A 56,832-nucleotide genomic window follows, 5' to 3' on the forward strand; every position below is an offset into this window, starting at 1 on the left:
TAAGACATAAAAAATGCTCCCCTCTAAGCAAAACAGATGATTTATTTCACCTGTCTACTTAAAGGGGAGCATATCACATCAATATGGGGAGCCGGCCTTTTTAGTGTTCCTGATCCATAGCCTGGGAAAGCGATGAGGCAATCGGCACATCCTGAAATCTGATGCCAAGATTGACAGAGGTCTGGGCGATTTCAGGACGCATTCCTGCCAGGACAGGCTGTACGCCAATCAGCTTTAACGAACGGATCAGGCCGAAAATTTGATGAGCGACGTAGGTATCGATGCCGGCTACGCCGGAAAGGTCAATAAACAATTCAGAGACCTGATTTTTCGAGCATGCCTCGAGTGTGTGCTCGAGTATCACTGCAGCCCGTTCTTCGTCAATTTCTCCAATTAACGGAAGAAGGGCGGAGGATTTATTCAGAGAAATAACCGGAGCGCTCAGTTCATTAATAATACTTTCCTTCGCCTCCAGCTTCTGCAGGAGCAGCCGGTTGGATTTTTCCACGTAGGAAAGAATAATCTGATCCATGCCGTTTGTTACGAGCTCCCGAAGCTGTTCCTTCATATTGGCAGAGAGCTCTGGGTGCTCTTCAGCGTAAAAGCGCTTCAAATAGGCTGTATACTGCTCCCGGTACCTCATCATTTCCCGGACGACCCGCGCATCCTTCGTCCGGAAGTATTTGGGATCACTTATAATGCCGTCTATCCATACTTCAAAGGTGTTCTCCCATGTATTCCGGTCCTCGATAAAAATACTTGAGAAATATAAATGAAATTCATAAGTCTGAACCTTCAGCTCCTCGACTTCTTTTGGGTCCGTCGTTGCGTAAGCAGATTCCCTGTCTGATTCCTCCAGCGTTTCGTACCATGAATTCGCCATTTCCGCTGCGTGATTGACAAAATAGTCACGGATCAACTGGTTGGTGCTCATACGGCACCGTCTCCCTTCTGTATGCAGAGTACTCATATCCTTTTCCGTGTTCCTTAAAAAAGGTGAAGCTAAACGGGGAAAATTATGTCTCCGGCTGGAGCTGGCGGGACCTCCGTAACGTCCACTGGTCTTTTTCAAGGTGTGCTTTAAAGCGGTTCATGATCCAAAGATGAATAAACGCCTGGGTATATTGATAAAAGTACCATGGCATAGACGGTACATAATCATGTACCGCTACAATGCACTGGTTCGTGTGAGGAATTTTACGAAATTCCAGCCGGCCCCGTTCTCCTTCATTCACCTGTGCAAGGAGCCCCCCGGTAATATAGTACAGCGCCCGGTCTTCTTCGCTGCGCTCTTTAGAATAGGAAAGCTCAAGAAATGTTCTTTTCATGAAAGCAGGCCGCAGACCGTACAGGTAACGATCCGTCGTTTCCACCTTTACGAAAGGGCGCAGAAGCTTCGGGAGCCACTTGATATAATACCGGGCCGTCCAGTCCGCGTCTCTTCCACTTGGAATAGTGACGCGCTGGACCGAGCGGACCTTCCGTTCTACAGGTGACGGCTTCAGGCGTGCCAAAATGGATGACTGCTCCTTTCTGCTTTCCTTCAGGGAGTTTTCTGCGGCCTCCTGAAATGAAATTTCCCCATCACTAATGCCCTTCACACTTTTTGCCGGATCAGCCACCATTGGGTGGATCAAGCTTTCAATCAGCGGATAAACGAGGCTTTTCGGCGTCCCTGTAGTCACACTCACCCACAGTCTTGAAAGGCGCACGGTGAAAAAAGGCACGGTGACTGCATACCGTTTTTTTCCCATGACCTTTGAAGTGATATCCATCATTTTCCGGTAGGTCATTACGTCCGGCCCTCCAACATCAATGGAACGATTATAGAGCGATTCCTCCCCGATACTCTTCTGCAGACTGTTTAATATGTCGGCAAGCGCAATCGGATGGGTCTTGGTCTGCGTCCATTTCGGAAGAATCATGACCGGCAGCCGCTTCACCAGCTTTGCGAGAATAGGGAACGAGGATCCCTGCGGGCCGACAATTAATCCTGCCCGTATAGCAGTCACAGGCGTCCGGTATGATTTCAGAATTTTCTCCACCTCAAGCCGGCTGCTTAAATGGCGGGAAAGACGGTCAGCTTCAGGAATAATGCCGCTCAAATAAACGACCTGCTTCACCTGCTTCTGCTCGGCGGCACGTGCGAAATTATCCGCCAGAATAACATCCATATCCTCAAACCGCCCCTGAGTCAGCTTGGATGTCGGCATCATCGAATGAACTAAGTACAGAGCATAATCTGCTCCTTCGAGTGCCTGTTCCGCGTCTTTTAATGAAAATAAGTCACACGAGCGCCATGTTACATGCTCCTCGTTTTCCTTTGTATCTATGTTTCTCGACAGAGCAATAATATCCGCATGCTTTTTCAGTTCCTTCATCAGGTTTCGTCCGATGTATCCACTGGCGCCAGTAATAGCGATGACCGGTCTCCGGCCGTTTATATCCTTCATGCTTGCACACTCCTTTTCGCTTATTAGCTTTACACACACCATTCCCTAATTTCTCCGCCACTAATTACATATTTATTTTAGAAATAATCCACTGCGCAATTATCACTGTAACAAAGCTGACGAGAAACCCAAAAACTACAAAAGCAAGCACCCACAGCCATCCTCTGTCGAGATTCAGACCGGCGAGCAGACCAATCACTGCCCACGTCAAAGCTGTCGGCAGCGCATATTTTAACGCATTTTCCATCGAGTCATTCCCCCTCTTCTGCTCCTTTCCCGTTTCGATTTCCTCCCAACACGTAAGTTCATCATTTGTTCACAACTATCCATTTTCTGTACTTGTATCAATTTGTGAAATAGTGCACAATGTAAATAGATAAAGATTGCTCATTCATTCACATGATTCATATTCGAAAGGGGATTTTATATATGAAAAGAAATCACGTCCACCGGGTTGTTGTTGTCGGAGCCGGCGCTGTCGGCAGCGGCTATGCATTTTCGTTAATTAATCAGGGCGTCGTCGAGGAGCTCGTGATCATCGATCTCGATGAACGCAAGGCCGAAGGGGACGTGATGGATCTCAATCACGGTAAAGCCTTTGCTCCGCACCCTACTAAAACATGGTTTGGCACCTATGAAGACTGCCGGGATGCCGACATTGTCTGCATTACCGCCGGTGCCAACCAAAAACCCGGTGAAAGCCGTCTCGATCTTGTAGGCAAAAATACGGCTATATTTAAAAATATCGTCGGTCAGGTGATGAATAACGGCTTTGACGGAATATTCCTTATCGCTACCAACCCTGTGGATATTCTTACGTATGCCACCCAGCAGTTCAGTGGCCTTCCAAGAGAACGGGTCATTGGAAGCGGGACAATTCTGGATACTGCCCGCCTGCGGTTTATGCTGAGTGACTATTTCGATACTGCTGCCCAGAACTCCCACGCCTATATCATTGGTGAACACGGCGACACGTCGCTTGCCGTCTGGAGCCAGGCAAACGTCGGCGGCCGAAACGCCGTAGAGCTCGCGGATGAAAAAGAGGACAAAGATGTGAAGGAAATGAAAGGCATGATTGAAGACGTCCGCGGGGCTGCCTATGAGATCATTGAGCGCAAGGGCGCCACCAGCTACGGCATCGCGATGGGACTCACCCGTATTACAAACGCGATTCTTAAAAACGAAAACAGTGTTTTGACTGTCAGCGCCCACCTCAACGGCCAGTACGGAGAAAATAATCTGTGCATTGGTGTCCCGGCCGTCATTAACCGCGAGGGGATACGGGAAGTGATCGAACTGCCACTGAATGAAGAGGAAGCCCGCAGCTTCCGCCACAGCGCAGAGACACTCCGCACCGTTTGGGAAAATGCGAACGGACAGGCGGCTAATTAAACAAGTCTCTTATTATACAAATACAGCCCTTCCACTGCGAAGGGTTTTTTCACGTCTCCAGCCCCCGAAGCGCACGGATTCCCCATTTCGGGGCAATGTATGTTAGAATTTGAAGGAATAGTAACATACTAGTGAGAAGGAGCCTGAATGTATGAGTATTTCACGTAACGATCCGTGTCCTTGCGGCAGCGGTAAAAAATACAAAAAATGCTGCGGCGATCCCGCCAATCAGCCAGCTTATACGACTGAAGAAGTAACCAACATACAGCTGGATCTTGCAGCCGCTGCGAACAAAGACAGCCGGAAGGATTTCAGCCATTATTACCGCCGTGTCTACCGGCCGAACTATTTCCCTTATGCCTGGCATAAATTTGTCCAAAATCTGGCGCTTGCCGACTTTTTACTGCACGGCAACGAGCGCAGGGAATGGATGAACATCCATCAGCAGATAGAGCAGAACAGTCAGCACCCGCGGCTTCAGCGTCTTTATTCCAACTGGACCGGGCATAATCTGTCATTATTCCGTTTGAATAAAATGACTGACGACTGGTACGAGGTCACTGACCTGCTGAGCGGGGAGGTTCACCACATTGAACCACTGTCCTTTTTCCGGGACCTGCAGGAAAACATTGTATTTCTCGCCTTTTTAGTTCCTGTGGAGGACAAATGGTATCCAATGCTCGGCCTGCTGCCGTTCCATCCGGACTTCGGCGATGATGTCATTAAAAGTGTTACCGGCTCTGTTCCGGATAACGAAGCGGATAAAGCCGGCTGGATCACGCATCACCTGCCGGACGTGCTTCGTACACTGAAGGACGATCTTCAGGAGAAATACCAGGAAGCAGACAGCACCTCACCTTCCGCTGAAACAGAGGATGAGGATAATGCCGAAACCGAAACAAAAGAAACCGCTTCGGCCTCGACTGGTGCTTTAAACGAGGAACAGCAGAAAGTGATCGAAACGCTTGAAGGCTCTGCCCGTCTGTCCGCGGATGCAGCAGCGGCAGCTTCGGATCTGTGGATTCAGTTTTGCGAGCAGGAAAATCCTGTGATCCGCAAGCCGGAAGCCCAGGCAGCAGCCCTTGAATACGCAGTAGGAGGCGGCACCCAGAAGGAAATTGCCGAGCGCTACGGCGTGGCCTCGTCCACTATTCGTATGCAGTGGAAAAAGATGGAGCCTTACACGTCAAATGAAAATGCATAAACAGTAAAACGGCCTGCAGGGATGAACTCCTGCAGGCCGTTTGCTGCTTCAGAAAGAACCCTTCTTTTTTCGTTTTTTCAAGGCAAGCATACGGCTTCCGGCAAGAGCGAGATGGATGGAAGCGGCCATCAGTATAAGGTCGAGCTCGAAGCCTCCAATCAGCCCCTGCTGCCATTTAACCGTTACAATCGCTCCAAGCATAATGAGCGCAAACAAGCCGGCGACGACACGCGTCAGTACCCCGAGAATAAGTAAGAGTCCTCCCGCTGCTTCGATAACCGCTACAGCGTAAGCAGTGCCATCCGGCATTCCCATGCTGCCAAACGATGCAGCCTGGGCACCCATTCCATTCAGTAATTTATCGGCTCCGTGGGCTAAAAATATCACGCCCGTCACGACCCGGAGGATCAGCAGTCCGGCTTCGATATTTTTCATATGATTTCCTCCTTTTTCTTTTTCATCAGTATGCGGAACTACTGCAAATTTGAAAAGGCACTATAAGAAGATACGTGATTTTTGCCTATAAAAAAAAGAGACCGGAGCGGCCTCTTGTCACAGTTTTTTCTCAAGCCAGATGCGTTCATCTGTTAATTCCTCTTTCACCTGAAAGCCTGCCGCCTTCAGCATATCAATAAATTCCGGATACCGGTGGGCAAGCTTCGTCTGCACGACCTGATATCCCTGCTCACGGGCATGGATAAGAACGTTGCCGACAAGACGGCTTCTCCATCCGTCATCTTCAAACGCTTCCTCCATTCCGTTCAGCCAGCTGTACCATACGCTGTCATCTTTCGCATAGCTGATGTCATAGCCGAGAATCTTTCCTTCCTCCCGTGCTACCTGCACAAGGGATGCCTCTGCCTGTTCGAGGGTTTGATGCATTGGTTCCATTTTTTCAAAAAGCTGAGCGTGTAAATATAGGATGCCCTGAAGCACTTCGCTTGGAGGCATGCCTTCGTATTTTTCTATCTGCATCGTAATTGTTCCTTCCTTCCATCACTAACTTCTACGGCAAGTGTAGCATATGCGGGCACAGTTTATCTTTCCTACCGCCTTTTTCAAGTTCATGTTACCATGTAAAGTGATATGAAAAGACGTCCCGATACACGAATACATACCAGAACGTAGTTGAGGAGATCGATGAGTCATGGAACTGACATTAAATCTGTATTATCTTTTATTTATCGGCCTGGCATTAAATGCCGTTATTTACGTCATCGCCCGCATTAAACAGCACGGCCGCCGGCACCGGTTCGCCGCAGCGAATGTAACATTTATCGCTTTTTTCTCTGTATTGATTTTAAGCATTGTATTCACCCGCTTGATCGGACCCGACTTATTTGTCGTAAGCGTCGGCATGATTTTTATGTTCGTTATCGCTGCCCTTTTGGATAAAAAAATAGAAGCAGACTAAAAACAGACAGTGGCGCTATGCCCTGTCTGTTTTCATTCAGATAAATAACTGCTTAACATGTATCCAGGCATCATACGGATTTACCCTGGAGCCTTTGAATCTCCTGCATTAATAAATTGAGCTCTTCCTGGGTGCTGTTTATCGAAGCTGATAATTTGCCGAGTTCGATATTGGCGGTTTGATACAGGCACTTTGTGAGTTTATCGATAGAGTCAGAATTGAAGATTTTAGCATTACCTATGGATGGGGACATACAGTTTACAGCTATTTTGAACAGCCTCCTTGAATCACTTTTTAATTGGAGAAGCATCTATCAAATGCATTCGGACCATTATATTGTACCTATAATTCCCTGTTTATTATACCACAAACCGAAAAAATTCATAGTAATATAGTAATGAACTGGATTCATAGTACCTCTGATAATGACAAGCAAAAACAGGCAGAGCCTCTGGGCCCTGCCTGTTTTTATTATGAAATTTTCACCCGCTGCAGACGCAGGGCATTCAGTACAACAGAAACGGAACTGAACGCCATGGCTGCCCCGGCCACCCACGGAGCGAGCAGGCCGATGGCGGCAATAGGAATGCCAACGGAATTATACACAAACGCAAAGAATAAATTTTCTTTAATGTTTTTCATCGTTGCCCGGCTCATGAGTACCGCATCTGCTGCGCTGTTTAAATCCCCGCGCATCAGCGTAATGTCGGCTGCCTCCACAGCGATATCCGTTCCTGTACCAACAGCCATGCCGATATCAGCGGTCGCAAGCGCTGGTGCATCGTTAATGCCGTCTCCCACCATAGCGACACGCCGGCCTTCACGCTGCAGCCGCGTTACTTCGCTGCTTTTCTGCTCCGGAAGCACACGCGCAATCACACGGTCGATTCCTACTTCTGCTGCAATGGCACGGGCAGTCTTTTCGTTATCGCCGGTGATCATGACGACTTCAAGCCCTGCTGCCTGCATACGCTCCACTGCCCGTCTGGATGTTTCTTTCACTGTATCCGCTACGGCAATCCAGCCGATAAAGTGGTCGTTTACTGCCACTCCCATGACTGTTTTGCCCTGCTCCTCCAGCGTTTCGTTTTCCGCTGCTTCCGGCATTTCTGCCACATTGCGCTCCGCCAGCCAGGTACTGGTGCCAACCGCGACAGTACCGGCGTCGGTGACTGCAAGCACCCCTTTGCCGGGTACTGCTTCAAACGAAGAGGCCCTTGGCAGCGTAATATTTTTCTGCGCCGCATCCTGGACAATCGCCTGAGCCAGCGCATGCTCGGAGGATTGCTCCGCTCCGGCAGCGTGCATCAAAAGCTGCTGCTCCGTCCAGTCCGGTGCCGGCACAATGTCAGTCACTGCCGGCTCGCCTTTCGTAATCGTGCCGGTTTTATCAAGCAGAATGGTCTCCACGGCACCGGTGCTCTCCAGGTACTGGCCGCCTTTAAACAGCACGCCGTTTTCGGCAGCCCTGCCGGATCCTGCCATGATAGACGTCGGTGTTGCGAGACCGAGCGCACACGGACAGGCGATGACAAGGATGGCAATAGTCGGCAGCAGTGCCGCTTCAAGCGACCCGGGCTGCACAAAAAGAATCCATGCGAGAAAGGTCAACAGTGCGATGCCAATTACAATCGGCACGAACACTCCGGATACGCGGTCGGCGAGGCGTTGAATCTCCGCCTTTCCGCCCTGGGCTTCCTCGACGACACGCACAATCTGGGACAGCGCCGTATCCTTTCCGACCCGGGTGGCACGCATCCGGAGGCGTCCGTTTCCATTCACCGTCGCACCAATCACCGTGTCTCCCGTGTCTTTTTCCACCGGAATACTTTCGCCCGTAAGCATGGATTCATCCACAGACGAGCGGCCGTCTATGACCTCACCGTCCACCGGCACCCTGGCGCCCGGCTTCACGTGGACAATGTCGCCCTCCTGAACGTCCTCGCTCTTGATCTCTGTTACTTCCCCGTTTCGCTCCACCAGAGCGGTTTCGGCTTTTAACGAGAGCAGTGATTTGATGGCGCGCGAGGTGCGTCCCTTCGCTTTCGCTTCGAACCACTTACCGAGAAGAATAAGGGTAATAATCACTGCTGACGTTTCAAAATACAGCCCTTCAGATGCATTGCCTGTCAGCACAAAATACAGACTGTAAAAATAGGCAGCCGATGTCCCAAGGGCGACCAGCACATCCATATTGGCGCTGCCGCTTCGCAGGGATTTATAGGCGCTCCGGTAAAACGTGGAGCCGATGATAAACTGAACCGGTGTCGCAAGGCCGACCTGAACCCATGGGTTCATCAGCACTTCCGGTGCCCAGAGAAAGGACAGAAATCCGAAATGGGACACCATCGTCCATACAAGCGGAAGAGTTAAAAGCGTGGAAACCAGCAGCTGCCACCCTTTTTTCCGCTGTTCTTTTTCTCTCGGATCCTCCGTCTCTTCCTCGGTCCGTTCGGTTAACCCATATCCTAATTTATCCACTGCCTGTTCCATGTCTTCTACAGAAACTTCTCCGTCCAGATAGTGGACCGTTGCACGCTCCATCGCCAGGTTAACGGAGGCTTCTGAGACGCCGGGCAGTTTATTCAGCTTCTTTTCCACCCGGCTGGCACAGGCCGCACAGGTCATTCCGGAGACGTCAAACACCGCTTCGCTTCGGCGGACGCTGTAGCCGGTCTTCTCTATTTTTTCTTCCATATCGTGTGGTGCTACCTCGCTCGGATCGTACAGCACCGAAAGCTGTTCGGTCGTTAGGTTAACGGAGGCTTCCGAGACCCCCTCCATTTTCCCCACCTGCTTTTCAATCCTCCGGGAGCAGGCCGCACAGGTCATGCCCTCCACGGAAGCGTTCCAGTGGGAAAGATTGTTATTGGTTTCCTGCTTTTCCATACCAGCACCTCATTTCCATTGCAGGCTTTCTTTTAATATTATACCCCCGTATAGTATTTAGCAAACAAAAACTGTGATAAAAAAGCGGATCGTGGCTGCACGATCCGCTCCTTCTTAATTATTTATGCAGATACAACATCGTATCCCTGGTCATCTATCGCTTCATCAATATCTTTTCGTGAAGTTACTTCAGGATCATATTCTACGTCTACGGCGCCTGTATCGAGGTTTACTTTCACATTTGAAACGCCCTGAAGTTCACCAACGCCGCCTTCTACCGCAGAAACGCAGTGTCCACAGCTCATTCCTTCCACCTGGATTGTTTCTTTTTTCATTTCAACCATCCTTTCTTTCCCCCAATTATATAATACACCACAGGGGTATTGTCAAAAATCACTTCATCATCCGCCGCATAACGGCCATCAGCTCTTCAATGGATTCTTCGCCTTCGCCGTCTTTAATCGCATTCGCCACACAGTGCGAGGTATGGTCCTCCATTAATGCCAGAGATACTTTATTGGTCGCAGACTGAATAGCTGCAATCTGGTTTAAAATATCGACACAGTACCGATCATTTTCCACCATATCGTGAACGCCGCGCACCTGTCCTTCAATGCGCTTTAACCGATTCAGCATTTGTTGTTTATTAGGTTGGACGGTCCTTTTATTGCCTGAAGCATGCTCCATACTGTCCACTCCTTCTTATCGCTTATTTACCGCTAGTTTACTAGGTTGATCGGCGTTAATCAATTTTTATGATTCATAGCAAAGCCCTGTTTTTCGTGATAATTTTGAAAAAAATAAAATAAAGGGTTGCGTAAAATGAGAGCGTTTTCTATAATGAAGTCATTCTTCCAAAACGTTTCGGAGGCTGATCATGAATACCATAAAAGATATCGCTAAAGCAGCCGGCGTTTCCGTCACCACTGTTTCAAGAGCTTTGAATGGATACAGCGATGTCAATGAACAGACACGCCAGCGTATTCAGGAGATCGCCGAACAACTGGACTATACGCCAAACCACATCGCCCGCGGCCTCGTTATGAATCGTTCGAAGACAATTGGGCTCTTAACCTCCCAGTCCTTTCCGTCCAATCCGAAGGATACGTTCACACTTGATATTCTGGCCGGCGTAAATGAATACGCCAACGAATGCGGCTATGACCTTATCCTGTTTCAATCCCGTCCCGCCGGGGACCGTACGTATTACCAAATGTGCCGGGAACGACAGCTCGAAGGAGTCATCACCCAGAACCTCCCCCATGACCACTCCGCCACCGAGGAATTGGCGGCTACCGAACTTCCATGCGTGTTTATCGACAATCATGTGGAAAGCGGTAACGCAAGCTTTGTCACTACCGATAACGCTGACGGTGCCCGTCAGGCGCTGGTACATTTGATCGGACTCGGTCATGAACACATCGCATTTATTAATGGCCATCATTACGCCTACGTATCCAAAGAACGCCGGAAGGGCTACGAGGAAGCACTCCGGGAGTCCGGCCTGCCCTACCGGGAGGAATACGTCCGGGAGGCAGCCTTCGATGAAAAAAAGGCAGAGCAGGAAGCGATCGGGCTGCTTCAGGCCCATCCGCACATTACCGCCGTCTTTTGCGCAAGTGATTTAATGGCTCACGGTGTGATGCGTGCAGCTCATCATCTCGGATACATGCTGCCGCGGGATTTATCAATCATCGGCTTTGACGACCTCGTACTCGCAGAGTATTTTTCCCCGCCCCTGACCACTGTCCATCAGGACCGGTACACGCTGGGACGCAAAGCCTGTGAATTACTTATTGAGAAGATTGAAGGAAGAGATACGCCTGCCAGCCTGATAATTCCTGCTTCGTTAACCGTGCGGGAATCCACCGGCATTCCGGGGAGCAGGTAGGCTATTTCCTTCTTCTCTCCACCATCCGAAACGTTTCGGATATTTTGAAATCGATTTCACTTAAGGAGGAATAGGCATGAAGAAAGCTGCAGCCGTTACAGGAGCGTTTATAATGCTCGCCGGATGTTCAAATGCGGACATCTCTCCCACTGCTGAGGACGAAGTCACGATTACGTACGCCCGCGGCGTGGATACGACTAATGCAACAGATGCCACGATCAAGGCATTTGAAGAAGAGCATCCAAACATCAATGTGGATGTACGGGAGATGCCGCCGGACACAGGCGAACAGCATAACCAGTACGCTACGATTCTAAGCAGCGGCAGTGATGAAATCGATGTATTTGCCGCTGACGTGGTCTGGCCGGCGGAATTCGCCCAGGCTGGCTATGCGCTTCCGCTCGACCGCCTGATTGAAAGAGACAACGTCAATATTGATGCCCACTTCCCGGCCACTATTGAATCCACCTCCTATAACGGACGGCAGTTCGCCATGCCGGCTTATACAGATGCCGGGCTGTTGTTTTACCGGAACGATATTGTAGACGAGCCGCCGGAAACGTGGGAGGAGCTTGAAACGATGGCTGCAGAGCTTCAGGGCGAGGAAGGCACCTCCTTCGGCTACGCGATGCAGGCTTCCCAGTATGAAGGCCTCGTCACTAATGCTATTGAGTACATCGGCGCCTATGGCGGCCAGATTATTAACGAAAATCAGGAGGTAGTTGTCAATTCTCCCGAGGCCATTGAAGGTATTCAAAAAATGATTGATGTGACGCAGTCTGACTTTGTACCAAATAACATTCTTAATTTCCAGGAAATAGAAACGGAAAACGCCTTTATTAACGGGAATACCGTTTTTGCCCGGAACTGGCCGTATCTCCTGTCCACTTCCACAGATCCGGAAATCTCCAACATTCCTGATAATGTCAGCTTCACCACGCTCCCTTCCGGAAGCGATGGCACTGCTTCTGCTCTCGGCGGGTGGACCACGATGATCAACAAAAATTCTGAAGAGGTCGATGCTTCCTGGGAATTTGTAAAATTTATGTCCAGTGAGCAGGGCCAGAAAATCGGTGCTCTCGAAGGAAGCCGGGCTCCTACCATTGAGTCCCTGTATGAAGATGAAGATATCCAGGAGGCAAATGCTCTGTTTGGGGATGAGGCATTCGTCGAAACGCTTCAAAATGCAGTACCGCGCCCAGTAACAGCAGATTACCCGGAGGTGTCGGATATTATGCAGATCGAACTTTCGCGGGCAGCGGCGGGTGAAATCACGGCTGAAGAAGCTGCTGCCAGCATGGAACGCAAATTGAGCGCCGTTTTGAATGAAGAATAACACGGATTCAAAGGAGGAAGTCCCATGGCTGGAAAACCTGGACGCAAATTTCAATTAAACGAAAAACAATTAGGCTACGCAATGGTCGCCCCGGCGCTCGTTTTGATTCTTCTCGTCGTTATATGGCCCATTATGCTTTCCGGCTGGAACAGCCTGTTTGACTACCGGCTGAATGATCCGACAAAATCGGAGCGTATTATGTCCGAAAGCCTGAATCTCGAAGAATATGCCGACAACCGGTACCTTGTCGAACAAGGTGTCAACGAGTTAAGCGAAGCTTATCCGGAAGGAGAGGAAACGTTTAACGAAACCTGGACTGTCGTCCAGGAGCATCATGAAGAGCTCGTTGCCGACGAAGAAATGGCTTCAAGCTACCAGGAAGTCAACAGTATGCTGAACGACTACGAGCCGATCACAGATGACAGCCTGCGTATCCACTCCATCGACGGCTCGTGGGGCAGCGACTTTGAAGCTGCAATGGATGAACAGATCGAGGCCGTTAATTCCTTGCAGCAGCAGGCGGATGGGGACACGGCAGTGGAAATAGGCTACCTTTCCGCCCAGCTTGGCAATCTGCAGGGCTCGGTGCTCTCCTCGAACTTTGTCGGCCTGCAGAATTACGCGGATTATCTGCTGGATGGACGGACCTGGACGGCTTTGACAAATACGACCTTCTTTACGATCGTTTCCGTCGGCGCTGAGCTGATCATCGGCCTTGGTGTCGCCCTGTTAATCAACCGGACCTTCAAAGGACGGGGCATCGTCCGGGCTTCGGTCCTCGTACCCTGGGCTATTCCAACAGCGGTAGCTGCCATGATGTGGAGCTATCTGTTCGACGGACAGTCAGGGATTGTCGCTCACTATATGGCAGCGGTTGGCTTAATTTCTGACCCGGGCGCTCTTTTAACGACGGCTTCCGGCTCCATGTTTTCCATCATATTCGCAGACGTATGGAAAACGACCCCTTACATGGCGCTCCTTCTGCTTGCCGGGCTGCAGACGATACCAAATACGCAGTATGAAGCAGCAGAAGTCGACGGAGCCGGGAGAGTACAGAAGTTCTTCTTTGTGACCCTGCCGCTGTTAAAGTCAGCGATTCTTGTTGCCCTGCTGTTCCGGACCCTTGATGCCTTCCGCGTATTTGACCTGATCTATGTGCTGACCGGCGGCGGTCCGGCAAACGCCACGGAATCAATTTCCGTCTTTGCCTATAAAGCCCTGTTTGAACAGCAGAACTTCGGTGCCGGCTCTGCCCTTTCCGTCATAGTGTTTGTCTGTGTGGCCATCATCAGCTTTATCTTCGTTAAGCTGCTTGGCTCGGACCTGTTTCCGGAAAGAGCGAAAAAATAAGTGGAAGGAGTGATTGTACATGTTTAAAAACCAAGCCGGTATCCGGTTTTATATCTTCCTGGCTATATTCGTATTTCTCGTTATGTTTCCGTTCATCTGGATCTTTTTAACCTCCCTGAAGCCCCAGAATGAGCTGACATCGTTCGCCTGGTTTACATCCAACGCCACACTTGAGTCCTACGCGTCAGCGATTACGACGAGGCCGCTGTTCCGCTACATGCTCAACAGCTTTGTCGTTTCCGGCCTGACTACGGTTTTATCGCTCTTGATTGCTTCGTTCACGGCCTATGCGGTGACCCGGCTGCCTATCCGCGGCAAGACCTTAATTTTAGGCCTTGTACTGGCCTCATCGATGTTCCCGCCAATTGCGATTTTGTCTCCAATCTTTAACTTTGTGACAGACACGGGACTTCGCAACAGCTACATCGGTCTCGTTATTCCGTATATCACCATCAGCCTGCCGCTCGCGATCTGGATTCTGGCCACCTTTTTTCAAAAAATCCCGTGGGAGCTTGAAGAATCAGCCAAGCTGGACGGTGCTACGCCATTTCAGACGTACCGCCAGATTATTCTGCCACTCGCTACCCCGGGTATCTTTACCACGGCGATTCTTGTTTTCGTCGCAGCCTGGAACGAATATCTTTTCGCCCTGGCCATCAATACCGCCGATGCCTGGCGGACGATTCCAGTTGGCATCTCCTTCTACCAGAGTGAATACACAGTACCTTGGGGCGACATTTCGGCTGCCACCGTCATCGTTACCATACCGATTGTCATTCTCGTTCTGATTTTCCAGCGCCGGATTGTTTCCGGACTTACGAGCGGGTCAGTAAAAGAATAATCATCACTATATAAAGGGAGTGGAACTCACATGAAAGCAGTAAATATCGGTGTCATCGGGTGCGGAAGCATCGCTAGAAACCGCCACATTCCAGAATATGAAGCAAATCAGCATACCACTATCCGGGCGGTCTGTGACCTCGTAAAGGAGCGCGCCGAGGAAACAGCCGCTCACCTCGGGGCTGAGGCGTACACAGATTACCATGAATTGTTAAAGGATGAATCGATTGAGGCGGTCAGCGTCTGCACCTCCAACCATATGCATGCCCAAATCAGTATTGACGCCCTGTTTGCCGGCAAGCACGTGCTCTGTGAAAAACCGATGGCGACAAGCGAACAGGAAGCTGAAGAAATGATCGAAGCTGAAAAGCGCAGCGGCAAAAAATTAATGATCGCCCACAATCAGCGCTTCGTGCCTTCACACGTGAAGGCACGGGAGCTGATTGCAAACGGCGACCTTGGCAAAGTCTTCAGCTTCCGGACGACGTTTGGCCACGGTGGTCCCGAGGGGTGGAGCATTGACGGAAAGGACAGCTGGTTTTTCCGTAAAGAGGAAGCCTTTATCGGCGCCATGGGAGACCTTGGGGTGCACAAATCCGACCTGATTCAGTTTCTGCTCGATGAGCCGGTGACTCAGGTGGCTGCTTTCGTGGAAAACAATGCAAAGGAAAATATTACGGTTGATGACAACGCCGTCTGTCTTCTCAGAACAGCAGGAGGCTTAATAGGAACCCTCACGGCCAGCTGGGCATATGTTCCCGACGAAGACAACTCAACAATCATCTACGGCGAAAAAGGCACACTCCGCCTTGAAGACGACCCGATGCATTCGCTGACGGCCCACTACACCAACGGTCATACAGTCCGCTACGAGCTGGGCGGCATTCAGACAAATGATGCCGGCGGCCAGGAAGGCTCCGGTGTGATCGATGCTTTTACTGAAAGCATCGTCTCAGATACCGTGGTTCCGGTCTCCGCTGCAGACGGAAAGCAGGCCCTCGACGTTATTCTGGCGGCTCTTTCGTCCAGCGAACGCGGTCAGTTTGTTACTATCGGGAAGGAAGGTGTTCAATAATGAAGATCGGCGTTTTTACTGTTCTCTATGCTGATTTGGCTTTTACAGATATGCTCGACAAGGTTAAACGTGCCGGGGTGCAGGCCGTAGAGCTTGGCACCGGCGGCAATCCAGGCAACGCCCATGCAGATGTGGACAGGCTTTTAAACAGCGAGGATGCACGCAAACAGTTCCAGGAAGCACTGGATGCCCGGGGCTTAACCGTCAGCGCGCTCAGCTGCCACGCCAATCCGGTTTCCCCGGACCCGGCTGAAGCAAAGGACGCGGACGAAACGTTCAAAAAAACCGTACAGCTTGCCAGCCTGCTGAGTATTCCGGTCGTTAATACGTTCTCTGGTGTCGCCGGAAGCGACGAAAGCGCCAGGCACCCAAACTGGCCGGTCGCCCCGTGGCCGAGCGCATATTCAGACATTTACAACTGGCAGTGGGAGCAAAAGCTCATTCCGTATTGGAAGGAAGCCGGCAGCTACGCCAAAGAACACGGCATCAAGGTTGGTATCGAACCTCACGGAGGCTTTCTGGTTCATACGCCGTATACAGTATTAAAGCTTCGGGAGGCGACCAATGACGCGGTGGGCGCCAACCTTGATCCGAGTCATATGTGGTGGCAGGGAATCGATCCGGTAGCCGCGATAAAAATTCTTGGAAAAGAAGGAGCGATCCACCACTTCCACGCCAAGGATACGTACATTGACCAGGATAACGTCAATATGTACGGCCTCACCGACATGCAGCCGTACAGCAGCGTTCAGACCCGCGCCTGGAGCTTCCGGTCGGTCGGCTTCGGCCACGGCATGAAGGAATGGAGCGATATGATCAGTGCGCTTCGGACATTCGGCTATGACCATGTTGTCAGCATCGAGCATGAAGATCCGATCATGTCACTCGATGAAGGCTTTGAGCGGGCCGTGCAAAACCTGAATTCCGTCAACATTTCCGAGCGTCCGGTCGACATGTGGTGGGCGTGACCCCTCCGTATTAAAAAAGCTGCTCCCCTTTACTCAGGGCGGGCAGCTTTTTAAAACAGGCGATGCTTGTACGCATAAACGACTGCCTGGGTACGGTCCTGCACCTCGAGCTTATGGAGGACACTGCTCACATGTACCTTCGCTGTTTTCAGGGCAATAAACAGCTCTTCGGCAATTTCGATATTAGTTTTTCCCTCCGCAAGCAGCCGCAGCACCTCGAGCTCGCGTGCGGTCAGCTCCTCGTGCAGCTCCCTCTGGTCCCGCCGTTTCATGTTTGCCATCAGCTTTCCTGCTACCTCGGGCTCGAGAATCGACTGCCCTTCGTGTGTTTTCCGGATTGCCGCTGCAATCTCCCCGGCCCGGGAGGTTTTTAAAATATAGCTTACCGCGCCCGCTTCAAGCGCCGGGTACACCTTTTCATCATCGATAAAGCTTGTGACAATAATAATTTTGGCTGCCGGCCATGCCTCCATAATTTTTTCTGTCGCCTCAATGCCATTCATATCATCCATCACCAGATCCATGAGGATGATATCCGGCCTGAGTTCAAGCGCCAGCCTGACCGCTTCCCTCCCGCTTGAGGCTTCAGCGGTTACTTCCATGTCCGGCTGCGTCGATAAATACGACGTCACTCCAATACGGACCATTTCGTGGTCATCTGCAAACAGGATGGTAATCATACCTCTTCTCCCTTCGACAGCCAGGGCACTTTGACATCGATGCGGCTGCCTTCTCCCGGCAGACTCACTAAATGAAAGTGCCCGCCAATTTCCTCCGCTCGTTCCTTCATCGTGCTTAATCCGTAGCTGTCCGGTTTTTCTTCCTCTGTATAGAAGCCGACGCCGTTGTCCTGAACGCGCAAAATGATAAATTCTTCGCGCTGCAGCAGTGATACCTTCAGCTCGGTCGCCTTCGCGTGGCGAAGCGTGTTGGAAATGGACTCCTGGCTGATCCGAAACAGCTGGTCCTCCACTCCCTTTTCAATCGGAAACGGTTCAATCACCTGCTTGATCTGAAGCGGCACCTTCGTCGTCAGATCGTTCAGCAGCTGAGTGATTCCCTCCTGCAGCGATTGTTTATTCAGCGCCGCCGGACGCAGATGAAGAAGCAGCGCCCGCATCTCAAGCTGAGACTGGTTAATCATCCGCTCGATGGTCTGCCACTCCCGGGAGGCTTCCCCCACACCGGACTGTTCATTAACCGCAGATATCATCATCGAAGCCGCAAACAGCTGCTGGCTGACCGAATCATGGAGCTCACGGGCAATCCGGTTCCTTTCCTGCGCAATAACCTCCTGCAGGCTCTTTTCCCGGTCCTCGGCCCGTTCTGTGGCCAGCTTCTGTCCGCGCTCCGCCTGCCCCTGCAGCTGGCGCTCCACCGCTTCAAGCTCCGTGCGCAGCTCTTCTACTTCCCGGTACACCTCTGCCGGCCAGATCGTTTTAGAGCTTCCTCTGCTCAGCCGCTCCAGCACAGTCTGCAGCTGCTGCCAGCGGGCATTCCAGGCCCGGAGCGTCAAAAGCCCAAGAGCGGTGCCAAGCAGAACAATCAGAACAACAAACAAAAAGCCGTACGGGAGACCGCTCCCGGTTTGCCCCATCAGCACTTCCCACATGTCAAAAGGCAGCAGCAACAGAAGCGGAACGACGGTGGAGGCACTGATGAGAAAGGCTGCAGCAATACCCCACCCGGCCGCTTTCACAAAGCTGTTCATCGCCGCTCCACCTCCAGGTCCCCGCTGAGAAGCGAGGTGAAAATATAAAGCGTGGAGGCTTCCTCATCTGCTGCAGGAGCGCGATAAGTGATCGTCTGGTTCCACCGCTTTGCTTCTTCTTTTCCAAACAGGCGCACGCGTCCGTACACTGTACTGTGACGGACAATCACGTTCACTTCGTACGGCACATAGACGGTCACTGAGCCAAAGCCGTGACGGACAATAATTACTGCCTGTGCCGGCAGCACGGTATTGGTCGCATCAACAATTTTATCGCCGACGCCGCCGATCACGTTAATATCCTTCCAGTGAAACGGCTTCCTTCCGACCTTCTCCCGTCCCCACAGGCAGTTGCCAAGCAGCTGGTCCCGTTCATAATTCTCCACCCTGCCGGCCAACTCTTCCATCTCTGCCTGTTCTTCGACAGGCTCCCGGCCCGACCGGCGCATCTGCAGAAGCAGCAGAACAAAAAAGGCAATTACCCAGAACTGTACGGCCCAGAGAGTGACCGCTGTAAGGCCCAGGCCGATCCACCCGGTCCACCAGAAAATGGCCGAAAGCGTCCGCCTTTTCGTCCGCTTTCCAATAAAAATAAACAGGGCGAAAAAGAAGAGCACGGGCACTAACCCGGCCCCGTCCGAAAAAAATTCCAGTATGAACAGGAGGATTCCCGTAAAAAACACGAATTGAATCATCTTCGTTGATATGTGGGAAAACATAGGAACCCTCCTTTTTTTGTTTATGTAAGTTAAAAATAGAGACGCCGTGGTCAGCGTCTCTATTTTATCACGCTTTTTCCTGCTCCGCCTCTGTCTTCCGCTTTTCAAGACGGGCTACCCGTTCGTCGAAGGTGGAATGCTCGTACTCCTGCTGATGGTGCTGCTCCATACTTTCTAAATACTGTTCCACTTCCTTAAAACGAGCTTCCGGGTCGCGTCCGTTCTCTTCATACAGCTTCGTAATATTGTGATTCGCCCGGGCTACATTTTCCCGTCCCATCCACTCCAGCCGTTTCAGACGCATATCCTTCAGCTTGTACACCATTTCCTGATGCCGACTCTCAAGTGTCTGCAGCTGCTCTTCTGCTTCTTTTTTCATCGTGGCGAGCTTTTGCGCCCGATCGCCGTACTGTTCAATTTCTCTCAAAGCAATCTCATACAGCTCGTTCTCTTCATAATGCTTTACTACCGCGGCCTGCTGCTTGCGTTTATCCAGCATGTGTTCTGCTTCGTCCTGTTCGTGCTGAAATTCTTCAACCAGCCGGCGCTGCCGGTCTGTGAGCCTGCTTACCTTTTCCGTCTCACACTCCGCTTCTTTAATATAGCGGTTGAGCGATAGGATCGGATTGTCTTTTTCTTTTTTCATATTCCACCGCTCCCATTCCAGTTCGACATCCTCCTTGAACTGCTGCCAAATGCCTGCCATGGCTCTTTCCTCCTTTTTTATCTGCGTTTTAGTTTTTTCCATTCTTCTTCAAAGCCTGTGAACGGATCCTTCGTTCTGGTCCGGCGGTCAATATCCACTTCGTCATCACTCCATTTTTTCACGCTCCAGTATATGGCATACAAGCCGAGAAGCGCGATTACTGCATAGATGTTGGTGAGCGCAAGCAATATGGCTGCAATGCCCACAATCACCCAGAAAACCCGTGCTGCTGTTGAAGTGCTTTCCTGAAACTGTCGGTAGACGATATACGCCAGTGCCACTCCGGCCGCGAGCAAGAGCAGCGGCCCAAGGTTAGACAAAACGATAATCGCTGCGATCGTAATCACTGATGCTAATCCGATTTTTTTCCACATGGTGTTTCCCCCTTCCTGTACTTTTATCTTACGCTGGTTTCCAGACTTCCGGGAGCAGCCCGGGGTCTATCTTTTCTACGCCTCAAGGCGTATTTACCATAAAAAAAACACCCTTTCTGTATAAAAGGGTGCTTACGTCTGGATCTGCTGCCCTGTCTTTTCAAGGGCATCGATCGTCTTTTTTTTAAATGCATCGTCAACCGGATGGCCGTCTGGACTCGAATAATTCAGCTGATTTTTCGCCGGGAGGTAAACATATCCCAGTGCTTCAAGCTCCCCGCAAAGTTCTGCCGGCAGCCTGCCGGAGCCCGTCTTCCGGACAAAATGCTCTGTTACCGAGACTGTGACCTCTGTATCCGTCGATCCGGTGTCCAGCACAAATAAATCGTCCTCATTCTGCTTAATCCATTTTCCTTTGGAAAAGAGCGAAAACGTCGATGCCTCGAGGGCGGAAATGCCGCTGAGATTCACGCGGTATACGTCATTAATAACCTGCCGCACCATTTCACCGGACGGAGGAGACGGGAGCCGGGCGAGTGCATAGCCAAGCAGTTCCTCTTTACCGGCGGCCTCCCATTCTTTTTCAGTCCATGCTGCAAAAACAGATTGTGACCTCCTGGCACCAGGGGCTTTCGGGTCCGCAGCAATACTCTGCAGCGAGATGCCGAAAATCTCTGACACAAGGCGCTCCACCACAGCTGCAGTGAGTTTGTTTTCCTTTTCCATTCTTTCATCCATCTGTTCTGCTTTTGTACTCATACCAGTCCCTTCTTTCAACTTGATATGTAAACCATCCGGCGTTTGCTGTTTACTCGTTTCTTACCAGCCGGAACCCAATAGACTTCAGCGCTGTTTCCAGGCTTTTTTCGATCATAATATTTTCGCTGAGAATATCTTTTCGTATATCCTGAACAGCCATGTCCGGGCGGACACCGGTTAGAATAGGGTCAATGCCCATCAGCTTCAGCGCCTGAATGACCTGGGAAATATACATCGTAAACGTTTCGTTAAAAGCGGAAACGCCAGACACATCGATCATAAAATAGTCGTATTTCCCGCCGTACACCTCCTGCAGCACCGTTTCCATCAAACGGTTGGATCTTGCTTCATCCATCGCCCCGACGAGCGGGAGCACGGCGACCCCTTCGCCTATCGGCACAATCGGATATCCGAGTACTTCTATTTTTTCATCCATGCGGTCGACGCGGATCAGGTAGCTCAGTAAATTACCAAACGTCTGCATCAACGAAATTTCTTCCGTTTTAAATTCACGCGGCTCGCGGTTTAATATACACAATGTGCCGAACGGGCCGCCGTCCTGGTCTTTAATGTAGACGCCCAGAAAGGTATGTACATTGAAATTTTTCGGCATCAGCAGCTCTTTGGTTTCTTCATTACTCACTGCATCGGAAAAATGAAAGTATTCCTGGTCGTCATTTCTCAGCACGTACTGGCAAAAAGAGGCTTCGTGCTCCACCTTCATTCCTTCAGATACAAGATCATCCCCGCGGTTGTTGTAAGCACTTAATACGTCCATATAAGTATTTTCTTTTTTTGCAATATAAACAGAGTCCACCTGAAGGGACTCAGCGATCACGCTCATGATTTCTTCAGCCATCTCTTCAATGGAGAAAGTGTACCTGCTTGACGGCCCTGATGTTAAACGCACTGTTTCCCCTCCTGTTACATGAAGCTAATATGTGTTTGTTCCCTCTTTTGTTTTTAACTAATCTTTTTGTAAACACATTATGCCACCGATGAGTCTTTTATAACAGGACTTAACCTGTAAATTTTTCTAATTTCAGTATTTTCTTGTTTACAGGAAAAGTGTTCGTATAAAATATAAGAACAAACGTTCGTATTAATGGTTTACTTTTTATCCTGAAGATGTCTTTTATAAACAACAAGGGTAAGGAGAGGAGGCATCTATGACACATTCATCATACGCTGATTCAAAAAGAGAAGCATGGGAAGCTTTCAAAGAGAAAAATCATTCGTTCCTGCGCACCCGGCTCATCCGCGAATTTCTGGAGGATGCTGTGCATCAGCAGCTGTTAAAACAGGCTTTAAACGATGATGCTGCCTGGGCTCATAAAGCCGTCGATTTATCTTTTAAGCGGTACTACCAGGATGTGATCTGGCGGTCTTATATGTTAAAAACCCTGCACTGGGAGTCCGTCCGCTATGACCGCTACCATCGCCGGCGCCAGCAGCGGACGCCTCTGTCCGGCCAGGAGGAACTGTTTGAAGAAGCCGGTTCATTTTACAGTGAGGCCTCAGGACAGAGCCTTGAAGAAGAGCTGCATCATTACCCGGTCTGGCTCGGCTTTCGTTCACTGACTCCATACCAGCAGTGGATTTTTTCCAAAAAATACAGCTGCGGGTGGAAGGATACAGACATCGCCAGCTACCTTCAAATCAGCCGCCAGGCAGTGTCAAACGCCCACCGGAAAGGTTTGAAGACGCTTCGTTTTTATGCCGGGACACAGGAGGAGCGGTGATGCACATTATTGATTCCAGTGCCGTTGTCGAACTGCTGGCCAATGTCGGCTTTCCTATTATTGTAACGTTCTATCTGCTTTTGCGGATTGAACAGCGGATTGAGCATCTGCGCCGGGATGTAACCCGTCTGGCATGCGCTTCACCAAAAAAGGAGGAAACGATGCATGATGACTAATAACCGTACTGCCAAAAATCAGCCTATGAGTGAAGAAGCGCTTTATGAAGAGCTTCAAAAATTTGAGCCCTTCATCCAGCAGGCGCTGCGCCAGACTTCCTATCAGGAGCGTGAGGATCTTCAGCAGGAGCTCCGTCTGAAATGCATTGAAAAAATACTCACGTACGAGCCGCCGGAGGTGCCCGGCTTCTGGGAATACAAACGCCGCTATGAGCAGCAGACGGACGAATAAACCGGCTAGCTCCATAAAAAAACAACCGGGCCGGCTCTTGGCCGGACCGGTTGCTACATATGTGCTACTCCATGTTGGTATGACGCCTGGCCATTTGCTCGTAGTCAGCTTCCCCGTGTGCATGAACAGCAGTAATAATCAGACCGTCCAGTATTAAATGGAGACTCTGGTCGAACTGATTTCCGAGCGGCTGGATCGTTTCCGGCTCGTGCTCCAGCCGTTTTTTTGTCGCGGCAGGAACAGCGATAAAAGCATCGCTGAGCTTTCCGAGGGAGGACTCCCGGTTGGTCGAGCAGACCAAAAGCTCTGCTCCGTTTTTTTTCGCCTGCTCTGCCGTATGAACGAGAACCGAAGTATTTCCCGATCCGGATAATACTACAAGTAAGTCTCCTTCACCCACGGAAGGGGTAATGGTTTCCCCGACTGCAAACACACTATATCCACTATGCATGAGACGCATCGCAAACATTTTTCCGACAAGACCGGAGCGCCCTTCACCGGCTACAAAAATTCTTGGAGCCCGGTTAAGCTTTGCAGCAGCCTCTTCTGCTTCTGCCGCGTCCACGCTGCCCACAACCTCTGTTATTTCCCGGGAAATGGTGTTTAATACTTGTTCTGCATTCATAGCCTGTCTGCCTCCGATCGTATTTGTTCCGCTGCCTGCCCGGGATCTTCACTTTTTGTAATAGCGCCTCCGATAATAACTACGTCTGGACGCGCATCCTTAATTTTATGAAGATTATCTGCCTTTAAACCGCCGGCCGCTGACACTTCCCAGTGCGGGAAGGCCTGCAGCAGCTTGTAATAATCATTGTCACCTGTTTCTGCCTGCTGCATGTCTTTACCTATATGAAGCGAAGCACTGCGGATGCCAAGCTTATCGAGTTCATCGAGCCGCCGGGTTTCTTGCACATTCAACAGATCCACAAACGCTTTTTTACCATACTCTTCAGTGGTCTCCAGTACTGCCTGGATAGAAGCGTCCGATGCAAAAGCCATCACCGTCGTCACATCTGCGCCTGCCTCGAAGGCCTGAATTGTTTCCGCTTTGGCTGCATCGCACGTTTTCATATCGGCAACCAGCATTTTGTCCGGATATTCCTGCTTCATCTGCCGGACGATGTCCATGCCGTATTCTTTGATGACTCCCGTGCCTATTTCAATCCAGTCGATATATGCTTCGGTTTGATGAACGACCTTAAAACAGTCGTCCCATGGTAACCGGTCCAACGCCAGCTGTATGTTCATTGCTTCCTCCTTTAACGTTCCACGCGTTCTTCGTTTCCAAGCACTGCTTCCACTTCCTCTAAAAGCGGCAGCCCTTCATTGTCGCCTGCTACCTGTACCACCTTTGCTCCGGCTACCGCTCCGATTTTCAATGCCTTTTCCAGTGAATATGCCTGCAGCAGGCCGTACAGCAAGCCGGCGTTGAATCCATCCCCTGCGCCTACCGTGTCAGCCACCTTTTCTACTTTTTCTGCCGGCTGATGCACGGTTTCCCTGCTTCCGTGTTTTCCGGCTGCTCCGTCACTGCCGTTTTTAATAATGACACGATCAATGCCGTACGATTGAAAGGAAGCAAGGTGCTCCTCTATTGACTGGGCGCCGAACAGCATATCCGCTTCATCTCTTCCACTCAGCATGATATCTACGTATGGAAGCAGGGACCGGATGGCCTCCCCCGCTTCTTCTTTGTTCCAAAGACGCAGACGGATGTTCGGATCCATAGCTGTAAGCACTCCCTGCTCCCCTGCAAAACGCAACGCTTCCCGGAGCATGTCCACGTTTTCCGGGCGGAGCGAAGCAAACACGCCGGTAATATAAAATACCTTCGGCTGCCCGCTCAGCTGCTCTTTCACATGCTGCAATGTTATTTCTTCTGTCGGTGATGGAAAGCGGTAGTAAAACGTACGCCCATTACCGTTTTCAAGCGTTTCTTTAAAATTCACGGGAGTAGCGTAGTCATCTTCAAGAGCTATTCCCGAAACGTCAATTCCTTCTCCGCGTAGGGTATTAAAAATATGTCGGCCAAATTCATCGCGGCCCAGGCGGCTGATCATGCCAGTCTGAAGTCCGAGGCGGGCGCAGCCGACAGCCACGTTTAACTCGGCCCCGCCGATTTTTCGTTCAAACTCAGTTGTAAAACGCATCGGCCCCCGCTGTTTTGGATTCATTGTAATCATTGCGTCCCCAATTGTAAGGATGTCCTGCATCTTTACTGCCTCCATTCTTATTCAAACGCATTCGGCAGCCACATGAAAATGCCCGGCACGAATGCAATTACTAAAATCACAACCAGAATCATGCCAATGTATGGAATCGTCGCTTTAAAGGATCGGCTGATGGAAAGCCCGCCAATCGCACTTGCAAGCAGGAGGCAAAGCCCGTACGGAGGCGTTACGAGACCCACGGCCAGGCACATGAGTACGACGATCCCGATATGAATTGGATCAAGGCCGAGCTCTGATGCTGCCGGCAGTATAATGGGCACAAACAAAATGATCGAAGGAACGGTATCCATAAACATGCCGACAAATAAAAACAAAACGATAATCAGCACAATCAGAAGCCACGCGTATGGCACCGATTCCTGGAAAAACGATGAAATGTGGGCTGGAATATTATTAAAGCTGATCAGTCGTCCAAGCGACGTGGCAGTTGCCAGTGCAAACAGCGTAAGCGAGCTGAGCTTCAATGTTTCAATAACGATCTCCGGCATATCCCGCAGGCGGATGCTTCTGTAAAAAAAGAACGCCAAAATAAACGAGTAAATGCAGGCGATGATCGACGCTTCGGTCGGAGTAACAAAGCCACCCATGATGCCGACGAGGATAATAATCGGCGTAAGCAGCGGGGGAAAGCTCCGGATACCATGTTTGACAATTGCCTTTGTATCGAGCCGGTCATGCTTCGGGTAATTATTTTTCTTCGAGATGACTGATATAAACAGCATTAATCCGATGCCGATTAACAGTCCCGGGATAATTCCGCCGATAAACATCTGGCCAATCGACACCCCGGCCAGGCTTCCGTAAATAACCATCGGAATCGACGGTGGAATAATCATGCCCATCGTGGAGGAGGCAGCGGTTACAGCCACCGATGTTTCCGTGCTGTACTGCTCCTTTTTCATGCTCGGGATCAAAATCTTTCCCACTCCTGCCGTGTCAGCCGTAGATGCTCCGGATATGCCTCCGAAAAACATGGAAACGACGACGTTGGAGTGGGCGAGCCCTCCGCGGATATGACCGACGAGTGACACCGCGAACTGAATGAGTCTTTCGGAAATCTTCCCCCGGTTCATGATATTTGCCGCAAAGATAAACAGCGGCACAGCCAGCAAAATAAAGGAGTTCAACCCGACAAACATTTGCTGAATAACGGCTTCAAGCGGCACCGTCCCCATAACGAGAAAGCCGATATAGCTGACGATGCCAATCACAAATGCAATAGGAATGCCAAGTACCATTAATATTAAAAAGAGCAGTATTAAGCCGATCGCGGTTATCATTCTTTATTCACCTCCACGATATTTTGGTAGTGGTTCCAGTGGTCCATCGCATTCTGAAACGCAAACAGCATAATCCCTGCTCCGGCAATTGGCACAGGCAGCCAAATGAAAAATTGACTGACGCCCGGCAGGTAGTTCAGCGTCCAGCTGCTGAACTGGGTCGTAATCTGGACCCCGTGTATGACAAAAGCGAGACCGAACAGTATTAAAAAGAAATGAATGACTATCTGGAGCGCAAGCAGATACTTGCCGGACAGCTTCTCCAAAAGAATGCTCACGGTAAAATGCTGGCGTTCCCGAACCATTGCAGCAGCCCCGAGCAGCACCATCCATATAAAGGCATATGTGGCCACCTCGGCTGACCAGAGAAAGGCGACACCGGGAATATAGCGGGTCATCACCTGCAGCGCTACACATATAAAGAAAATCGAAAAGGCGGCTGCGCCTCCCCACAAAAACATTCGCTGTATTTTATCGATAAATGCTCTCATCTTCTCACCCACCTATTCATCCTTTAGTTCCTGGACCCTTTCGTATTCTTCTTCCATTCCAAGGTTTTCTACAGCATCTCTGCGTACGTCTTCCGTCCGTTCGGTAAAGGCTTCTTTATCCACCTCGTTGATTTCCATGCCTTCCTCCTGCAGCTTTTGTTTATACTCACTGGCCAATTCCTCATCAGTTGCCCGCGCAGTTTCAGTCGCTTCCTGTACAGCTGTATCAACCGCTTCCTGCTGCTCGGCATTCATACTGTCGTACGCCTTTTGGGTAGTGAAGAATACCCGCGTCGTAACGTCATGCTCCGTGAGTGACAGATGATCCGCTACTTCGTAATGGCTGGCTAAATAAATATTGGTAAAATCATTTTCTGCTGCATCCGTCAATCCGTTCTGAAGCGCCTGGTACATTTCGTTCCAGGCTACACTCGTCGGCTGGGCGCCGAGCGCCTGCCACGTATCCGTCACCACCGGTGAATCCTGGGTCCGGACCGTCTTATTTTCCAAATCCTCCGGCGTTTCCACTGGCTGCGTTCCGTAATAATTACGCGTTCCTGCCGACCAGTAATCGAGCACTTTAAAATTTGATTTTTCTTCTGTCACACGTGCTACTTCATCGCCTACCTTGCCGTCCACTACCCGCTCCCAGTGCTCGCGGTCTTCAAAAAGATACAGAATGGAGAAAAAATCCACTTCCTTTACTTTTTGAGCCAAATAGCCGGGAGAAGCGACCACCAGATCCACTGAGCCGGTCTCCGCGCTCTGGGCAAGCTCTGCTTCGCTTCCGCCGAGCGATCCGTTCGTGTGTACCTCCACTGTCACGCTTCCATCGCTTTCTTCCTCTACGACTTCTTTAAATTCCCTCAAGCCGACTGCGTAGGGGCTCTGATCATCAAGCTGGGTGGCGGCTACTAAATGAACATTTTCTTCAGCCCCGGCCGTGCTTTCAGTACTGCCGCTGCTGCAGCCTGCGAGTATTCCGGCAGCGAGCGCCATCACGGTAACGCTTACTTTTTTCATCATTCAAACCTCCTTTTATATTTTTGCTTCAGTGGAACCCCGTACATGAAAAGTTGTCTCATACACATATTCCCGGCTCAATTTTTCGGCCAGCACGCCCTCGTTCACCTGCTCCAGCAGAAGCTCTGCTGCTTTTTCCCCCATTTGATAGGCCGGCTGCTCGATGGTTGTTAGCGACGGGGAAAAGAAAGCAGCGTATTCCACTTCATCAAACGTTACGAGGGCAAGGTCTTCAGGAATATGGAGCTGCTGCTCTTTGGCAAATGTCAGTGCTTCTACGAGCATGCGGTCGTTAGAGATAAACAGCGCATCCGGAGGGGACTGCTGTTTCATCATGACCTTTAATGCCTCCTGGGCACCGCTGACCTCCCCATGGTATGCAAGCTTTTTATTTTCAGCGATCCCCTCTGCCTCGAGCGCATCCTCAAACCCGCGGAAACGCTCTTTTCTTGTATTCATCTTCAGCTCCGGACCGATAAAGCCGATATTGCGGTAGCTTCTATCAGCTAAATGCTTTACCGCCTCGTACGAAGCCTTATAATTATTCACTACTACAGAAGGAGCTTCCGACTGCTCTACCGTTCTATCCAGAAATACTAACGGAATTTGATAGCTTAGAATGTCTTCATAATTTTTTCGGTCCTGGCTGCTTGGGATAATAATCATTCCGTCAATCTGCTTTGCCATCAGCATATCGATGTACTGTTTTTCTTTCGTTTCGTCGTCATCGGCATTACAGATGATGACGTGATAATTGTACTTAATGCACATATCTTCAATTGCTCTGACCACAAGCGTGGAAAAACGGTGAACCACGTTTGCAATAATAACGCCGATCGTCGTCGTTTTCTGCTGTTTCAGCCCTCTTGCAATCGCATTCGGCCGGTAGTTCAACCGGGCAATGGCCTGCTCGATACGTCCTTTTGTTTCTTCGCCCATGTATGTAAAACGACCGTTCATAAACTGGGACACGGTGCTTATGGAAACATTTGCTTCTTTTGCCACATCACGCAGCGTCACATTTTTACGCATAGCTTACCTCCTGATAAAACGTTTTAGTAAAACGATTTATTTCATTCTAAAAGATACAACACTGAATTGCAAACGCTTTATTATTTTTTTTGCTTTTCGTAATCGTTTACAGTCTTTACCTTTATCCAAATACTTCGTATACTGGTGAAGCTGCAATTAGTTAGCATGCTAATTAAATTCAAAAGGAGCTTTCTCTTGTATGGAATCAGACCAGCTTATTCATATGATACATCAGCGGTCGCGTACACTCTCGAACACGCTAAACGAAACGCTTGCCCCGTTTGGGCTGTCCCATGCGCAGTATATGATTATGTATGTGCTTGATACCGGCGGCCCGGCTACCCAGACGCATATGCGGAAATATCTGCAGGTGGAAGCGCCGACGATTGCCCGTACAATCGCCACGATGGAGCGCAATGACTGGATCGAAAAACGTCCCGGTGCAGACCGGCGTACGCAGGTTATCCACCTTACCGCCAGCACGAAAAAGATACTTCCCGAAATTAAAGAACGAGTTGCTGAAGCAGAGAAGCGTTCTCTCGCGCGGCTGTCAGACAAAGACCGGGAAGTTCTGCTTGAGCTGCTTGAAAAAATTACGAACGAAAGGAGCGGGGAACAGTGAGCCGTCATGACCATCCCATCTGGACAAAGGATTTTATTAGTATCACGATTACCAATTTCATGGTTTTCACCGTATTTTATTCTCTTTTAACTACACTGCCCCTTTTTGTTACCGGAAGTCTCGGCGGCACCAGTGCCCAGGGCGGGCTCATCGTCACGATTATGCTCGTTGCTACGATCATTACCCGGGTATTTGCCGGCAAGATCATGGAAAAAACCGGGCGTAAACGGGCGCTGGTCTGGGGAGCCGCTGCGTTTGTCATTTGTACTTTTTTATACCTTTTTATCGATACGTACACGGGGCTGCTGCTGCTCCGGTTTGTACACGGCATTCCTTTTGGCATTTTGAGTACAGCTACCGGCGCTATCGCTGCAGATGTTATTCCAAATGAACGCCGCGGGGAAGGCCTCGGTTATTTCACGACCTCCATGAATGTCGCGGTCGTCATCGGGCCTTTCATCGGACTGACGCTGATACAGTTTGCTCCGTTCGCCCTTTTATTTGTCCTGCTCGGCATGTTTATGATTGTTGGAGTCTGGTGCGCAGCCATTGCGCGGGATCCAGGAGTCCCTGCCGCTCCGCACACTGAAAAAAAGAAACTGTCCATTCATGATTTTATCGAACTGCGGGCGCTTCCAATTGCTTCTATCGGCCTGCTTGCTTCTTTTTCCTACGCCGGGGTCATTTCGTACATGTCCCTATTTGCTGAAGCAATGGATCTGATCCAGGTATCGAGCTTCTTTTTTCTTGTATTCGCTTTGGTCGTCATTGCTTCCCGTCCGGTGGCAGGGCCGTTATTTGACACCCGTGGGCCGGGGACTGTTCTGTACCCCTGCCTTCTGATTTTCGCCATCGGTCTCGTAACGCTCAGCTTTACCACTGCCGGGTGGATGCTGCTGTTATCTGCCGCTTTGATCGGCCTTGGCTACGGAACGCTTCTTCCCGGTTTTCAAACGATGTCCATTCAGGCGGCCGAGCCGCATCGAAGCGGGCATGCCACCGCTACATTTTTTATTATGTTCGACTCCGGCATCGCTCTTGGCTCCTTTTTTCTCGGGCTTTTAGTGAACGCTGTAGGCTATCAGTATTTATATCAAATTACGGCAGGAATTATACTGCTGACGATCGGGGTATTGTTTTTGTATTTCCGGACATCGTCAGTTTATGCCTACGAAGAGAAAAAAGCCTGAGCCTTATTAGTCCCGAACACAAAAAAAGCAGGCGCGCGCCTGCTTTTTTGTATTACATCTGATGATCGCGCATTTTTTTATATAGCGTCGTCCGGTGAATTCCGAGCTTTTTGGCAGCTTCTGTCTTATTGCCGTTTGCTTCTTCAAGCGCCTGCTTGATCATGGTCTGCTCCTGGGCCGATTTCTGGTCCTTCCAGTTTGCTGCGTTCGCGCTTTCGGTCCGGGACGTCTGAACGGGCTCTGCGGCTTTACGGGCTGTTACAGAAGAGATGGGAAGGTCTTCCGTGCGTATTTTCCCGCCGTCGTGCATCGCAGAAAGCTGTTCAATGACATTCATCAATTCCCGGATGTTCCCCGGCCAGTCGTACTGCTTCATGGCTTCCATGGCTTTGTTCGTTATTTTTAGCGGCTTCACGCCCAGCTCAGTGGAAAAATGCGTGTTATAGTATTCCACCAGAAGCGGGAGGTCTTCGGTCCGCTCGCGGAGCGGCGGCAGACCTACAGGTACCACATGCAGGCGGTAATACAGGTCCCGGCGGAATTTCCCTTCCTCCACCAGCTGTTCAATATTTTCATTAGTGGCAGAAATGATCTTCATATTTACCGGAATCGGAGCTGCGTTGCCGATCTTGCGTACGTACGAATCTTCAAGCACGCGCAAAAGAGCTGCCTGCATCGCCATGGACATATTGCCTACTTCATCAAGAAACAGCGTGCCTTCGTGAGCGGCTTCAAGTAAACCGACGGCACCCTGCTGGGGCTGCATAGGGACTTCTTTTCCGAATAACTCTTCTTCAAGGTGAGTATCCGGGATGGAGGCGCAGTTCACTGCCACAAATTCTCCTGTTCTGCCGCTTTCCTGATGAATCGCCTGGGCAAACAATTCCTTGCCTGTGCCCGTTTCCCCGGAAAGCCAGACGGGGGTTTTCGTTTTAGCGGCCCGCTTCGCTGTTTGGATCGCCCGGTGAATCTCTTCATTTTCCCCTATGATACGCCGGAAGGAAGCAATGGAGGGCCGGAAGGTAGGAGAGGAAGCCGTTTCAGACGTATGTAGCTCCTTTAACGCTTTTTCCGTCCAGACACCGGTGACTCTCCCCTTTTTGTTAACGACTGCGATTGGCGGATACTGCTGTTCCCATGATTCCGGAATCTGTCCTTCTGTAATCTGGGAAACTTCCAGGATCCATCCGTCCTTAATCTTTTTATCAAGGCTTTTTTCCTTGTAGATGTGATTCCACACTTTTGTTTCATCGAGAACACCCAATGGGCGGCTGTCTTCATCAACCATCACAATTGCATCTTTTTCTCCGTTCTTCCAAACCTTCAACACGTCAGATACTTCCGTTTTTGATGCTTCGAGCATTTGTGGTTCTACTACGAACTGTTTCCAGTATTCAACTTCTGCCACGCTCCATCACCCTTCCTGTTCATGAATTATTACCCCACTATTCCCTTCTGCTCCCCGAAAGAAACAACGGCTTTGCTTCAAAGACATTTTTCTGTTCTTTACATAAAACAACGCCCTTCCCTATTCAGGAAAAGGCGTCAGCTGTTTCAGTTAAATAGTGAACAGGGAAGTATCTTTATTATCAAGAAGATCTACAGCTTTGGCGTTGCTTACCAGCTGTTCCGGCGTTTTGCAGCCGGGGATGACAGCATCCACACTCGAGTTGGCCAGGCACCAGGCAAGGGCCCACTGGGCAAGCGGCACATCATCTGGCAGACTCTCCTTGAGCCGCAGCGCTTCCTGAAGGGCTGCCTCCTGCTCATTTTGCGGATGACGGTGGCGGACATCATTCTCTTCAAAGGAAGCTCCAGGTGTATATTTTCCGCTTAAGTAGCCGCTCGCCATCGGAACTCTGGCAATAACACCGAGATTCTGGCGGTCACATTCCGGAAAAGCACCCTCGGCGTTTTTACGGTCGAGACGATTGTACACGAGCTGTATCGTTTCTGCACCGATAGCTTCGGCCTGTCTGATCTGATCCATGTAGTCTTGTTTTTTCACAGAAAGACCAAGATGACGGATCTTCCCGGCTTTTTTCTGTTTATCGAGCATCGTCCACAGCTTATCATTCTGGAACTCTTCGTCTGTGCCCGAATGAAACTGGTAAAGATCAATGTAATCTGTGCGGAGCGCCTGGAGGGAGGCTTCGAGCTGCTTTTGCACATCCTCCGGATCATAGTGCCGGGTCCGGTCATTCGGCCCGTGAAAATGATGGCCGAACTTGGAAGCTACAAACCACTGGTCGCGGTCCTTTTGAATGGCCGCGCCGGTGAGTTCTTCCGCAAGATGGTCGCCGTAGCATTCGGCGGTATCGATAAAATTAAGATTTTCTGTTCTTGCTGCTTCAAATAGACCGTCCACTTCTTTTTGAGTGAAGGTTTTACCCCATTCCCCGCCGAATTGATACGTTCCAATACCTACGACAGAGACCTTTTCGTTTGTTTTTCCAAGCGTGTTATATTTCATGAGCTTGTAACATCCCTTTCTGCTTCTTTTATGCCTGCAGTCGTCTTACGCACGTGCAGCTCCGGATTTAAAATAACCGTCCGCGTCGTTTCGTTTTTGCCGCCGATCCGGTCCACGAGCATCTGTGTCACCAGCCGCCCCATTTCAAGGATGGGCTGCGCTACTGTAGTCAGCGGCGGATCGCTCAGCGTAGCGATAAATGTATCATCAAAGCCGACAACGGATAAATCTTCAGGTACCCGCCGCCCCGCTTCTTTACCTGCCTGAATACAGCCGATTGCCAAAAAGTCATTCAAAGCAAATACTGCGGTAATACCCGAATCATTCTGCAGAGCGTGAAGCATCGACTTTTTAGCATCATCAATTGAATTATTGTCTTTTACGAGCACCGCTTCCTCCCGGCTTATCCCGTGCTCGTCGTACGCTTCGTAAAACCCCTTCAGCCTCTCTGTATCACTCGAATTATTCATTTCGCCTACAACAAAAGCAATCCGGGTATGTCCTGCTTCGAGCAGATGCTTCGTAGCCGCGTATCCGCCCCGGTAGTCGTCAACGAGCACCGTATCTACATTAATCTCGGAAGCGTCCCTCGCCACAAGCGCGATGGGAATGTTCTGTTTCATAAAATCCTGCAGTGCTTTAGTGTTTTGTATCCCTGTTCCCAGAATAATACCGTCCACTCTTTTTTGATTCAGCCACCACAAATACTGAATTTCTTTTTCCGGATTGTTGTCGGTATTGCATATAACGACATTGAACCCGCCGGCGTGTCCTGTATCTTCCACGCTTCTCGCAAGCTCGGCAAAAAAGGAGTTGGCAATATCAGGAACCAGCAGGCCGATCGTATTCGTCTGCTTTCCTGTCAGGGCAGAAGCCACCGTGCTCGGCTGATAATCAAGCTCATCCATAATGGCGAGCACCCGCTGTTTGGTTTTCTCTCCTATTTTTCCTTTGTTGTTAATCACCTTTGACACTGTAGCGATCGAAACCTCGGCCCGCTCAGCGATGTCGTAAATTGTCGGTCTCATTTTATCTTCCTCATTTTTGTCGTTTCGTTTATTATAAATCCTCCGTTCCTTCCTATCCACCGGGGGAGCCTTTTCTTTTAAGCTTTCTGGCCCAGGGGAAAACAAAAATCATTGCGAACCTCCGGGAGTGCAGGCTCCCTGAAGCAGAAAAAAGCATTTCGATATTCACTCGAAATGCCTTCGTTCCTTTATCTGCCGGCTTTTTCCCCGTATTTTTCCAGAACCCTGTTCATCGTTTCATCCAGATGATCCTTAGCCATTTTCGCATATTTATATGGCGGGGCAACGTCCGGATCCTGTTCAGCCTCCACCACTGTCCATCCCCGGTAGCCCCGTCTCATCAGCTCTTCAAGGACAGGCTCAAAATCGATGCAGCCGTCGCCGGGAACGGTAAACAGACCTTCGAGAACAGCTTCCCGGAACGTTAGGTTTTCTTTAATGGTTTTATTCCAAATGTCTTCCCGTACGTCCTTGTAGTGTACGTACTTAATGCGGTCGTAGTAGCGCGTCAGCTGGTCCATCGGGTCGTAGTTGCCGAAAAAGGCATGCCCGGTATCATACAGCAGCGACACAGCATCTTCGTCGGTTTCTGCCATCAGGCGGTCGACGTCCTCGCGCTGTTCTACAATCGTGCCGGCATGCGGATGATACACGAGTTCAAGACCGTAGTTTTTCGCGATGCGCCCGGCTTCGTTCAAGCCGTCCACCATACTTTTCCACTGCGCTTCTGACGGTGCTGTGATTTCTGCTTTGTCAGGATCATCTTTATCCCAGTGCATCGAGTTGCCCATTTCACACACAATTACGTATTCACATTCCATGTCTTTCAAAAACCGGACCCATTCTTCGAAATCGCGGACCTCCTGCTCCTTGTGCTGCAGATTGGAAAACTGCGTGCCGACGAATTTACTGGCAAGCGTAATATCGTGCTCTTCGAGAATCGCTTTTAATTCTTCAAGGTTACGCGGAAAGGTGCGACCCATTTCAGTTGCTTCGTACCCGATTTCCCGCATCTCTCCTAAAATCTGATCCAGTGAATAGTGGTCTCCGAGTCCCGGAATGTCATCATTCACCCAGCTGATAGCTGCAATTCCGAGATGGAACTCGTAGCTTCCAAGTCCCGCCATATGCTGCACCCCTTTTTTTATAGTTTCCGCCTATGCTTTAGTCGGTATAAACCTTATCCTGATGCACGTCCTTCATATAAATTCTTTCCCCATTGTTTTTAAACGATTCGGTGGCTGCAAGTGCTACCTGCATATTGATCTTGGAATCCAGTGAAGTGACCCGCGGTTCCTGATCTCCTTTGACGCACTTAATAAATTGTTCGAGCTCGAGAATATACGCTTCCCGGAACCGCGTCTGGAAATTTGGCACAATCTCGTGATTGCTCCCCGAGCTGCTGTGCACTGTCACATCGCTGTTACGGAGCGAACCGACAAAAATTGCTCCTTCGGTGCCGATAATCTCTGCCCGTATGTCATGGCCGTACGGGGATGTTCTGCTTGCTTCCACGTCACCGGCGCCTCCGTTTTCAAACTCCAAATACGTAATTGCCTGATCGACATCGCCGTATTCTTCCATAAAGGAATTAATGAGAATGCGGCCGTGGCCGGAAACGGAAGAAATTTCCGAGCCCATTAAATACCGAGCCATATCATAGTCATGAATCGAGCAGTCCAGAAATATGCCACCGCTGTTTTTAATGAAGGAAGCAGGCGGTGAGCCGCTGTCTCTCGAGAACCCTTTAAAATAAATCGGCTTGCCGATTTCTCCGGCTTCTATACGCTCCTTGGCATCATGAAAACCAGGGTCGTACCTTCTCATGAAGCCGACCTGGCAGACAACGCCGGTCTCTTCAACGACTTTGATCACCTCTTCGGCTTCAGCCACCGTGGAGGTCAGCGGCTTTTCAACAAAGATCTGCTTGCCGCTGCGGGCCGCTTTCGTAATCATGTCAGCGTGCGTACTGGTCGGCGTTACAATCACGACTGCGTCCACTTCCTGGTCGGCAAACACTTCTTCAGGATCAGACGTCCAGCGCTCCATCCCAAGCTGTTCAGCCACCATTTCGGCGTGCTCGGCGAGCGGATCACACACCAGTATCAGCTCGGCTCCTTTTACTTTGTTCATCATATTGCTTGCATGAAACAGCCCGAGCCGTCCGAGTCCAAGCACCGCCACCCTTATATCGTTCTGTGCCATTTGTGCACCTCCTGTATTTTCCTGTCCGCTCTCCTCTATCGGTTTTTTCCACTCCTGCTTTCTTTATCTTAAGAAAGTACTTTATTTAACTGATCAGCAATATTTATTTCTTCACCGGTTTTAGCGCTTTCATAAATGCTTGTCAGCAGAAAGGTTGATTTGTACGCTTCCTCAGCATTTACCGGCGGTTCTGTACCGTTGACCAAGGCGTCAATAAACAGCCGGTCTTCTTCCTCATAGCCCCATTTTTTACTGACAGGCATGAGGTGGTAATCCGACGAATCAATCTCCCCTTCAAGGCCGCAGGCAATTTTCACCGTTTCGAGTTCAGCGGTTGACGCCGTGCTGTATTTACCGTAAATTTCGATCGCTTCAAATGGGAAGCTCCATCCGGAATGGGCAAAGGTGTTGAACGTCATGACCAGGCCGGATTCAAAGGTTAAAAGAATCGCAAAGTTATCAAGCTCGCTGTCTGACACGGCCTGTGTTGCTTCGCATTTCACTTTCTTTACTTCTCCGAAATAATAGCGGCAGAGATCCATCAAATGAAAAGGCGTTTCGTATAAAAAGCCTCCGGTCTTCGCTGGATCCGAGGTCCAGGCAGGATGCAGCAGCTCTCCCCGGTTCATTTTGAAATGGGCGGAGTACGCATCCAGCTGGCCGGAATCCATGTAGCTTTTAATTTTTTTATACACATAGGCATATCGGCGATTCATGCCGAGATTGTAGCAGCCTTTAGACTCCCGCGCGGCATCGCGTATCTGTCTTGCTTCTTCCTCCGAGGTGGCCATTGGCTTTTCGCTGAAGACGTTTACATTATTTTTTAAACAATGAAGCACCGGATTGACGTGCATCGTGTTTGGCGTTGTGACGTAGACCGTGTCCACACCAAGTTCGATCAGCTCTTCGATGGAGCCCGCTGTACGAACGTCCGGGCCTGCTTCTGCGGCCAGTTCTTTCGCCTTTTCTTCAAAAATATCAGCAATTGCAACAATTTCGACCCGTTCGTCCTGTTTTAAGAGAGCAGCATGCACTGCAGCGATGTGCCCCGCTCCCAGTATTCCAACCTTAATTTTATCCACGACCCAGAACCTCCTGCACTGTTTTTTTATGGTTATGATAATTGTTTTTGAGTAAGCGCTTAACTTATGTTTATACTATCGTTTCCTTCCGGGTAATTCAAGGGGTAAACGGAAAAAATGTAAGCGATTTATCAAAAAGATAATCTCCCATTACAAAAAACGTTCAGAGCCGGGGCCCTGAACGCGTTTAACCATTTAATATTTCCGGGCATGCTGCAGCTGCTTTTCTTTGTCTTCAAAGGACTCCCGCACGCTTTCGCGCTCAGAAACCTCTGATACTCCGACGTGCCACCAGGATTCATAATCCCCGGTCATCGTCTTCGGCAGTACCTTTACGTCAATCAGCGTAGACACCGTCTGCTTTTTCGCGTCAGCGATTGCTTCTTTCAACCCTTGCTCTGTCGTCACCCGGTACGTTTTCAGGCCGTAGCCTTCGGCTACCTTCGCATAGTCAATGTGCATCACACTGCCGCACATTTCATCCTCTGCTTCATCACGATGACGAAATTCGGTGCCAATGCTCTGCATGCCGTTGCCCATCTGCAGGTTGTTAATGCAGCCGTATCCGGAATTGTCGAACAGCATCACGTTAATTTTTTTGTTTTCCTGCACGCTTGTAATCATTTCTGAATGCAGCATCAAAAAGCTGCCGTCCCCGACCATGGCGTATACTTCCTTGTCCGGCTCCGCAAGCTTGGCTCCGAACGCCCCGGAAATTTCATAGCCCATGCAGGAATAGCCGTATTCCATGTTGTACCGGTATTTCTGGCTTGACTCCCACAGGCGCTGCATGTCGCCCGGCAGACTTCCGGCCGCTCCGACGGCTACAGCGTCTTCATCGATTTCCCGGTTCACAATACCAAGTGCTGTTGTCTGCGCCAGGTCCGTGCCCAGTACTTTCCGGTACTCCTGCAGCTCCTCGTCAAGATGACCGGCGATTTCAGGCGTAAAGCCTTCTTCCGTGTATCGAACAGAATAAAGGCGTTCTTTTTCTTTGGCCCACGCCGCCTTTGCCTCTTCGGTCTCGTTTTTAAATTCAGACGTATAGTCCCCTGTTTCGTTTATCAGCGCGTCAATTACAGCCTGAGCGTCCCCGATTAATGGGGCTGCATCCATTTTCACTCCATGAAATTCCGAGACGTTGATCGAAACAAATTCGACGTTTTCATCCCGGAACAGCTGCTTCGAGGAGGTGGTAAAGTCAGCCAGGCGAGTACCTACTGCAATAATAACGTCCGCCTTCGGAGCGAGTGTATTCGCTGCCAGGTTACCAGTTACACCAAGGCCTCCGACATTCCACTCATGCGTGCTTTCCACCGCGCTTTTTCCGGCCTGCGTTTCTGCAATCGGCACGTTCCAGGCCTCGGCCATTTTTTTCAGGCTTTCTCCTGCTTCGGAATAACGTACACCCCCGCCGCAAATGATGAACGGACGCTTTTTGCTCCGGATCAATGCTGCCGCTTCCTTTACCGAACGCTCATCCGGCACTTTTCTCGAAACACGGTGAACACGTTTCTGGAAAAACGATTCCGGAAAGTCATAGGCTTCCCCCTGGACGTCCTGCGGCACGGACACGGTAACAGCACCGGTTTCTGCCGGATTTGTCAGTACACGCATCGCCTGGATTAAGGAGTTCATCAGCTGCTCAGGTCGTGTAATACGATCCCAGAACTTACTTACCGGGCGGAACGCGTCGTTAGTGGAAAGCGTTAAGTCATGAGGCTGTTCCACCTGCTGCAGCACCGGGTCCGGCTGGCGGCTAGCGAAGATGTCCCCCGGAAAAAGGAGCAGAGGGATGTTGTTTACCGTTGCCACACTCGCCGCTGTTACCATGTTGGCAGAACCAGGTCCGACAGAAGACGTGCAGGCAATGATGCGTTTGCGATTGTTCTGTTTGGCATATGATATTGCTGCATGTCCCATGCCCTGCTCATTTTTTCCCTGGTATACCCGGAGCCGCTTCGCTTCAGATAGAGCCTGGCCGAGACCGAGAACGTTGCCGTGACCAAAGATTGTAAACATTCCATCTACAAACGGAATTTCTTCGCCGTCCCATTCAATATACTGCTGCTCCAGAAAACGTACGATTGCCTGTGCTGTTGTTAATACGGGCATAAAAATCCCCTTCCTGTTGTCGTTTTATAGAAGAAAAAAACTGCCTTCTCCTCTCTCAGAATAGAAAGGAAAGAGAAGACAGTCCTGGGGTTGTGCTATTGTGCTGAAGCTGTGCGATTACCAGCGGGCGGTCACCATTTTTTTACGGGTGTAGAACTCCACCCCGTCCTTGCCATTCGCATGCAGGTCGCCGTAGAAGGAATCCTTCCAGCCGGAAAACGGGAAGAACGCCATCGGGGCCGGCACGCCCACATTGATGCCGAGCATCCCGGAGTCGATGTTTTCCCGGAATTCGCGGACGCGGTGCCCGGAGCTCGTGAACAGGCAGGCACCGTTCGCAAAGCGGGACTCGTTCGCCCATGCAATGCCGGCGGTCAGATCCGGCACCCGCACGATGGATAAGACCGGCGCGAAGATTTCGTCCTGCCAGATCGTCATCGTCTGCTGCACGTGGTCAAAGATCGTCGGGCCGATAAAGTAGCCGTCTTTGGCGACCTCGTCCTGGCGGCCGTCGCGCACGAGCGTCGCTCCTTCCTCGACGCCTTTGTCAATGTAGGCCTTCGTTTTCTCGAGGTGGCCCTCGCGGATCACCGGGCCGAGGAACACGTCCTTCTCGCGGCCGTTGCCGATGGTGACGTCGTCGGCATACGCCTGAATTTTTTCCACCAGCTGGTCGGCGACGCTTTCCTGCACCGCGACGACGGAGGCGGCCATGCACCGCTCACCGGCGGAGCCGAAGGCGGCGTTTAAAATCTGCCAGGCGGCGTTATCGAGATCCGCATCCTCCATCACGAGCGTGTGGTTTTTTGCCCCGGCGAGGGCCTGGACGCGCTTGCCGTGAGCCGTGCCGTTTTTATACACATATTCCGCGACGGGCTGCGAGCCGACAAAGGAAATCGCCGGCACGTCCTCGTGCTCCAGCAGGCCGTTGACCACGTCATGCGCCCCGTGCACCACGGACAATACGCCCTTCGGAAGCCCGGCTTCCTCAAACAACTCGGCGAGCCGGTTCGCAAGCATCGGGGTCCGCTCGGACGGCTTCATCACGAACGTGTTGCCGCAGGCGATCGCGAGCGGAAACATCCAGCACGGCACCATCATCGGGAAGTTGAACGGGGTGATCCCGCCGACCACGCCGATCGGATAGCGGTACATGCCCGACTCAATGTTTGTAGCAATGTCCGGCAGCTGGTCACCCATCATAAGCGTCGGAGCCCCGGCGGCAAATTCCACGCATTCGATGCCGCGCTGCACTTCGCCTTTAGCCTCCTTCAGGTTTTTACCGTTTTCGAGCGTAATGATCTCGGCGAGCTCGTCCCAGTGGCTGATGAGCAGCTGCTGGTAGGCAAACAGGATACGGGCACGCTGTGGGACGGGCTTTTTCGACCAGTCGCGGTACGCCGTTTTGGACGCCTTCACAGCCTCATCCACTTCGTCCTTCGAGGAGAGCGGGACGCGCGCGATCACCTCACTGGTGGCCGGGTTGTAGACATTATCGGTCGCCGACCGGGACTCCACCCATTCACCGCCGATAAAATTTTTCAAGGTCGTTATTGCTTGTTCCTGCATATCTTCATCGTCCTTTCTATATAAACGGATTGTAGAATTGCTTTTTGAAATGCTTCCTATGATTATACCTGAGCATCCTGCCTTCTTAAGACTTTATGGTACCTTTTCTCACACTTTCATCAATGAATCCCTGTACTTCTTCCGCCTTCGGCATGGCTTCGGAGCAGCTGTGCCGGGAAATAACAATGGCTGCGGACGCACCGCCAAAATCCATCGCCCGGTCAACCTCCCACCCCTGCATCAGGCCATAAACAAAGGAGGAGGCGTAGGCGTCTCCGGCCCCGAATGTTTTCAGCACTTCGGTTTCAAAGGTCTTTCCGGTGAAATAGTCCCCGTCCTTCGTGTAGGCAAATGACCCTTCGACTCCGTGTTTAATCAGCACAATTTCTGCCGAGTGATTAAACCATTTTGCGGCGGTCTTATCGTCGCTGCCGTCCATTTCAGACTCCATGTTTTCCATCATATTGAACTCGTCTCTTGTTCCAATAATCAGATGGCTTTTTTCAGCCAGCAGGTTGTAATACGTGGCGGTTTCTTCCTTTGATTTCCACGTCGCCGGACGAAAATCAATATCAAACAGCACTTTCGTTCCGTGCTTGTGCGCGTATTCTGCCGCCAGAAAGACCGCTTCGCGGGAAGGGCTTGCGGCAAGCGCCGTACCGGAAAACATTACCGCGGATGTATTTTTAATGTATTCCTCGGAAATTTCGAGCGGACTGATTTTCAGGTCCGCCACGTTGTCTCTGTACAGCAGTATGCTGCAGTCCTCTGGACTGATGATTTCCGTGAAAGCAAGCCCGGTGACCGCGCCTGTATCGTCTGTTTTTACATTTTCCGTATTAATGTTATTTTCTTCAAAGTAGCCGCGGATAAAATTACCCATCTGATCGTCTGCTACCTTGCCTATGAAGCCGGTGCTAAGACCAAGTCTCGACGCTCCGATAGTAATATTGGCCGGGGACCCTCCCACATATTTCGTAAACGTCCGCGTTTCTTCCATCGGACGGTTGATTTCGTTCGCGTTCATGTCAATCGTCAGCCGGCCCATGCCAACCAGATCTCTTGAACGGTTTTTTGGAAATTCCATTAAAACATAACCACCCTTCGTTATTTTAATCGATTTATGGTTAAGCGCTTTCCTCTCCTATACGTTTGATTCTAAAGAAAGCGCATTCAGATGTAAAGAACTTTTTTGATTTTTCTTTAATTTACATTTAAAGGCATAGAACTGCTGGATGTTTTCTGAAAAATCTCATTCTTTGATTGATGTAAGCGATTCACTAATGTATAATTCACATTAAAGTTAAGCGCTTTCTTCAAACTACATTTTATGGAGGCTCCGCATATGGTTAATATAGGTGTTATCGGCGCCGGCCGAATCGGCCGGCTGCACATTGAAAACCTTCACCATCTTCCTGCCACTGTTCTCCGGGCGGTCGCAGATATCAACACCGCTGCTCTTAAAACAATTGAGCAGGCTTTTTCTCCGAAATACGTAACCTCCAGTGCCGGGGATATTCTCCGTGACCCTGAAATTGATGCCGTTTTCATATGCGCTGCCACCTCAGAGCATATCTCTTTGATTGATATGGCCATTCAAAACAAGAAACACATTTTTTGTGAAAAGCCAATCAGCTTTGACATCAAAGAGTCGCGCCGTGTTGTCACGGCGGCCAGAGATGCAGGCCTTGTTTTTCAAATTGGCTTTAACCGGCGCTTTGATCCTTCGTTTCAGCAGGTACGGAAGATGCGGGTGAACGGCCAGATCGGCACCCCTGAGATGCTGCAGATTATCTCACGCGACCCTTCCCCGCCTCCAATGGAATACGTGGCGAACTCGGGCGGCCTGTTTGTGGATATGACCATTCACGATTTTGATATGGCCCGCTATATTATGGGAGAGAATATCGCAGCGATCTCTGTGCATGGCGGCGCGCTGACCGATAAACGTTTCAATGACTACGATGACATTGATACCGCTATTATTTCTTTAACGTTTGAAAGCGGAGCCGTCGGCGTAATTGAAAACAGTCGGCGGGCAGTCTACGGCTATGACCAGCGCCTCGAGCTGTTTGGCTCCAGCGGAGCAGCCACGGTGCCAAATCAGCCGATCCATCAGGTGGAATGGTGGCAGGAGGATTTTATTAAATCAGAAAAGCCGGTGCACTTCTTTCTGGAGCGCTATCAAACAGCGTTCGAGCGCGAGATTGCGATGTTCGCTGAATCCGTGCAGTCCGGCACCCCGGCTGTCTGCACCGGTGATGACGGTCTTGCCGCCCAGACGGCTGCCCTCGCTGCTGCAAAAGCCTGGAAAGAGAAGAAAACCGTATATGTCGCTGATGTTGAATCCGAAATGATTGAACTCTCTTAGAAAGGATGTTTATGTATGCCAAATTTAGTTGTGAAACCAGATACGACCGCACAAAAAATCCACGATGTTACCCCGGAGAGCGCCGGCTGGAAGTATGTCGGCTTCCAGGTGTACCGTGTGCAGGAGGGCGAAAGCATTCAGGCCGACACCGGCGATAACGAAGCCTGCCTCGTCCTGTTAAGCGGCAAAGCAGACATAACGACCAGCAACGACTCCTTTGAAAATCTCGGCAGGCGGATGAGTGTTTTCGAAAAAATACCGCCGTACTCCGTATATGTTCCGGCCAGGGACCGCTTTGAGGTAAAGGCGAATACAGATATTGAACTCGCCGTCTGTAAGGCTCCAGCAACCGGTAAGTATAACGCCCGGCTGATCGGCCCGGATGATGTAGGCACAGAAGACCGCGGCTCAGGCTCCATGTCCCGGAGAGTGCATAATATCCTCCCGGACTCCGAGGAAGCCGAGAGCGTACTGGTGGTGGAGGTGTACACACCGGAGGGAAACTGGTCGAGCTACCCGCCGCACAAGCACGACACCGAAAACCTTCCGCATGAATCGTATCTTGAAGAAACGTATTTTCATAAGGTGGACCCGGAAGAAGGCGGGTTTTTGATTCACCGCGTTTACGACGATCCAAGAGACCTTGATGAAACGATGGTAGTAAACAGCAACGATGTCGTGATGGTTCCTAAAGGCTATCACCCGGTGGCGGCTCCTGCAGGCTATCAGGCTTATTATTTAAATGTGATGGCCGGACCGGTGCGTAAGTGGAAGTTCCATAATGACCCGGATCACGAATGGCTGCTGAAATAAATCTTTTACGGCTTCCAAATGAATATTCATTTGGAGGCTTATTTTTGGGCAAATACGGATATATACTATACAACGATTGTTTCATGGAAAGGAGTGTTCAGATGGCTTTTCAAAAGCTCGCGCGTACGATTTTAAAGGCAAACCGTGTTTCCGGTGATGTAAAGGCAGCCAAAAACGGCTCCCTGGGAAAACGCCTTGCCCGCCGTTCCGCCAACCGTACAGCACGTAAATTCATTAACCGCCTTCTGCGCTGAAAAAGTGGCTGCCGGATCATTATTCCTGCAGCCACTTTCCTTTTCTGTTTGTAAATGTATCCGTTTTTCCGTTATAAATTTCTATGCCCCGCTGCCATACTGAATGGATCCGGTGCGGAAAACGATGCCCTTCAAACAGGCTGTGCTTGTGACGCATATGCATTGTGCTGCGTGTTACTGCCGTTTCTTCATGAAGATCGACCAGCACAAGGTCTGCTTCCTTCCCTTCTTCGAGACTCCCTTTCTGATGCAGGCCAAAACGCTCCGCCGGCTTCCCTGCAGTCCACGCTGCTGCCTGTTCCCACGGCAGGCCGTAATTCGCCGTGAGCTCGAGCACGCTTAACAGCGTGTACGGACCACCCGAAATACCTCCCCATGCCTGCCACAGCCCGCCTTCCTTCAGCTCCTCCGGACACGGGGAATGATCGGAAGTCACCATATCTATGTCCCCCTGCTTCCATCTGGACACAAGCTCCTGCTGGACCGGGGCCTCCCGTAACGGAGGCGCGCATTTTGCTTCGGCGCCGCGCGTGCGCAGCGCTTCGTGATCAAACATTAAATAATGGGCGCAGGTTTCGAGCGAAACATCCTGCCCGGCTGCCTTTGCACGCTGAATTACCTGCACCGCTTCAGCAGAGCTGATATGTACGAAATGCAGCGGACAGCCTGTCTGCTTCGCAAAAACGAGGGCGCGCTGCACCGCTTCGAGCTCTGCTTCCACCGGCCTCGAGGCTAAATAATCATCCGCTTCCATACGCCCCTGGTTCTCAAGCTGCCGGCTGAGTGTACTCACTACCGGCTCGCTTTCTGCATGAAGACCGAGCAATCCTCCGTGTTCAGCAATTACCTGCATACCCCGGAACAGTGTTTGATCATCCGCCCGTTCAAACTCCGGATTCCCACTCGGTGACATAAAGGCCTTAAATACGCGTATGCCCCGCGCTGCCATGGCTGGGATATGCTCTATCCCTCCGGGCACGAGGCCTCCCCAAAGCCCAAAATCCAGAACAGACTTCTCACAGCCGAGCGCCGCTTTTTCTTCTGCATTTTTGGTGGTGAGCGTAGAAGGAATACCATTTAACGGCATATCCATATAAGTAGTGATGCCGCCTGCTGCAAGCATCCGGGCCCCTGTTTCAAAGCCTTCCCAGTCCCGGCCGGGCTCGCTGAAATGAACGTGAACGTCCACCGCTCCCGGCATGACGAGCATGCCATGAGCGTCTACTACGCTTTGCGCTTTGGTTTCATCAGATACGCCAAAGGCTGATATTTTGCCATCCGCGACTGCCACCGTAGTTACTTCTGTACCGCCGGGGCGCACAACGGTTCCGTTTGTAATCAGCAGATCATACATTCTTTATGTGTCCTCCTATACTTCAGCCGCTGCTTTTGTATCTTTTTCCTGCATGTAAAAGGAGAGCGCTGCCTGCTGGGAAGAGCCGGGATTCACCGGTGCTCCCGCGTATAAAAGCACTGATTCGAGCGCTCCGAGCACGGCCAGCACGTTTTCCTTCCGGCAGCTGTAGCCCATGGAGCCGATGCGCCAGATTTTCCCGTGCAGCGGTCCGAAGGACGAGGCAATTTCTATGCCAAACTGCCCGAGAAGCATTTTTCGGACTTCATCTGCGTCAATGCCCTCCGGCACATGAATGCAGGTGACGACCGGCAGCTTCGTTTCGCCTTCTACAAACAGCGACAGACCCATGGCCTGTAAACCAGCCATCAGCGCTTCCTCATGGTAGCGGTGCCGGGCAAAACGGGCTTCAAGCCCTTCGTTGACGATCAGTCTCGCGCCTTCATGAAGCGCATAAACCATCGATGTCGCTTCGGTATGATGATTCAAACGGCGCGGGCCCCAGTAGTCCTGCAGCTGGCTGAGGTCAAAGTAGTTACTCCGGACCATCGGCGCCTCCGGCTGCTTGTCTGCCTCTGTCGCAATCCCCCGCTCCACTTTTTTACGTGCCTGAAAGCGGCGCTCGAGGCGTTCGTTGTACGTCAAAGGAGCCATTCCGGACGGAACGCTGAAGCATTTCTGCGTCCCGCCAATAACCGCATCAAGGCACCATTCATCTGTTTTGACCGGCGCTCCTCCGATCGTCGCCACCGCATCCACTACAATGTAGATGCCGCGCGCCCGGCAGGCATGCCCGATTTCCTTAAGCGGCTGAATGCAGCCCGTTGACGTCTCGCCGTGTACCATCGCCACGATATCCGGCTGCACACGATCCATTTCCTCTATGACCTCTTTCGCGGAAAAGACATTGCCCCATTCCTTTTCGAGCGTGTGTATCTCTGCGCCGTACCGTTCGGCGATCTCGGTCAATAAATACCCGAACCGGCCGTAGATAGGCACAAGCACCCTGTCCCCCGGGTGAATCGCACTCGCAAGCACTGCTTCAATACCCGCTCGGGAAGTGCCGTCCACTGGAAAGGCCCATTTATTTTCAGTTTGAAAGATGCGGCGCAACAGCTCCATCGTTTCATTCATAATATTTGTGAAAGCCGGGTCAAACTGTCCGACCACCGGCGTGCTCATGGCCCGGAGCACCCGGGGGTCGGCCTCCACCGGGCCCGGGGTCATGATCGTACGGAGCGGCGGCTGAATTTCCTGATGATAGCCCATATTTACTCTCCTTTCTAATACGCTAAACGAAACAGTGTTTCTTCAAGTACTTTTACCCCCTGCTCCAAATCACTGGATTTGGTGTATTCCTTTGGCGAGTGGCTCACACCGGCCTCGCTTGGCACAAACAACAGTGCAGTCGGATAATAGCTGCCCATGACCTGCGCGTCATGCCCGGCTCCGCTGATCATCAGGCGGGAGGGAATATGCAGGCTTTCAGCAGCTTCGTACATCGTTTCATACATCTTTTTGCTCATTGGCACTGGCTCCACTTCCATCCAGCAATTCGAAGATACGTGCATGCCGTACTCTTCAGCCTGAGCAGCGTACAAATTTTCAAGCTCCTGCTCAAATTCTTCGAGCAGTGTTTTGCTGTGATGACGCACATCCAGGCTGAAAACGACCTTGGAAGCGATCACGTTCGGTACATTTGGCGTAATATCCATTTTGCCTACCGTGGCCACCAGGCTTTCGTCTCTGCGTCTGGCCATGGAGGTGATATGTGTAATCAGTTCACTGGATAACACCACCGCATCCTTGCGTTCCGGCATGGGAGTGGTTCCGGCGTGATTGCTTTCTCCTTCCACGGTAATGTGGTACCTGCGCTGCCCGACAACATCTGTCACTACTCCCACAGAAGCATCCGACTTTTTCAGCATGCCTCCCTGCTCCACATGAAGCTCAATGAAGGAGTCTATGTCTTCACGCTTGAGCGGAAGCGATGCCGGGGCTTCAAATTCACATGACCGCCTTGCCTCGCCAATGGAAATACCGTTCGTATCCTTCAGGGCATCTGTTTCAATTTCTGCAAGCCTTCCGGTAATATGGCCCGACCCCCAGAACGTGACCGGAAAACGACTGCCCTCCTCCTCACAGAATGATACGATTTCAATGCTCTGCTTCGGCCGGCCGTAAGCCTGCTTCAGCCTTTCCACGGCGAGTATGGCGGCGGCTACTCCGTAGGCGCCGTCATACCTCCCACCGTTTACAACAGAATCAATGTGGGATCCGGCCATAACGACCTTGTCTGTTTTTTCTGTTCCTTCAAAGCGTCCAAATACGTTTCCGACATCATCATAGCAGGCTTCAAGACCCATTGCCTCCATTTTCCCCTTTACTGCTTCCTGTGCCTGCTGCCACGATTCATCGTATAAAAGTCTCGTCACACCGCCGTCTTCTGTTTTTCCAAAGTCCGCAAGCCACTGCACCAGCTGGTCAATTTGGTCCTGAATTATGTTTGAAGAATGAACAGCCATATGGCCCCTCCTTTGCCTGCGTTTTAATCAGCTTCCCCGGTACGTTTGATAGCCGTAGGGGGATAGCAGCAGCGGAAGGTGATAGGACGTTTGCTCCGCTGAAAGCGTGACCCGGAGAGCCACCGTTTCCAGAAAATGAGGGTTTTCCTCCGTCCATCCCTTTTGCCGGAGATATTCCCCGGTTTGAAATTCCAGCTCGTACGCTGCTGTTTGAATGGCCTCCGCCTGCAGCAGGGGTTCCTCCACCCGGCCGTCTGCATTGGTTACCCGTTCTGCTTCTTTAATTCTCCGGCTGCCATCCAGGCGGTACAGCGTCAGAGCTATACCTTCGCCCGGGCAGCCCGAAGCCAGATCAAGCACATGTGTTGTGAGTCCCATTTATGCTTCTCCTTCATGATCCAGATCCTCCCGGTGCACCGAAAAGCGCTGGAAGCCGTAAGGACGACGCGGTTCTGTATACACTTTTCCATCACTTCCCGGGATATCTTCAACCACCGTATCCCACGTATGGTTCTGCGACTCGAACGACACTTCCTGAAGCTGCGGGAACCGCTCAAGCACCCGGCGGCCGATATAATAGATCAGCTGCTGGATGGAGGCCGTCTGGGTTTCGTGGAAGACAGCCGCTGCAATATCCTTCACCTGCTCAGCGGCAACGTAGCCTTCCCCGTTCCGGCCGAAGGCAGTCTGCGGCGTTTCATACGTCCAACCGATATTCAAATAAATAAACAACGGGCGGTTGGAGTCCTCCGGAAGCGTTGTGTATTCATCCCGGATAAAGCCGACAAATGAATTATCGACTACTTTCACGAGCTGGACGTCCTTCACGTAGCTTTCCTGCTCAATAATTTCCGGAGCCCCAAACGAGGTCCTCCCTACTTTTACCATCGCTGCCGGATTTTCATTATGCGACTTTTTAAACACTACACCGCTTTTGTATCCCGTATTATCTACATTTACTTTCTCGAAAGGAAGATGGTCGGCATACACCTCTGCGGTTTCAACATGATCATATTTTTCAAGAAACGCTTCTCCTACATAAGCAAGAAACCCTTCCACTGTCGCTCCTTCGTAGCTGCCTAGATGACGCTGGATAAAGTTTTTCATGGAGTCCGTCGCCACCACCATACTGTTATCTCCCTCGGTAAAGCTCGGAAGGAAGGCCTCCCCAGTAATATTGACAGACACATTTAAGCCAAAAATCGTGTTGTTTGTGCCTTCATAAGGGGACTCGGGTATTGGGGTAATATCTGTAAATGGGATGGAAAACGTCCGGTAGGCAAACACATCGCCTTTGCCGTAGCTCATCGTTCTGCGTTTTTTGCTGCTTGTCCTTGTCGCTGTCTGGGACAGGCGGGCCGGCTCTGCCGCAAGCGCTGCAGAAGCTTCCAGTTCTCCGCCTTCTGCACTGCTGCCTGTTTCCCCGTTTTCGCTTATTGCTTCCGGCCGCTCCTCTTCAATGAGGGCCTCGAGCCGCAGAAGAGCTATTCGGTGAATTTCCCGGAGAGCCTGCCGCTCTTCCTCCTCCTGCGTATGATCCATACGTGCCTGAATGGCCTCCAGGATATCTTCTGCGTTCTTTCCTCTTACTGCCATAATAAACGGCATGCCAAACTTGTCCTGATAACGCTCATTCCATATACGAAGGTCTTCCTGCTGTTTCTCTTCCATCTCTGTTAAACCAGCGCTTTCCTGCTCGGAGGCAGAGTCCCCGCTCATCGGTTTCTTTTCTCCAAGAGAAGGATGCGCCTGGATTAATGCACGCCGGTTCTCCTCCCCGGACGTCATAACTACGCCTGCCATTCGCTGATGCAGGTCTTCAACAGATTCCATCGGTCTCACCGGCTCGACTGCTTCAGCCACCCACGGGGAATTCTCATAGACCCCTCCGAAAGTGTCGATAAATTCTCTGCGGGATAATTGATTTACTTGTTCAATGGTCAGCATACACTACTCCTCCTTCAGGCTTTGCTTTGTTTTTCTTCATTATATACATGTTCCCCCTTCCACCGTATATTAAATAGAAGATTAATGAAAATTGCGGCTAAACTACCAGTGATAATGCCGTCCCCGAAGATAATGGCGAGCCCCTCCGGAAGGCTTGAGAACAGCTCCGGCACTACTGTGGCGCCGAGTGCAAGCGACACAGAGCACGCAACCACCAGCTGGTTCGACTGTTCATTAAAATCGACGTCGCGGAGCATCTGCAGACCTGCAACAACAACCATTCCAAACATCACAACCGTCGCCCCGCCAAGCACCGGTGTTGGAATAATGACCACCAGGGCAGCGACCTTTGGAATTAACCCCAGAACGACCAGAGTCATTGCCGCTGAAAAAATGACGCTTCTCGTTTTTACTTTGGAAAGCTCGAGCAAGCCTACATTCTGTGCAAACGTACTGTAGGGAAAAGCGTTGAACAAGCCCCCAATCAGGACTGCGAGCCCTTCGGACCGGTAGCCCCTCACCAGATCGTCTTCGTTCAGCTCACGGTCTGTAATACGGGCGACTGCGTAGTAAGCGCCAGTTGTTTCAACGACGATTACGCTGCACACAATGACCATCGTGATAATCGGCCCAATTTCAAATGTTGGCATGCCGAAGTACAACGGCTGGGGAAAATGGAACCACGAGGCCTCCATCACTTCTCCAAAGGACACCCTTCCCATTACTGCTGCGGCTATCGTACCGCCGGCAATACCGATCAGGACAGCAAGCGAACGCATAAACCCGGTAAACATCCGGAATAAAAGAATGATCACGGCGAGTACACTGACAGATAAAAGCAGGTTAAACAGAGAGCCGAAGCTTTCGCTTCCTTCTCCGCCGGCCATGTTTTTAATCCCGGTCGGAATCAGTGAAAGCCCAATAATCGTTACAACGGTACCGCGCACGATTGGCGGGAAAAGCTTTTGTAATTTTCCAAAAAATCTGGCGAAGATAACGACAAACAGCCCGGCCACAAGAATCGATCCGTAAATAGCTGTTATGCCGTAGTTCGTGCCAATGCTGATCATCGGTGTCACTGCTACAAATGACACTCCGAGCATGACGGGCAGGCCGATGCCGATATGTTTTCCCCTCCAAAGCTGCAGCAGAGTTGCCACACCGCAGGAAAGCAGGTCAATTGCCACTAAGTATGCAAGCTGTTCTGCTGAAAGCTCCAATGCGCGCCCTACGATAAGCGGAACGAGTATCGCTCCGGCATACATTGCAAGCACGTGCTGAAGTCCCAATGAAAAAGTCCGAAGCCCGTTGGTTCCGTTAGCCATAATCAGGTGTTCCTCCTTTTATTATTACCTTACTATCCATCTTATAGGAGGTCCGGACTCGTTTCATTAGACATTTTACATAAAATTTTTAAAATGTTTCAGCCACTTTATCTATAATTATTAAGAAAATGAAGGGGTGGGCGCAGATTATCTTACATCATTTTGAGGAAAGAACATTCTGCGCCCGCAGCGCGAGGCGCAGCCGCATCGTCGTTTCAGGATTTTTTAATGAAACTCCTAAGCGCTCCTCGCATTTTTCCAGGCGGTAGAGCACCGTATTACGGTGAATGTAAAGCCGTTTTGCCGTATCAGCCACGTGACAGTGCGACTCGAGGTAGACAGATAACGTCTGCACCAGCCCCTGATCCTCTTGGCTTCCCTCTGTTAGCTCCTGCAGCACCGAGTGGCTGAATGAGGCCAGCTCATCGGTGGGCAGCAGCCGCAGAAGCTGGGCAATGTCCTTTGTATAATACGTGCGTATAAACCCGCGTTCGCCGGTGAGCTGGCTGTTGTACAAGGCGTTTTCCGCTTCTTTATAGGACGACGGGGTATCAAGAAACGACCGCGCCGTGTTTCCGATACCAAAGGATATCGAGCGGCCAAAAAACAATTGAATGCCTTCCTGCAGCTGCCGCAGAGCTTCCACCGAAGCTTCATCTGCCTCTGCCTGCAGCTGTTCCACCTCCCATAAAATAATGCACTGCCGTTCTTTTTTGAAAAACCAGGCCGGCGTCTGCCAATTGTCCAATTCGCCTTCAATGTATTCATACATATGGTCCATTTCCCGCTGCTGCTGGGAATAGGTGACCGGAAGCCGGGGCTCGGGGTCAAGCATGCCGACCGCGCAGCTGTAATTCCGGCTGTTTGGCAGCCCCATCTCCTCCGCACGGTTTCGCGCTTCTTCATCAGAGGAATAGCCTTCGTTAATGAAATTTTGAAAAAATTCGTCGCGGGCTCTTCGTTCATACTGAGCGATGGCGCTCTGCTTCATGCGTTCGAACCCGATCACATTCACAGCCTGGTCGATTATAAGCACAAGTCCGTTGTCATAAATGGGAATTTCGCCGCCAATTACGAGGCAGCCGCTGCGTGTTTCGTGCGTACGCACCGGAAACAATGTATATGTCTCTGCTGTTTCCCACACGCAGAAGCTGCTGTAGGTGCTTCCGGCTAAAAACAGATCCTGTTTTGCCCGCCGGTGCGTTTCGAGCACCGTCTGTGCATTTTCCATCCCTTCACCTGCATAGATCGGACGGTCATATGCATCGAGCAGCAGAACCGGAAAGCCGATATAGCCGCATACTTCCTCAAGCAGCGCCGTCAGGCCTTTACCGTACATAACATGGTCGGTCAGCCGCTGATGGATGTTTAACGCTTCGCTCAGCTCTCTTGTCCGCACCGAAAGCATGTCGTTGAGCATATCATTAACCATCGCTCCAAGCCCAATCTCCTCCGGCAGGGCAACAACGGGAAACTGCAGCTCATCTGCCTTTTCGATCACACTCTCCGGCAGCTCCTGCAAAAAACGTCCGATCTTAAGCCCAATGCCGGCGCACCCTACAGCGTCCATCCGCTCGATGAGCATGCTTAATTCCTCAGGACGGTCCTTGTAATGATATCCAGTTGTCACCAGCAGGTCATCCTCCTGCAGATAATCAACAATATCCGGTGCATCCATCATATTTACCTGCCGGATCTCGCGGATCTCTCCGTCCTTTCCCGCAAGCAGTGTCGCATCCTTCCAGACCGGGCGCTGCAGCGTTTCGCCTATATTCACTATTCCCGCCTCCTTGTGATACATCTCCAAAATTTTCTAGCATAATTGGTTATTTTAACTTTCACTGTAGCAGAAAAAGTAATCCTGCCGCCAGTGGAAATTCCAGCAATCATAAAAAAGCAGAAGGCCGCCGGCAGCCTTTCTGCTTATCTTTTAACGATCCCGTACAAAAATAAATCATAAAAATGGGTCTGGTATTTTTCAAGCGTCATGCTGCCCGGCACGTCCTCCCCCTGCTGAATCCGGTAGGCGATCATCTGCCGGAGCGAGATCGCATACGACATGAAAAAATCAATATTTATATTTTCCCGGAGGATCCCCTGCTCTTTTGCCAGCTCCACCAGCTCCCGAAACACCGGCATCACTATTTTCTCGCCCCGGCTGCTGTAATCTGCCAGTACATGCGGATAATCCTGCATTAATTCCGTAAGAAAGCTTGATTGAAAAAACGATTCGTATTCCTTCATATCAAATATCTTCAAAAGCATCTCTTCGGTCATCCCATGCTTTCTGCTTTGCTCGATCAGTTTTTCCATTTTGTCTTTGGACTCCTGCATCACGCCGTCGAGCATTTCGCTTAGAATGCCTTCTTTGTCTGTAAAGTATTTATAAAATGTGGCCTTGCTTGTACTGGCCTCCGCGCACAGCTTCCCGATGGTGACCGCTTTGATCCCCTCCTGCAGAAAAAGGCGGTGCGCGGTTTCGACCAGGTCCTTCTTTTTTCTCGTAGTCCGTCGTTTTTTGTTATATGCCACTGCTGCCTCCCCATTTCTTCCCTTTCTTTAAATGATCAGGTCTCTTTTTCTGATTGTATACATTCCGATGATCGTAAAAACAGCGAAGACTGCCAGAAGAATGACGGTCGACCAGACTGTCCACTCCTCTGCGGGCACGCCCGGAATCTGTGCGTATGGGGAAATATCGCTCACCCAGTCCGGCAGCTGAAGCAGCGGCCCAATAAGCCCGATCAGGGTAAACGCTGTATACACCAGCCAGACGATTGACAGCGCTTTAGGCCACAGGCCCATCAGCAAAGCCGCCAGGCCAATAAATACCCAGACCGCCGGCGTCTGTGCGAGGGCAGCGAAAAATACCTTCCATGCCCCATCTGCGCTTTCAGTGTAGTAGCCGTAAAGCGAGCCGGCACCAATGCCGCTGATCACAAGCAGCATAAAGCTGCCCACGCAGGAAATCAGGAGATAATCAAGCATCCACCGCGGACGCGGCACTGACTGAACCAGCAGGATTTCTCCCCGGCCGCTCTTTTCCTCCCGGATCATTTTGGTCATCACCTGCAGAGCATAGCCTGCTGCGAGCATGGCGAGAAAGGCCATATACGTGGCAAATAACGATTCTGCAAGCGTGGCTCCTTCGGCCTGTACGAGAAAATCCTCCCCAATTGGATTATCCGCAAAAAAGTCAGCAGCTTCTTCACTTATGGCTCCCATCGCCACTCCGTAAAGAGCCGCACCAGCCGCCCAACTCAGAAAAACCCAGCGAAATAAAAAGCTCTGCAGCCCAAACAGATGGGTCAAACCGCCCCCGGCCCGGGCTTTTCCGCCTTGAACCCGCAGCACGCCGGCTGCATCGTCCCGGCGGTAGTCTACATAAATGGCCGCCACTGCGAGTAGTATAATACCCCCGGCGAATAAACCGAGCGGCCACCAGCGCTCATCCACAAAGGCGCGCATTGCCTGGCCCCATCCAATAGGGGACAGCCACCGCCACGCATCTACAGAAGCCACATCACCGACGGCCCGGAATAAAAAAGCCAGACCAAGCAGCGCAGAGCTGATGCCGGATGCCGCTCCGGCGCTTTCACTCAGCTGAGCCATCAACAGACTGATAGAGCCAAACATGATACCTACACCGGCGACCCCGAGCCCAAAGACCAAAGCCCCTTCCCAGCTGAGCCCCTCTACCGTATAAGGCATGCCGACAATGATAATGACGGCGATGAAAAGATTCGCAAGCACCATCAGTAAAAAAGCAGCCGTGGACATACTGACCCGGCCGACAACTCCTGCTTTCACAAGCTCTGACAGTCCGCTTTCCTCTTCTGCCCTTGTATTGCGGACGATCATGAAGATGCTCATAAACGCAGCAGCGACCGCCACGTATAAAAACATCTCATTGGTAATCATCGCTCCGAACGTATAGTTTTCAAGCCCATAGCCGGGCCCTGCCATCGCCCGGAGTGCCGGACTTTCTAAAAGCAGGGCCCGGCCCTGCCGGTCTTCCTGCGTCGGATACGTTTCCGGAAAGCTGAGAATACTGAGCAGAAACAGCACCGAAATCGAAACGATCCAAATAGGCAGCCGAACTCTTTCTTTCCGGAGCATTACCCGAAACAGCCTGCCCGTTCCTGTGAACACTGACATGTTCATCGCGCTTCCCCTGCCTTCGATTCATAATGGCGAAGAAAAATCTCTTCGAGCGTCGGCGGCCTCGACTCCAATGAAACTACCTCCGCTGCAGCCAGCTCCTGCATAACCGTCGCCAGTCCTTCCGCGTCCACATAAAAGTGCACTTTCGACCCGTCTGCCTCCCACTGGTGGATGTCGCTTCGTTCCGCTAAAGAAGCGACTGCCTGCTTCGTTTCTGCCGTAATGGAAATACGCGTTAAATGCCGCAGCTCCTCAAGCGTTCCGGATTCAATAATTTTACCTTCTTTAATAATGCTGACCCGGTCACACAGCTCCTCCACCTCTGCCAGAATGTGGCTCGAAAGAAGTACAGCCTTTCCTTCCTGCTGCAGCTCTCGCACGCATTCCCGGAAAATGGAGGCCATTAACGGGTCCAGACCCGAAGTCGGTTCATCAAAAATATACAGATCCGCTTCCGAGGCGAATGCCGTAATGAGCGCCAGCTTCTGCCGGTTTCCCTTCGAATAC

General features: G+C 50.9%; 58 protein-coding genes (1 of these 58 only partly in view). 17 read left to right on the plus strand and 41 right to left on the minus strand.

Annotated features, from left to right (window positions below; genetic code table 11):
- Window positions 1-100 precede the first annotated feature (100 nt).
- The 3 genes from ACTTK7_RS03045 to ACTTK7_RS03055 form a co-directional block, all read right to left on the minus strand.
- Window positions 101-934, minus strand: coding sequence for an STAS domain-containing protein (locus ACTTK7_RS03045; RefSeq protein ID WP_462865669.1), 834 nt, complete (start codon window positions 932-934; stop codon window positions 101-103).
- An 82-nt stretch (window positions 935-1,016) separates the two neighbouring features.
- On the minus strand, window positions 1,017-2,453 hold the full coding sequence (locus ACTTK7_RS03050; RefSeq protein ID WP_462865671.1) for an NAD(P)H-binding protein: 1,437 nt from the start codon (window positions 2,451-2,453) through the stop codon (window positions 1,017-1,019).
- Window positions 2,454-2,517: 64 nt separating this feature from the next.
- Complete coding sequence (locus ACTTK7_RS03055; protein WP_091613249.1) at window positions 2,518-2,700, minus strand: hypothetical protein; 183 nt, start codon at window positions 2,698-2,700, stop codon at window positions 2,518-2,520.
- 182 nt (window positions 2,701-2,882) lie between these two features.
- On the opposite strand from ACTTK7_RS03055, the gene ACTTK7_RS03060 reads away from it, so the two are divergent.
- Together ACTTK7_RS03060 and ACTTK7_RS03065 are read left to right on the plus strand one after the other, a co-directional pair.
- Window positions 2,883-3,845 carry an L-lactate dehydrogenase gene (locus tag ACTTK7_RS03060; RefSeq protein ID WP_462865672.1) on the plus strand — a complete coding sequence of 321 codons (963 nt, stop codon included), beginning with the start codon at window positions 2,883-2,885 and terminating at the stop codon, window positions 3,843-3,845.
- Window positions 3,846-3,996: 151 nt separating this feature from the next.
- On the plus strand, window positions 3,997-5,049 hold the full coding sequence (locus ACTTK7_RS03065) for an SEC-C metal-binding domain-containing protein (protein ID WP_462865675.1): 1,053 nt from the start codon (window positions 3,997-3,999) through the stop codon (window positions 5,047-5,049).
- A 48-nt stretch (window positions 5,050-5,097) separates the two neighbouring features.
- On the opposite strand, the gene ACTTK7_RS03070 is transcribed toward ACTTK7_RS03065, so the two are convergent.
- Entirely contained in the window at window positions 5,098-5,484 is a 387-nt protein-coding gene (locus ACTTK7_RS03070; RefSeq protein ID WP_462865677.1) for a DoxX family protein, read from the minus strand.
- A 117-nt stretch (window positions 5,485-5,601) separates the two neighbouring features.
- Window positions 5,602-6,024: a hypothetical protein gene (locus tag ACTTK7_RS03075; RefSeq protein WP_462865679.1), complete on the minus strand. Its 423-nt coding sequence runs from the start codon at window positions 6,022-6,024 to the stop codon at window positions 5,602-5,604.
- A gap of 172 nt (window positions 6,025-6,196) precedes the next feature.
- Here ACTTK7_RS03075 and ACTTK7_RS03080 point away from each other — a divergent pair, with 172 nt between their 5' ends.
- The gene (locus tag ACTTK7_RS03080; protein ID WP_462865680.1) at window positions 6,197-6,463 is read left to right on the plus strand and encodes a hypothetical protein; all 267 of its coding nucleotides are present in this window, start codon (window positions 6,197-6,199) and stop codon (window positions 6,461-6,463) included.
- Window positions 6,464-6,934: 471 nt separating this feature from the next.
- Here the strand turns inward: ACTTK7_RS03080 and ACTTK7_RS03085 are convergent, their stop codons facing one another.
- The 3 genes from ACTTK7_RS03085 to ACTTK7_RS03095 all read right to left on the minus strand — a co-directional run bounded on the left by ACTTK7_RS03085 (window position 6,935) and on the right by ACTTK7_RS03095 (window position 10,048).
- Entirely contained in the window at window positions 6,935-9,352 is a 2,418-nt protein-coding gene (locus tag ACTTK7_RS03085; protein ID WP_462865682.1) for a heavy metal translocating P-type ATPase, read from the minus strand.
- A gap of 122 nt (window positions 9,353-9,474) precedes the next feature.
- A complete protein-coding gene (gene copZ, locus ACTTK7_RS03090; protein ID WP_022793956.1) occupies window positions 9,475-9,687 on the minus strand; it encodes a copper chaperone CopZ in 213 nt (70 codons plus the stop codon).
- Window positions 9,688-9,745: 58 nt separating this feature from the next.
- On the minus strand, window positions 9,746-10,048 hold the full coding sequence (locus ACTTK7_RS03095) for a metal-sensitive transcriptional regulator (RefSeq protein WP_371862273.1): 303 nt from the start codon (window positions 10,046-10,048) through the stop codon (window positions 9,746-9,748).
- Between the two features lie 181 nt (window positions 10,049-10,229).
- On the opposite strand from ACTTK7_RS03095, the gene ACTTK7_RS03100 reads away from it, so the two are divergent.
- The 6 genes from ACTTK7_RS03100 to ACTTK7_RS03125 all read left to right on the plus strand — a co-directional run bounded on the left by ACTTK7_RS03100 (window position 10,230) and on the right by ACTTK7_RS03125 (window position 16,812).
- Window positions 10,230-11,243: a LacI family DNA-binding transcriptional regulator gene (locus tag ACTTK7_RS03100; protein ID WP_462865684.1), complete on the plus strand. Its 1,014-nt coding sequence runs from the start codon at window positions 10,230-10,232 to the stop codon at window positions 11,241-11,243.
- Between the two features lie 76 nt (window positions 11,244-11,319).
- Window positions 11,320-12,579, plus strand: a complete 1,260-nt coding sequence (locus tag ACTTK7_RS03105) for an ABC transporter substrate-binding protein (protein ID WP_462865686.1) — start codon at window positions 11,320-11,322, stop codon at window positions 12,577-12,579.
- A gap of 24 nt (window positions 12,580-12,603) precedes the next feature.
- Window positions 12,604-13,929, plus strand: a complete 1,326-nt coding sequence (locus ACTTK7_RS03110) for a carbohydrate ABC transporter permease (RefSeq protein ID WP_462865688.1) — start codon at window positions 12,604-12,606, stop codon at window positions 13,927-13,929.
- Between the two features lie 19 nt (window positions 13,930-13,948).
- Window positions 13,949-14,770 carry a carbohydrate ABC transporter permease gene (locus tag ACTTK7_RS03115; protein ID WP_462865690.1) on the plus strand — a complete coding sequence of 274 codons (822 nt, stop codon included), beginning with the start codon at window positions 13,949-13,951 and terminating at the stop codon, window positions 14,768-14,770.
- A 30-nt stretch (window positions 14,771-14,800) separates the two neighbouring features.
- Window positions 14,801-15,844: a Gfo/Idh/MocA family protein gene (locus ACTTK7_RS03120; RefSeq protein WP_462865691.1), complete on the plus strand. Its 1,044-nt coding sequence runs from the start codon at window positions 14,801-14,803 to the stop codon at window positions 15,842-15,844.
- Window positions 15,844-16,812: a sugar phosphate isomerase/epimerase family protein gene (locus ACTTK7_RS03125; RefSeq protein ID WP_462865693.1), complete on the plus strand. Its 969-nt coding sequence runs from the start codon at window positions 15,844-15,846 to the stop codon at window positions 16,810-16,812. Before ACTTK7_RS03120 ends, ACTTK7_RS03125 begins: the two co-directional genes overlap by 1 nt.
- A 50-nt stretch (window positions 16,813-16,862) precedes the next feature.
- Here ACTTK7_RS03125 and ACTTK7_RS03130 read toward each other — a convergent pair whose 3' ends face one another.
- From ACTTK7_RS03130 to ACTTK7_RS03160, 7 genes are all read right to left on the minus strand, one after another.
- Window positions 16,863-17,492 (minus strand): response regulator, encoded by a 630-nt coding sequence (locus ACTTK7_RS03130; protein WP_462865695.1) that lies wholly within the window; start codon window positions 17,490-17,492, stop codon window positions 16,863-16,865.
- Window positions 17,489-18,523 (minus strand): sensor histidine kinase, encoded by a 1,035-nt coding sequence (locus tag ACTTK7_RS03135; RefSeq protein WP_462865697.1) that lies wholly within the window; start codon window positions 18,521-18,523, stop codon window positions 17,489-17,491. Before ACTTK7_RS03135 ends, ACTTK7_RS03130 begins: the two co-directional genes overlap by 4 nt.
- The gene (gene liaF / locus ACTTK7_RS03140; RefSeq protein ID WP_462865699.1) at window positions 18,520-19,242 is read right to left on the minus strand and encodes a cell wall-active antibiotics response protein LiaF; all 723 of its coding nucleotides are present in this window, start codon (window positions 19,240-19,242) and stop codon (window positions 18,520-18,522) included. Before liaF ends, ACTTK7_RS03135 begins: the two co-directional genes overlap by 4 nt.
- Window positions 19,243-19,309: 67 nt before the next feature.
- Complete coding sequence (locus ACTTK7_RS03145; RefSeq protein WP_462865701.1) at window positions 19,310-19,948, minus strand: PspA/IM30 family protein; 639 nt, start codon at window positions 19,946-19,948, stop codon at window positions 19,310-19,312.
- Between the two features lie 17 nt (window positions 19,949-19,965).
- The gene (locus ACTTK7_RS03150) at window positions 19,966-20,322 is read right to left on the minus strand and encodes a lmo0954 family membrane protein (protein ID WP_462865703.1); all 357 of its coding nucleotides are present in this window, start codon (window positions 20,320-20,322) and stop codon (window positions 19,966-19,968) included.
- A 132-nt stretch (window positions 20,323-20,454) separates the two neighbouring features.
- Window positions 20,455-21,081: a hypothetical protein gene (locus ACTTK7_RS03155; RefSeq protein ID WP_462865705.1), complete on the minus strand. Its 627-nt coding sequence runs from the start codon at window positions 21,079-21,081 to the stop codon at window positions 20,455-20,457.
- Between the two features lie 49 nt (window positions 21,082-21,130).
- Entirely contained in the window at window positions 21,131-21,991 is an 861-nt protein-coding gene (locus ACTTK7_RS03160) for a GAF domain-containing protein (RefSeq protein WP_462865707.1), read from the minus strand.
- 259 nt (window positions 21,992-22,250) lie between these two features.
- On the opposite strand from ACTTK7_RS03160, the gene ACTTK7_RS03165 reads away from it, so the two are divergent.
- The 3 genes from ACTTK7_RS03165 to ACTTK7_RS03175 are packed head-to-tail and all read left to right on the plus strand — an operon-like array spanning window position 22,251 to window position 23,231.
- Window positions 22,251-22,823 carry an RNA polymerase sigma factor gene (locus ACTTK7_RS03165; RefSeq protein WP_462865708.1) on the plus strand — a complete coding sequence of 191 codons (573 nt, stop codon included), beginning with the start codon at window positions 22,251-22,253 and terminating at the stop codon, window positions 22,821-22,823.
- Window positions 22,823-22,999 (plus strand): YvrJ family protein, encoded by a 177-nt coding sequence (locus tag ACTTK7_RS03170; RefSeq protein WP_462865710.1) that lies wholly within the window; start codon window positions 22,823-22,825, stop codon window positions 22,997-22,999. Before ACTTK7_RS03165 ends, ACTTK7_RS03170 begins: the two co-directional genes overlap by 1 nt.
- Window positions 22,992-23,231, plus strand: coding sequence for a helix-turn-helix domain-containing protein (locus ACTTK7_RS03175; RefSeq protein ID WP_462865948.1), 240 nt, complete (start codon window positions 22,992-22,994; stop codon window positions 23,229-23,231). Before ACTTK7_RS03170 ends, ACTTK7_RS03175 begins: the two co-directional genes overlap by 8 nt.
- 64 nt (window positions 23,232-23,295) lie before the next feature.
- Here ACTTK7_RS03175 and hxlB read toward each other — a convergent pair whose 3' ends face one another.
- The 7 genes from hxlB to ACTTK7_RS03210 are packed head-to-tail and all read right to left on the minus strand — an operon-like array spanning window position 23,296 to window position 29,288.
- Window positions 23,296-23,856 (minus strand): 6-phospho-3-hexuloisomerase, encoded by a 561-nt coding sequence (gene hxlB, locus ACTTK7_RS03180; protein ID WP_462865712.1) that lies wholly within the window; start codon window positions 23,854-23,856, stop codon window positions 23,296-23,298.
- Window positions 23,853-24,479 (minus strand): 3-hexulose-6-phosphate synthase, encoded by a 627-nt coding sequence (gene hxlA / locus ACTTK7_RS03185; RefSeq protein WP_462865714.1) that lies wholly within the window; start codon window positions 24,477-24,479, stop codon window positions 23,853-23,855. Before hxlA ends, hxlB begins: the two co-directional genes overlap by 4 nt.
- Before the next feature lie 11 nt (window positions 24,480-24,490).
- Window positions 24,491-25,444, minus strand: coding sequence for a sugar kinase (locus ACTTK7_RS03190; protein ID WP_462865716.1), 954 nt, complete (start codon window positions 25,442-25,444; stop codon window positions 24,491-24,493).
- 17 nt (window positions 25,445-25,461) lie between these two features.
- Entirely contained in the window at window positions 25,462-26,742 is a 1,281-nt protein-coding gene (locus ACTTK7_RS03195) for a TRAP transporter large permease (protein WP_462865718.1), read from the minus strand.
- On the minus strand, window positions 26,739-27,233 hold the full coding sequence (locus tag ACTTK7_RS03200; protein WP_462865719.1) for a TRAP transporter small permease: 495 nt from the start codon (window positions 27,231-27,233) through the stop codon (window positions 26,739-26,741). The genes ACTTK7_RS03195 and ACTTK7_RS03200 overlap by 4 nt, the downstream gene beginning before the upstream one ends.
- Before the next feature lie 12 nt (window positions 27,234-27,245).
- Window positions 27,246-28,256: a TRAP transporter substrate-binding protein gene (locus ACTTK7_RS03205; protein WP_462865721.1), complete on the minus strand. Its 1,011-nt coding sequence runs from the start codon at window positions 28,254-28,256 to the stop codon at window positions 27,246-27,248.
- Window positions 28,257-28,271: 15 nt separating this feature from the next.
- Window positions 28,272-29,288, minus strand: a complete 1,017-nt coding sequence (locus ACTTK7_RS03210) for a LacI family DNA-binding transcriptional regulator (RefSeq protein WP_462865723.1) — start codon at window positions 29,286-29,288, stop codon at window positions 28,272-28,274.
- A gap of 199 nt (window positions 29,289-29,487) precedes the next feature.
- On the opposite strand from ACTTK7_RS03210, the gene ACTTK7_RS03215 reads away from it, so the two are divergent.
- Both ACTTK7_RS03215 and ACTTK7_RS03220 read left to right on the plus strand, forming a co-directional pair.
- The gene (locus tag ACTTK7_RS03215; protein ID WP_462865725.1) at window positions 29,488-29,910 is read left to right on the plus strand and encodes a MarR family winged helix-turn-helix transcriptional regulator; all 423 of its coding nucleotides are present in this window, start codon (window positions 29,488-29,490) and stop codon (window positions 29,908-29,910) included.
- Window positions 29,907-31,100 carry an MFS transporter gene (locus ACTTK7_RS03220; protein ID WP_462865727.1) on the plus strand — a complete coding sequence of 398 codons (1,194 nt, stop codon included), beginning with the start codon at window positions 29,907-29,909 and terminating at the stop codon, window positions 31,098-31,100. Before ACTTK7_RS03215 ends, ACTTK7_RS03220 begins: the two co-directional genes overlap by 4 nt.
- A 52-nt stretch (window positions 31,101-31,152) precedes the next feature.
- On the opposite strand, the gene ACTTK7_RS03225 is transcribed toward ACTTK7_RS03220, so the two are convergent.
- From ACTTK7_RS03225 to iolC, 9 genes are all read right to left on the minus strand, one after another.
- Window positions 31,153-32,508: a sigma-54 interaction domain-containing protein gene (locus ACTTK7_RS03225; protein ID WP_462865729.1), complete on the minus strand. Its 1,356-nt coding sequence runs from the start codon at window positions 32,506-32,508 to the stop codon at window positions 31,153-31,155.
- Window positions 32,509-32,658: 150 nt separating this feature from the next.
- Window positions 32,659-33,573 (minus strand): aldo/keto reductase, encoded by a 915-nt coding sequence (locus ACTTK7_RS03230; RefSeq protein ID WP_462865731.1) that lies wholly within the window; start codon window positions 33,571-33,573, stop codon window positions 32,659-32,661.
- Complete coding sequence (locus ACTTK7_RS03235) at window positions 33,570-34,601, minus strand: LacI family DNA-binding transcriptional regulator (protein WP_462865732.1); 1,032 nt, start codon at window positions 34,599-34,601, stop codon at window positions 33,570-33,572. The genes ACTTK7_RS03230 and ACTTK7_RS03235 overlap by 4 nt, the downstream gene beginning before the upstream one ends.
- A gap of 188 nt (window positions 34,602-34,789) precedes the next feature.
- Entirely contained in the window at window positions 34,790-35,728 is a 939-nt protein-coding gene (gene iolE / locus ACTTK7_RS03240; RefSeq protein ID WP_462865734.1) for a myo-inosose-2 dehydratase, read from the minus strand.
- Window positions 35,729-35,765: 37 nt separating this feature from the next.
- Window positions 35,766-36,806 carry an inositol 2-dehydrogenase gene (gene iolG / locus ACTTK7_RS03245; protein ID WP_462865736.1) on the minus strand — a complete coding sequence of 347 codons (1,041 nt, stop codon included), beginning with the start codon at window positions 36,804-36,806 and terminating at the stop codon, window positions 35,766-35,768.
- Window positions 36,807-36,874: 68 nt separating this feature from the next.
- Entirely contained in the window at window positions 36,875-37,888 is a 1,014-nt protein-coding gene (locus ACTTK7_RS03250) for a Gfo/Idh/MocA family protein (protein ID WP_462865737.1), read from the minus strand.
- A gap of 195 nt (window positions 37,889-38,083) precedes the next feature.
- Window positions 38,084-40,003 carry a 3D-(3,5/4)-trihydroxycyclohexane-1,2-dione acylhydrolase (decyclizing) gene (iolD, locus tag ACTTK7_RS03255; protein ID WP_462865739.1) on the minus strand — a complete coding sequence of 640 codons (1,920 nt, stop codon included), beginning with the start codon at window positions 40,001-40,003 and terminating at the stop codon, window positions 38,084-38,086.
- 117 nt (window positions 40,004-40,120) lie between these two features.
- Window positions 40,121-41,572 (minus strand): CoA-acylating methylmalonate-semialdehyde dehydrogenase, encoded by a 1,452-nt coding sequence (locus ACTTK7_RS03260; protein WP_462865741.1) that lies wholly within the window; start codon window positions 41,570-41,572, stop codon window positions 40,121-40,123.
- Window positions 41,573-41,657: 85 nt separating this feature from the next.
- Window positions 41,658-42,659: a 5-dehydro-2-deoxygluconokinase gene (gene iolC, locus ACTTK7_RS03265; protein WP_462865743.1), complete on the minus strand. Its 1,002-nt coding sequence runs from the start codon at window positions 42,657-42,659 to the stop codon at window positions 41,658-41,660.
- A 258-nt stretch (window positions 42,660-42,917) separates the two neighbouring features.
- Here iolC and iolG (ACTTK7_RS03270) point away from each other — a divergent pair, with 258 nt between their 5' ends.
- The 3 genes from iolG (ACTTK7_RS03270) (at window position 42,918) to ACTTK7_RS03280 (ending at window position 45,010) form a co-directional block, all read left to right on the plus strand.
- Complete coding sequence (gene iolG / locus ACTTK7_RS03270) at window positions 42,918-43,943, plus strand: inositol 2-dehydrogenase (protein ID WP_462865745.1); 1,026 nt, start codon at window positions 42,918-42,920, stop codon at window positions 43,941-43,943.
- A 15-nt stretch (window positions 43,944-43,958) separates the two neighbouring features.
- Window positions 43,959-44,756 (plus strand): 5-deoxy-glucuronate isomerase, encoded by a 798-nt coding sequence (gene iolB, locus ACTTK7_RS03275; RefSeq protein ID WP_462865747.1) that lies wholly within the window; start codon window positions 43,959-43,961, stop codon window positions 44,754-44,756.
- A gap of 101 nt (window positions 44,757-44,857) precedes the next feature.
- Window positions 44,858-45,010, plus strand: a complete 153-nt coding sequence (locus ACTTK7_RS03280; RefSeq protein ID WP_176967760.1) for a hypothetical protein — start codon at window positions 44,858-44,860, stop codon at window positions 45,008-45,010.
- A gap of 19 nt (window positions 45,011-45,029) precedes the next feature.
- Here ACTTK7_RS03280 and allB read toward each other — a convergent pair whose 3' ends face one another.
- From allB to ACTTK7_RS03330, 10 genes are all read right to left on the minus strand, one after another.
- Entirely contained in the window at window positions 45,030-46,364 is a 1,335-nt protein-coding gene (gene allB / locus ACTTK7_RS03285) for an allantoinase AllB (protein WP_462865749.1), read from the minus strand.
- 15 nt (window positions 46,365-46,379) lie between these two features.
- On the minus strand, window positions 46,380-47,633 hold the full coding sequence (locus ACTTK7_RS03290) for a pyridoxal-phosphate-dependent aminotransferase family protein (RefSeq protein WP_462865751.1): 1,254 nt from the start codon (window positions 47,631-47,633) through the stop codon (window positions 46,380-46,382).
- A gap of 14 nt (window positions 47,634-47,647) precedes the next feature.
- Window positions 47,648-48,889, minus strand: a complete 1,242-nt coding sequence (locus ACTTK7_RS03295; RefSeq protein ID WP_462865752.1) for a hydantoinase/carbamoylase family amidase — start codon at window positions 48,887-48,889, stop codon at window positions 47,648-47,650.
- Between the two features lie 27 nt (window positions 48,890-48,916).
- Entirely contained in the window at window positions 48,917-49,267 is a 351-nt protein-coding gene (gene uraH, locus ACTTK7_RS03300; protein WP_462865754.1) for a hydroxyisourate hydrolase, read from the minus strand.
- On the minus strand, window positions 49,268-50,836 hold the full coding sequence (gene pucL, locus ACTTK7_RS03305) for a factor-independent urate hydroxylase (protein WP_462865756.1): 1,569 nt from the start codon (window positions 50,834-50,836) through the stop codon (window positions 49,268-49,270).
- 14 nt (window positions 50,837-50,850) lie between these two features.
- On the minus strand, window positions 50,851-52,161 hold the full coding sequence (locus tag ACTTK7_RS03310) for a nucleobase:cation symporter-2 family protein (protein ID WP_462865758.1): 1,311 nt from the start codon (window positions 52,159-52,161) through the stop codon (window positions 50,851-50,853).
- A 157-nt stretch (window positions 52,162-52,318) separates the two neighbouring features.
- Window positions 52,319-53,938 (minus strand): PucR family transcriptional regulator, encoded by a 1,620-nt coding sequence (locus ACTTK7_RS03315; protein ID WP_462865759.1) that lies wholly within the window; start codon window positions 53,936-53,938, stop codon window positions 52,319-52,321.
- Between the two features lie 146 nt (window positions 53,939-54,084).
- Window positions 54,085-54,693 (minus strand): TetR/AcrR family transcriptional regulator, encoded by a 609-nt coding sequence (locus ACTTK7_RS03320; RefSeq protein ID WP_462865761.1) that lies wholly within the window; start codon window positions 54,691-54,693, stop codon window positions 54,085-54,087.
- Between the two features lie 27 nt (window positions 54,694-54,720).
- A complete protein-coding gene (locus ACTTK7_RS03325) occupies window positions 54,721-56,325 on the minus strand; it encodes an ABC transporter permease (RefSeq protein WP_462865763.1) in 1,605 nt (534 codons plus the stop codon).
- A protein-coding gene (locus tag ACTTK7_RS03330) for an ABC transporter ATP-binding protein (RefSeq protein ID WP_462865765.1) crosses the window boundary here: on the minus strand, window positions 56,322-56,832 show its 3' portion. Its footprint extends 389 nt past the window's final position; the window shows 511 of its 900 coding nt (coding positions 390-900); the start codon falls outside the window, past its right edge; the stop codon is at window positions 56,322-56,324. Before ACTTK7_RS03330 ends, ACTTK7_RS03325 begins: the two co-directional genes overlap by 4 nt.

The organism is Marinococcus tarijensis (assembly GCF_054971385.1).

Bases quoted from the DNA above. Each gene is read 5' to 3' on its own strand.
- ACTTK7_RS03045 (WP_462865669.1), bottom strand. From the start codon at position 934: ATGAGCACCAACCAGTTGATCCGTGACTATTTTGTCAATCACGCAGCG.
- ACTTK7_RS03135 (WP_462865697.1), bottom strand. From the start codon at position 18,523: ATGAACAGCTTTGTGAAAGCGGCCGGGTGGGGTATTGCTGCAGCCTTT.
- ACTTK7_RS03050 (WP_462865671.1), bottom strand. From the start codon at position 2,453: ATGAAGGATATAAACGGCCGGAGACCGGTCATCGCTATTACTGGCGCC.
- allB (WP_462865749.1), bottom strand. From the start codon at position 46,364: ATGTATGATCTGCTGATTACAAACGGAACCGTTGTGCGCCCCGGCGGT.
- ACTTK7_RS03100 (WP_462865684.1), top strand. From the start codon at position 10,230: ATGAATACCATAAAAGATATCGCTAAAGCAGCCGGCGTTTCCGTCACC.
- ACTTK7_RS03260 (WP_462865741.1), bottom strand. From the start codon at position 41,572: ATGCAGGAACAAGCAATAACGACCTTGAAAAATTTTATCGGCGGTGAA.
- ACTTK7_RS03110 (WP_462865688.1), top strand. From the start codon at position 12,604: ATGGCTGGAAAACCTGGACGCAAATTTCAATTAAACGAAAAACAATTA.
- ACTTK7_RS03215 (WP_462865725.1), top strand. From the start codon at position 29,488: ATGGAATCAGACCAGCTTATTCATATGATACATCAGCGGTCGCGTACA.
- ACTTK7_RS03205 (WP_462865721.1), bottom strand. From the start codon at position 28,256: ATGAAAAAAGTAAGCGTTACCGTGATGGCGCTCGCTGCCGGAATACTC.
- ACTTK7_RS03105 (WP_462865686.1), top strand. From the start codon at position 11,320: ATGAAGAAAGCTGCAGCCGTTACAGGAGCGTTTATAATGCTCGCCGGA.
- ACTTK7_RS03190 (WP_462865716.1), bottom strand. From the start codon at position 25,444: ATGCAGGACATCCTTACAATTGGGGACGCAATGATTACAATGAATCCA.
- ACTTK7_RS03170 (WP_462865710.1), top strand. From the start codon at position 22,823: ATGCACATTATTGATTCCAGTGCCGTTGTCGAACTGCTGGCCAATGTC.
- ACTTK7_RS03130 (WP_462865695.1), bottom strand. From the start codon at position 17,492: ATGATTACCATCCTGTTTGCAGATGACCACGAAATGGTCCGTATTGGA.
- ACTTK7_RS03325 (WP_462865763.1), bottom strand. From the start codon at position 56,325: ATGAACATGTCAGTGTTCACAGGAACGGGCAGGCTGTTTCGGGTAATG.
- iolE (WP_462865734.1), bottom strand. From the start codon at position 35,728: ATGGCGGGACTTGGAAGCTACGAGTTCCATCTCGGAATTGCAGCTATC.
- ACTTK7_RS03060 (WP_462865672.1), top strand. From the start codon at position 2,883: ATGAAAAGAAATCACGTCCACCGGGTTGTTGTTGTCGGAGCCGGCGCT.
- ACTTK7_RS03295 (WP_462865752.1), bottom strand. From the start codon at position 48,889: ATGGCTGTTCATTCTTCAAACATAATTCAGGACCAAATTGACCAGCTG.
- iolG (WP_462865745.1), top strand. From the start codon at position 42,918: ATGGTTAATATAGGTGTTATCGGCGCCGGCCGAATCGGCCGGCTGCAC.
- hxlA (WP_462865714.1), bottom strand. From the start codon at position 24,479: ATGAACATACAGCTGGCGTTGGACCGGTTACCATGGGACGACTGTTTT.
- iolG (WP_462865736.1), bottom strand. From the start codon at position 36,806: ATGGCACAGAACGATATAAGGGTGGCGGTGCTTGGACTCGGACGGCTC.
- ACTTK7_RS03075 (WP_462865679.1), bottom strand. From the start codon at position 6,024: ATGCAGATAGAAAAATACGAAGGCATGCCTCCAAGCGAAGTGCTTCAG.
- copZ (WP_022793956.1), bottom strand. From the start codon at position 9,687: ATGAAAAAAGAAACAATCCAGGTGGAAGGAATGAGCTGTGGACACTGC.
- ACTTK7_RS03055 (WP_091613249.1), bottom strand. From the start codon at position 2,700: ATGGAAAATGCGTTAAAATATGCGCTGCCGACAGCTTTGACGTGGGCA.
- ACTTK7_RS03080 (WP_462865680.1), top strand. From the start codon at position 6,197: ATGGAACTGACATTAAATCTGTATTATCTTTTATTTATCGGCCTGGCA.
- ACTTK7_RS03115 (WP_462865690.1), top strand. From the start codon at position 13,949: ATGTTTAAAAACCAAGCCGGTATCCGGTTTTATATCTTCCTGGCTATA.
- ACTTK7_RS03120 (WP_462865691.1), top strand. From the start codon at position 14,801: ATGAAAGCAGTAAATATCGGTGTCATCGGGTGCGGAAGCATCGCTAGA.
- iolD (WP_462865739.1), bottom strand. From the start codon at position 40,003: ATGCCCGTATTAACAACAGCACAGGCAATCGTACGTTTTCTGGAGCAG.
- hxlB (WP_462865712.1), bottom strand. From the start codon at position 23,856: ATGAATGCAGAACAAGTATTAAACACCATTTCCCGGGAAATAACAGAG.
- ACTTK7_RS03200 (WP_462865719.1), bottom strand. From the start codon at position 27,233: ATGAGAGCATTTATCGATAAAATACAGCGAATGTTTTTGTGGGGAGGC.
- ACTTK7_RS03150 (WP_462865703.1), bottom strand. From the start codon at position 20,322: ATGTGGAAAAAAATCGGATTAGCATCAGTGATTACGATCGCAGCGATT.
- ACTTK7_RS03145 (WP_462865701.1), bottom strand. From the start codon at position 19,948: ATGGCAGGCATTTGGCAGCAGTTCAAGGAGGATGTCGAACTGGAATGG.
- ACTTK7_RS03290 (WP_462865751.1), bottom strand. From the start codon at position 47,633: ATGGGCTATCATCAGGAAATTCAGCCGCCGCTCCGTACGATCATGACC.
- ACTTK7_RS03235 (WP_462865732.1), bottom strand. From the start codon at position 34,601: ATGAGACCGACAATTTACGACATCGCTGAGCGGGCCGAGGTTTCGATC.
- ACTTK7_RS03070 (WP_462865677.1), bottom strand. From the start codon at position 5,484: ATGAAAAATATCGAAGCCGGACTGCTGATCCTCCGGGTCGTGACGGGC.
- ACTTK7_RS03165 (WP_462865708.1), top strand. From the start codon at position 22,251: ATGACACATTCATCATACGCTGATTCAAAAAGAGAAGCATGGGAAGCT.
- ACTTK7_RS03310 (WP_462865758.1), bottom strand. From the start codon at position 52,161: ATGGCTAACGGAACCAACGGGCTTCGGACTTTTTCATTGGGACTTCAG.
- ACTTK7_RS03230 (WP_462865731.1), bottom strand. From the start codon at position 33,573: ATGAAATATAACACGCTTGGAAAAACAAACGAAAAGGTCTCTGTCGTA.
- iolC (WP_462865743.1), bottom strand. From the start codon at position 42,659: ATGGAATTTCCAAAAAACCGTTCAAGAGATCTGGTTGGCATGGGCCGG.
- iolB (WP_462865747.1), top strand. From the start codon at position 43,959: ATGCCAAATTTAGTTGTGAAACCAGATACGACCGCACAAAAAATCCAC.
- ACTTK7_RS03085 (WP_462865682.1), bottom strand. From the start codon at position 9,352: ATGGAAAAGCAGGAAACCAATAACAATCTTTCCCACTGGAACGCTTCC.
- ACTTK7_RS03065 (WP_462865675.1), top strand. From the start codon at position 3,997: ATGAGTATTTCACGTAACGATCCGTGTCCTTGCGGCAGCGGTAAAAAA.
- ACTTK7_RS03195 (WP_462865718.1), bottom strand. From the start codon at position 26,742: ATGATAACCGCGATCGGCTTAATACTGCTCTTTTTAATATTAATGGTA.
- uraH (WP_462865754.1), bottom strand. From the start codon at position 49,267: ATGGGACTCACAACACATGTGCTTGATCTGGCTTCGGGCTGCCCGGGC.
- liaF (WP_462865699.1), bottom strand. From the start codon at position 19,242: ATGTTTTCCCACATATCAACGAAGATGATTCAATTCGTGTTTTTTACG.
- ACTTK7_RS03125 (WP_462865693.1), top strand. From the start codon at position 15,844: ATGAAGATCGGCGTTTTTACTGTTCTCTATGCTGATTTGGCTTTTACA.
- ACTTK7_RS03175 (WP_462865948.1), top strand. From the start codon at position 22,992: ATGACTAATAACCGTACTGCCAAAAATCAGCCTATGAGTGAAGAAGCG.
- ACTTK7_RS03210 (WP_462865723.1), bottom strand. From the start codon at position 29,288: ATGCGTAAAAATGTGACGCTGCGTGATGTGGCAAAAGAAGCAAATGTT.
- pucL (WP_462865756.1), bottom strand. From the start codon at position 50,836: ATGCTGACCATTGAACAAGTAAATCAATTATCCCGCAGAGAATTTATC.
- ACTTK7_RS03155 (WP_462865705.1), bottom strand. From the start codon at position 21,081: ATGAGTACAAAAGCAGAACAGATGGATGAAAGAATGGAAAAGGAAAAC.
- ACTTK7_RS03280 (WP_176967760.1), top strand. From the start codon at position 44,858: ATGGCTTTTCAAAAGCTCGCGCGTACGATTTTAAAGGCAAACCGTGTT.